The sequence below is a fragment of the Actinomadura chokoriensis genome (assembly GCF_041463665.1).
Taxonomy (GTDB): domain Bacteria; phylum Actinomycetota; class Actinomycetes; order Streptosporangiales; family Streptosporangiaceae; genus Spirillospora; species Spirillospora chokoriensis_A.
Window position 1 is genome coordinate 1 of record NZ_JAXCEJ010000005.1, and the last position, 57,671, is coordinate 57,671.

General features: G+C 71.5%; 51 protein-coding genes, 2 tRNA genes and 2 pseudogenes (1 of these 55 running past the window's edge). 41 read left to right on the forward strand and 14 right to left on the reverse strand.

The features are described from left to right. Positions 1-217: 217 nt before the first annotated feature. From SM418_RS10465 to SM418_RS10480, 4 genes are all read left to right on the forward strand, one after another. The gene (locus SM418_RS10465; RefSeq protein WP_371940831.1) at positions 218-382 is read left to right on the forward strand and encodes a hypothetical protein; all 165 of its coding nucleotides are present in this window, start codon (positions 218-220) and stop codon (positions 380-382) included. Positions 383-1,396: 1,014 nt separating this feature from the next. After that, positions 1,397-2,245 carry a hypothetical protein gene (locus SM418_RS10470; RefSeq protein WP_371940829.1) on the forward strand — a complete coding sequence of 283 codons (849 nt, stop codon included), beginning with the start codon at positions 1,397-1,399 and terminating at the stop codon, positions 2,243-2,245. Continuing rightward, the gene (locus SM418_RS10475; protein WP_371940828.1) at positions 2,242-3,126 is read left to right on the forward strand and encodes a TRM11 family SAM-dependent methyltransferase; all 885 of its coding nucleotides are present in this window, start codon (positions 2,242-2,244) and stop codon (positions 3,124-3,126) included. Before SM418_RS10470 ends, SM418_RS10475 begins: the two co-directional genes overlap by 4 nt. Before the next feature lie 513 nt (positions 3,127-3,639). Continuing rightward, complete coding sequence (locus SM418_RS10480) at positions 3,640-5,343, forward strand: recombinase family protein (protein ID WP_371940827.1); 1,704 nt, start codon at positions 3,640-3,642, stop codon at positions 5,341-5,343. Here the strand turns inward: SM418_RS10480 and SM418_RS10485 are convergent. Beyond that, positions 5,322-5,410, reverse strand: a tRNA-Leu gene (locus SM418_RS10485). The genes SM418_RS10480 and SM418_RS10485 overlap by 22 nt on opposite strands. Positions 5,411-5,493: 83 nt before the next feature. Between SM418_RS10485 and SM418_RS10490 the strand changes: the two genes are divergently transcribed. The 3 genes from SM418_RS10490 (at position 5,494) to SM418_RS10500 (ending at position 9,306) form a co-directional block, all read left to right on the forward strand. Continuing rightward, positions 5,494-6,837, forward strand: a complete 1,344-nt coding sequence (locus SM418_RS10490) for a M20/M25/M40 family metallo-hydrolase (RefSeq protein ID WP_371940826.1) — start codon at positions 5,494-5,496, stop codon at positions 6,835-6,837. 78 nt (positions 6,838-6,915) lie between these two features. Continuing rightward, positions 6,916-7,599 carry a hypothetical protein gene (locus SM418_RS10495; RefSeq protein ID WP_371940825.1) on the forward strand — a complete coding sequence of 228 codons (684 nt, stop codon included), beginning with the start codon at positions 6,916-6,918 and terminating at the stop codon, positions 7,597-7,599. 144 nt (positions 7,600-7,743) lie between these two features. Further along, positions 7,744-9,306, forward strand: a complete 1,563-nt coding sequence (locus SM418_RS10500) for a chaplin family protein (protein WP_371940823.1) — start codon at positions 7,744-7,746, stop codon at positions 9,304-9,306. A 129-nt stretch (positions 9,307-9,435) separates the two neighbouring features. Here the strand turns inward: SM418_RS10500 and SM418_RS10505 are convergent, their stop codons facing one another. Further along, positions 9,436-9,621, reverse strand: coding sequence for a DUF5703 family protein (locus tag SM418_RS10505; protein ID WP_176406678.1), 186 nt, complete (start codon positions 9,619-9,621; stop codon positions 9,436-9,438). Positions 9,622-9,860: 239 nt separating this feature from the next. On the opposite strand from SM418_RS10505, the gene topA reads away from it, so the two are divergent. The 15 genes from topA to SM418_RS10580 all read left to right on the forward strand — a co-directional run bounded on the left by topA (position 9,861) and on the right by SM418_RS10580 (position 25,464). Continuing rightward, entirely contained in the window at positions 9,861-12,551 is a 2,691-nt protein-coding gene (gene topA, locus SM418_RS10510; RefSeq protein WP_371940821.1) for a type I DNA topoisomerase, read from the forward strand. A gap of 28 nt (positions 12,552-12,579) precedes the next feature. Next, positions 12,580-14,643 (forward strand): dTMP kinase, encoded by a 2,064-nt coding sequence (tmk, locus tag SM418_RS10515; protein ID WP_371940819.1) that lies wholly within the window; start codon positions 12,580-12,582, stop codon positions 14,641-14,643. A 19-nt stretch (positions 14,644-14,662) separates the two neighbouring features. Further along, complete coding sequence (locus SM418_RS10520; RefSeq protein ID WP_371940817.1) at positions 14,663-15,802, forward strand: DNA polymerase III subunit delta'; 1,140 nt, start codon at positions 14,663-14,665, stop codon at positions 15,800-15,802. 230 nt (positions 15,803-16,032) lie between these two features. Continuing rightward, complete coding sequence (locus tag SM418_RS10525; RefSeq protein WP_371940816.1) at positions 16,033-17,640, forward strand: S8 family peptidase; 1,608 nt, start codon at positions 16,033-16,035, stop codon at positions 17,638-17,640. A 120-nt stretch (positions 17,641-17,760) separates the two neighbouring features. Then, positions 17,761-18,315: a SigE family RNA polymerase sigma factor gene (locus tag SM418_RS10530; protein WP_371940814.1), complete on the forward strand. Its 555-nt coding sequence runs from the start codon at positions 17,761-17,763 to the stop codon at positions 18,313-18,315. Next, positions 18,312-18,887, forward strand: a complete 576-nt coding sequence (locus SM418_RS10535) for a permease-like cell division protein FtsX (protein ID WP_371940813.1) — start codon at positions 18,312-18,314, stop codon at positions 18,885-18,887. The genes SM418_RS10530 and SM418_RS10535 overlap by 4 nt, the downstream gene beginning before the upstream one ends. Before the next feature lie 19 nt (positions 18,888-18,906). Beyond that, complete coding sequence (locus SM418_RS10540) at positions 18,907-19,386, forward strand: low molecular weight protein-tyrosine-phosphatase (RefSeq protein ID WP_371940812.1); 480 nt, start codon at positions 18,907-18,909, stop codon at positions 19,384-19,386. After that, positions 19,387-20,355, forward strand: a complete 969-nt coding sequence (locus SM418_RS10545; protein WP_371966061.1) for a fructosamine kinase family protein — start codon at positions 19,387-19,389, stop codon at positions 20,353-20,355. Between the two features lie 218 nt (positions 20,356-20,573). Continuing rightward, positions 20,574-21,569, forward strand: coding sequence for a hypothetical protein (locus SM418_RS10550; RefSeq protein WP_371940808.1), 996 nt, complete (start codon positions 20,574-20,576; stop codon positions 21,567-21,569). 64 nt (positions 21,570-21,633) lie between these two features. Then, on the forward strand, positions 21,634-22,464 hold the full coding sequence (locus tag SM418_RS10555) for a PSP1 domain-containing protein (RefSeq protein ID WP_371940837.1): 831 nt from the start codon (positions 21,634-21,636) through the stop codon (positions 22,462-22,464). A 39-nt stretch (positions 22,465-22,503) separates the two neighbouring features. Beyond that, positions 22,504-22,953 carry a hypothetical protein gene (locus SM418_RS10560; protein WP_371940806.1) on the forward strand — a complete coding sequence of 150 codons (450 nt, stop codon included), beginning with the start codon at positions 22,504-22,506 and terminating at the stop codon, positions 22,951-22,953. Between the two features lie 81 nt (positions 22,954-23,034). After that, positions 23,035-23,202: a hypothetical protein gene (locus SM418_RS10565; RefSeq protein WP_371940805.1), complete on the forward strand. Its 168-nt coding sequence runs from the start codon at positions 23,035-23,037 to the stop codon at positions 23,200-23,202. A gap of 130 nt (positions 23,203-23,332) precedes the next feature. Beyond that, positions 23,333-23,788 carry a helix-turn-helix domain-containing protein gene (locus SM418_RS10570; RefSeq protein ID WP_371940803.1) on the forward strand — a complete coding sequence of 152 codons (456 nt, stop codon included), beginning with the start codon at positions 23,333-23,335 and terminating at the stop codon, positions 23,786-23,788. Between the two features lie 2 nt (positions 23,789-23,790). Further along, positions 23,791-24,348 (forward strand): VapC50 family PIN domain-containing toxin, encoded by a 558-nt coding sequence (locus tag SM418_RS10575; protein ID WP_371940802.1) that lies wholly within the window; start codon positions 23,791-23,793, stop codon positions 24,346-24,348. 378 nt (positions 24,349-24,726) lie between these two features. Beyond that, complete coding sequence (locus SM418_RS10580) at positions 24,727-25,464, forward strand: LiaF transmembrane domain-containing protein (protein WP_371940801.1); 738 nt, start codon at positions 24,727-24,729, stop codon at positions 25,462-25,464. Positions 25,465-25,466: 2 nt separating this feature from the next. On the opposite strand, the gene SM418_RS10585 is transcribed toward SM418_RS10580, so the two are convergent. The 6 genes from SM418_RS10585 to SM418_RS10610 form a co-directional block, all read right to left on the reverse strand. After that, a complete protein-coding gene (locus SM418_RS10585; protein WP_371940799.1) occupies positions 25,467-26,483 on the reverse strand; it encodes a hypothetical protein in 1,017 nt (338 codons plus the stop codon). A gap of 287 nt (positions 26,484-26,770) precedes the next feature. After that, positions 26,771-27,124, reverse strand: coding sequence for a transposase domain-containing protein (locus SM418_RS10590; RefSeq protein ID WP_371940836.1), 354 nt, complete (start codon positions 27,122-27,124; stop codon positions 26,771-26,773). Positions 27,125-27,279: 155 nt separating this feature from the next. Further along, on the reverse strand, positions 27,280-29,181 hold the full coding sequence (gene nhaA / locus SM418_RS10595; protein ID WP_371940798.1) for a Na+/H+ antiporter NhaA: 1,902 nt from the start codon (positions 29,179-29,181) through the stop codon (positions 27,280-27,282). A 155-nt stretch (positions 29,182-29,336) separates the two neighbouring features. Further along, positions 29,337-30,740, reverse strand: a complete 1,404-nt coding sequence (locus SM418_RS10600; RefSeq protein WP_371940796.1) for an MFS transporter — start codon at positions 30,738-30,740, stop codon at positions 29,337-29,339. A 108-nt stretch (positions 30,741-30,848) separates the two neighbouring features. Beyond that, positions 30,849-31,895 (reverse strand): fatty acid desaturase family protein, encoded by a 1,047-nt coding sequence (locus SM418_RS10605; RefSeq protein ID WP_371940794.1) that lies wholly within the window; start codon positions 31,893-31,895, stop codon positions 30,849-30,851. A gap of 9 nt (positions 31,896-31,904) precedes the next feature. Further along, complete coding sequence (locus SM418_RS10610; protein ID WP_371940793.1) at positions 31,905-32,963, reverse strand: ferredoxin reductase; 1,059 nt, start codon at positions 32,961-32,963, stop codon at positions 31,905-31,907. Positions 32,964-33,183: 220 nt separating this feature from the next. On the opposite strand from SM418_RS10610, the gene SM418_RS10615 reads away from it, so the two are divergent. From SM418_RS10615 to SM418_RS10645, 7 genes are all read left to right on the forward strand, one after another. Continuing rightward, positions 33,184-34,362, forward strand: a complete 1,179-nt coding sequence (locus SM418_RS10615; protein WP_371940791.1) for an efflux RND transporter periplasmic adaptor subunit — start codon at positions 33,184-33,186, stop codon at positions 34,360-34,362. Further along, positions 34,359-35,138, forward strand: coding sequence for an ABC transporter ATP-binding protein (locus SM418_RS10620; RefSeq protein ID WP_371940789.1), 780 nt, complete (start codon positions 34,359-34,361; stop codon positions 35,136-35,138). The genes SM418_RS10615 and SM418_RS10620 overlap by 4 nt, the downstream gene beginning before the upstream one ends. Then, positions 35,135-36,382, forward strand: coding sequence for an ABC transporter permease (locus SM418_RS10625; RefSeq protein ID WP_371940787.1), 1,248 nt, complete (start codon positions 35,135-35,137; stop codon positions 36,380-36,382). Before SM418_RS10620 ends, SM418_RS10625 begins: the two co-directional genes overlap by 4 nt. A gap of 16 nt (positions 36,383-36,398) precedes the next feature. Beyond that, positions 36,399-37,043: a hypothetical protein gene (locus tag SM418_RS10630; RefSeq protein WP_371940785.1), complete on the forward strand. Its 645-nt coding sequence runs from the start codon at positions 36,399-36,401 to the stop codon at positions 37,041-37,043. Between the two features lie 19 nt (positions 37,044-37,062). After that, positions 37,063-37,515 carry a hypothetical protein gene (locus tag SM418_RS10635; RefSeq protein WP_371940784.1) on the forward strand — a complete coding sequence of 151 codons (453 nt, stop codon included), beginning with the start codon at positions 37,063-37,065 and terminating at the stop codon, positions 37,513-37,515. Between the two features lie 209 nt (positions 37,516-37,724). Then, entirely contained in the window at positions 37,725-39,242 is a 1,518-nt protein-coding gene (locus SM418_RS10640) for an alpha/beta hydrolase (RefSeq protein ID WP_371940783.1), read from the forward strand. A 64-nt stretch (positions 39,243-39,306) separates the two neighbouring features. Beyond that, positions 39,307-39,382, forward strand: a tRNA-Thr gene (locus SM418_RS10645). 468 nt (positions 39,383-39,850) lie between these two features. On the opposite strand, the pseudogene SM418_RS10650 reads toward SM418_RS10645, so the two are convergent. From SM418_RS10650 to SM418_RS10665, 4 genes and pseudogenes are all read right to left on the reverse strand, one after another. Continuing rightward, positions 39,851-39,964: pseudogene (locus SM418_RS10650) on the reverse strand (IS481 family transposase); the annotation flags it as partial. Positions 39,965-40,072: 108 nt separating this feature from the next. After that, complete coding sequence (locus SM418_RS10655; RefSeq protein ID WP_371940782.1) at positions 40,073-41,086, reverse strand: alpha/beta fold hydrolase; 1,014 nt, start codon at positions 41,084-41,086, stop codon at positions 40,073-40,075. A gap of 12 nt (positions 41,087-41,098) precedes the next feature. Further along, on the reverse strand, positions 41,099-41,500 hold the full coding sequence (locus SM418_RS10660) for a hypothetical protein (protein ID WP_371940781.1): 402 nt from the start codon (positions 41,498-41,500) through the stop codon (positions 41,099-41,101). Between the two features lie 106 nt (positions 41,501-41,606). Beyond that, positions 41,607-41,765, reverse strand: coding sequence for a hypothetical protein (locus SM418_RS10665; RefSeq protein ID WP_371940779.1), 159 nt, complete (start codon positions 41,763-41,765; stop codon positions 41,607-41,609). A 298-nt stretch (positions 41,766-42,063) separates the two neighbouring features. On the opposite strand from SM418_RS10665, the gene SM418_RS10670 reads away from it, so the two are divergent. Together SM418_RS10670 and SM418_RS10675 are read left to right on the forward strand one after the other, a co-directional pair. Beyond that, positions 42,064-42,462 (forward strand): hypothetical protein, encoded by a 399-nt coding sequence (locus tag SM418_RS10670; protein WP_371940777.1) that lies wholly within the window; start codon positions 42,064-42,066, stop codon positions 42,460-42,462. 252 nt (positions 42,463-42,714) lie between these two features. Beyond that, complete coding sequence (locus SM418_RS10675) at positions 42,715-43,155, forward strand: hypothetical protein (RefSeq protein ID WP_371940775.1); 441 nt, start codon at positions 42,715-42,717, stop codon at positions 43,153-43,155. 312 nt (positions 43,156-43,467) lie between these two features. Here SM418_RS10675 and SM418_RS10680 read toward each other — a convergent pair whose 3' ends face one another. Further along, a complete protein-coding gene (locus SM418_RS10680) occupies positions 43,468-44,700 on the reverse strand; it encodes a L,D-transpeptidase (RefSeq protein ID WP_371940773.1) in 1,233 nt (410 codons plus the stop codon). A gap of 352 nt (positions 44,701-45,052) precedes the next feature. Between SM418_RS10680 and SM418_RS10685 the strand changes: the two genes are divergently transcribed. The 8 genes and pseudogenes from SM418_RS10685 to SM418_RS10720 all read left to right on the forward strand — a co-directional run. Beyond that, positions 45,053-46,501, forward strand: a complete 1,449-nt coding sequence (locus SM418_RS10685) for an exopolysaccharide biosynthesis polyprenyl glycosylphosphotransferase (protein ID WP_371940771.1) — start codon at positions 45,053-45,055, stop codon at positions 46,499-46,501. Then, the gene (locus tag SM418_RS10690) at positions 46,498-47,787 is read left to right on the forward strand and encodes an O-antigen ligase family protein (RefSeq protein ID WP_371940770.1); all 1,290 of its coding nucleotides are present in this window, start codon (positions 46,498-46,500) and stop codon (positions 47,785-47,787) included. Before SM418_RS10685 ends, SM418_RS10690 begins: the two co-directional genes overlap by 4 nt. Then, positions 47,784-49,529, forward strand: coding sequence for a lipid II flippase MurJ (locus SM418_RS10695; RefSeq protein WP_371940768.1), 1,746 nt, complete (start codon positions 47,784-47,786; stop codon positions 49,527-49,529). Before SM418_RS10690 ends, SM418_RS10695 begins: the two co-directional genes overlap by 4 nt. Then, a complete protein-coding gene (locus SM418_RS10700; RefSeq protein ID WP_371940835.1) occupies positions 49,501-50,178 on the forward strand; it encodes a polysaccharide deacetylase family protein in 678 nt (225 codons plus the stop codon). Before SM418_RS10695 ends, SM418_RS10700 begins: the two co-directional genes overlap by 29 nt. Next, complete coding sequence (locus SM418_RS10705) at positions 50,175-51,302, forward strand: glycosyltransferase (RefSeq protein WP_371940767.1); 1,128 nt, start codon at positions 50,175-50,177, stop codon at positions 51,300-51,302. The genes SM418_RS10700 and SM418_RS10705 overlap by 4 nt, the downstream gene beginning before the upstream one ends. After that, the gene (locus tag SM418_RS10710) at positions 51,286-51,978 is read left to right on the forward strand and encodes a Wzz/FepE/Etk N-terminal domain-containing protein (protein ID WP_371940765.1); all 693 of its coding nucleotides are present in this window, start codon (positions 51,286-51,288) and stop codon (positions 51,976-51,978) included. Before SM418_RS10705 ends, SM418_RS10710 begins: the two co-directional genes overlap by 17 nt. Next, on the forward strand, positions 51,975-53,093 hold the full coding sequence (locus tag SM418_RS10715) for a GNAT family N-acetyltransferase (RefSeq protein ID WP_371940764.1): 1,119 nt from the start codon (positions 51,975-51,977) through the stop codon (positions 53,091-53,093). The genes SM418_RS10710 and SM418_RS10715 overlap by 4 nt, the downstream gene beginning before the upstream one ends. After that, positions 53,086-54,084, forward strand: a pseudogene (locus SM418_RS10720) (glycosyltransferase family 4 protein); the annotation flags it as partial. The gene SM418_RS10715 and the pseudogene SM418_RS10720, both read left to right, overlap by 8 nt. A 38-nt stretch (positions 54,085-54,122) precedes the next feature. On the opposite strand, the gene SM418_RS10725 reads toward SM418_RS10720, so the two are convergent. Beyond that, on the reverse strand, positions 54,123-55,493 hold the full coding sequence (locus tag SM418_RS10725; protein ID WP_371940763.1) for a glycoside hydrolase family 26 protein: 1,371 nt from the start codon (positions 55,491-55,493) through the stop codon (positions 54,123-54,125). A gap of 104 nt (positions 55,494-55,597) precedes the next feature. Here SM418_RS10725 and SM418_RS10730 point away from each other — a divergent pair, with 104 nt between their 5' ends. Together SM418_RS10730 and SM418_RS10735 are read left to right on the forward strand one after the other, a co-directional pair. Then, positions 55,598-56,839 (forward strand): carboxylate--amine ligase, encoded by a 1,242-nt coding sequence (locus SM418_RS10730; protein ID WP_371940762.1) that lies wholly within the window; start codon positions 55,598-55,600, stop codon positions 56,837-56,839. 27 nt (positions 56,840-56,866) lie between these two features. Further along, a protein-coding gene (locus SM418_RS10735; RefSeq protein ID WP_371940761.1) for an FAD-dependent oxidoreductase crosses the window boundary here: on the forward strand, positions 56,867-57,671 show its 5' portion. It continues 470 nt past the right edge of the window; only the first 805 of its 1,275 coding nucleotides appear in the window; its start codon is at positions 56,867-56,869; its stop codon lies off the right edge, out of view.

A 57,671-nucleotide genomic window follows, 5' to 3' on the forward strand; every position in this document is an offset into this window, starting at 1 on the left:
CCGCGACCTGATCGCCCGGCGATGGCGGCGGACGATCCCCGCCACGTAGTTCAGCGTCGGACGCGACAAATCCACGGCGGCACGGTAGAACAGCATGCAGAAGCTCCTGGTGAGACGGTGTGGTTGTGGTGATCAACCCGTCTACCAGGGGCTTCTCTACGTCCGAAGGAACTCCATCAACTCGCGATCATGCTGTGATCAACCGACCCGCCCGAGGATGAAAAAGGGTCACTGGCGCTGCGCGTGCGGCGCTCACTCTCGCGGCCCCGGCGGCTGGCTCATCACGTACGACGCCGAGCACAACGCCCAGCGGCACATGTGGCGCGAGGGCGTGGGACATCCGATGCTGGAGGTCTACTCCACCGAAGAGAAACTTGCGTAGATCGAAGTTGATCCGGCTTGCTGAGGACTCCGTCAGCAGCACCGGCTCTCCGGGCTATGTCGGATCGCCATGTTGCTTGCTCGCGCCCGCCGCCCTGAAGCAGGATCCAAGGACGCTCACCGACTGGCGTCCTTTAGAGGTCGCTCAATACCCGTGTCGGATTGAGGGCGTGGGCTGGTCACCGGTCGAGGTAGTTGCGCACGGCAGCGATACACGCGGTTCGGCGGGTGGCGTCGTGGGGGAAGCGTCGGGTGCATTCGGCGCGGACCCAGGTTGGTGCCTGGTGGGGGCGTTGCGAGCTTTGTGGTCGTGAGCGGGGGCGGCGCGGGGCGGGGCGCTCTTGTCTGTTCATGCTCGGTGGGCGCAGCGAGGGGGAGCGGTGCTCGCCGGAGGCCGCACTGGCCTGTGCGGGTGCGGATGCCGATGATTCAGCATGCTGCCGATGCGGATGGTGATGAGGGTCGGCATGCTCCGGCGGCTTGGTGATGAGGGTCGGCGCCGCCGGGGACGGGCTTGGTTGGTGGACCTGGTTTCCGGTGCCTGCCGTGTGGGCGGGGCGTGGTGACCGCGGGGCTGACACGTCGCCGGGTTGGAGGATGGCGGCGGTGCTGAGGGAAGCCAGGACGGCAGTGATCAGAAGTGCCGTCCAACGGCGGCGAGGGGACCGCTGGCGATGCCTGCGTTGGCGGTGGACTCGCCATGGCTCATCAGGCTCCGGTGGTACACGCGTAAGGGCATCCGCGTCCGGACCATGGATCATTCCACTTGACTACCAGGAGTGATGGTGGGTGCCAATCAGGCTCGCTGTGCACGATGCTGATGCTTGTCGGTTTCCGAACTGTCAGGTGGCTCTTGAACAGATCGTGACTTGGGTCGGGGGTGAAATCGGGCCGGGTGGGTGGTGCTTCATGGTGCACGGGGATCGGGTGGCTGTCTCGGGTCACCCAGTAGATGAATCACACGTCGTCCAACTCGCCTGTCGGCCGAAATAACGGCCCGGACGCCCGGTGCCGGATGGTGCCGCTGACCGTCTGGCTGTGCTCTGACACCACCGAAACCACCACCGACACCGCCACCAGCAAGGGTGCGCGGGCAGCCGGTCCGGCGGTGGGCCTTTGCGTCCGGCACCGGCAGGCGGTCGGCCGGGAACTGGCCCGGCACCTGATTGGCGCCTGCACCTCCGATGGTGACCTGGTGGCTGAGGGCTTCACCAGTAGCGAGGCCACCCTGGTTGGCGCTGCCGACCTGGACCGGCGCGGCATCGCGCTGGTCCCGCACTTCCCGCTTGCCCAGCACATCGGCTCCCGCCTGCGCGCCACCCTGCCTGTGGAGCGGTCGGCGCGGGTGGAGATGCGGCCGGTGCGGCCCGATCAGATGGCACGCGGTCTGGCCGACCACCTCGGCGAGGTCGGCCTGGTCATCGCCGCCCCGCCACCGCACGAGACCGGCGGCAGCCCGCCGCCCAGGAGCGGGGAACGGGGATGCCCGGCCTGCCGGGCGGACCTGTGGATGCGCAGCAGCGAACAACTCGGCCTGTTCCTGGCGTCGGCGTGGAAGGTACTGCGGCCGGGCGGTGTCCTGGCCATCATCACCACGGCCCGCCACCAGGCCGGACGCCTCATCGATCCCGCCCCGCGCATAATCCGCCAGGCCCAGGGGCTGGGGTTCAGTTACGTCCAGCACGTCATCGCACTGCGCGTCCCCATCGACGGTGATGCCCTGGTCGTTCAGGCCGGACCAGCCGACCTGGCCCAGTTGCGTGGCACCGGCTGCCACGCGCTGCCGCCGCCGGTCAGTGTCCACGCCGACGTCTGCCTATTCACCAAACCCCGTTCCCGGCAGGAGAACGGGGACGCCCGATGAACCACAACGCTCCCTCCTCCGCGACGGGGTTGGTGTCGGTGCTGGCTACGGGGCAGCGACCGTCCCGGTTGCAGCGCCGGGGACGCTACACGCCCGAGTCGATGCGCCACCCCGGCAAGATGCTGCCGGCCATCGCCGCCACCGTCATTGAGGCGTTCACCCGCCCCGGTGACTTGGTGGTCGATCCGATGTGCGGGATCGGCACCACCCTGGTCGAGGCCATCCACCAGGGCCGCAATGCCGCCGGCGTGGAGTACGAGCCCGACTTCGTCCATCTTGCCCTGGGCAACCTGAGGCACGCGCGCTCCCAAGGAGCCACGGGAACGGCGCAACTCGCCTGCGGGGACGCCCGCAACATCGCCACGATCTACCGGGCACTGCAGGAGAAAGCGGCGCTGGTGCTCACCTCTCCGCCGTACGGGGCGCACACGCACGGGCACATCCGCTCCGGACGCGACAACGGCGGCGGAAAGATCCTCAAACGCCACCACCGCTACTCCACCGACCGCGGCAACCTCGCCCACCAACCGCTCCCGGCGCTGCTCGATGGGTTCGGCCAGATCCTGGACGGCAGTGCCGCTCTGCTGCGACCGGGTGGGCTGATCGCTGTCACCGTCCGCCCGATTCGAGCCAGAGGTGAGCTGATTGACCTGCCCGGTCAGGTCGTCGAGACCGCTCGCAAGCATGGCCTCGTTCTTACTGGTCGCCATGCGGCCCTCCTGGCCGGCCTGCGCGAGGGCCGGTTGGTGAATCGCACCTCGTTCTTCCAAATGCTCGAAACCCGCCGTGCCCGCGAGCGCGGCATCCCGGCCTGCGCCACCGCTCACGAGGACCTCCTGCTCCTCCAACGCTCCACCGACCTGCCGGAGGCAAGCCGATGAGGGAACTCCGCTCCGGCCACCGGTCACGGCGCGATCGGGTCCAGGAGATGCTGGCCATCCTCCAGCTCGGTCTGTGCGGGCGCTGCGGACGGGCTCGCTACGCCACCCGACGCACGGCCAGGCACGCCGCTCGTGTCGCTGCACCCGGTACACGGTTGCGGGCTTACCGGTGCGGCGGCGCCTGGCACCTGACCACTCCGCCGGGCCGACCACAGTTCATCGCCCCGCCCGTCACCGTCCCGGACATCAGCCTTGACCTCCAGACCAGAGGCAAGCGTCGATACCGGCACCGCAACCGGCGTGACGAGAACCGCGGGCCCAGCACGGCGCAGGGCAGAACGGTCACCGATACGCCTGCGGGACGACGGTGACCAAAGACAGCAGGAAGCTGTGCCTGGTCGCGCCGGACGAGCCGCCACGGCTCACACCTGGCGCGGCCAGGGCGCTGCTGGATCTCCTGCGTAAGGCAGCCGAGAAGACCCAGGAACCAAGAGAAGAGGAGGGACGAACCCAATGATCCGGTTCGCGTTCTACGGGCGGGTGTCGACCGAGGACAAGCAAGACCCGGCGGCATCGAAAGCCTGGCAGCTACGGCGCGCGCAGGGACTGGTCGAGGGCCACGGCGGACAGATAGTGACCGAGTTCTTCGACGTCGACCGGTCCCGGTCCATCCCGTGGGTGCGGCGGCCCCAGGCCAGCGCACTGCTGAAAGCACTGAAAGACCCGCGCCGGGACTTCACCGCGGTGGTGGTCGGGGAACCGCACCGCGCCTTCTACGGAGGACAGTACGGTCTGACCTTCCCCGTGTTCGACCATTACGGCGTTCCGCTGTGGGTGCCCGAGGTCGGCGGGCCCATCGATCCGGAGAACGAAGCCCACGACATGATCATGTCGGTGTTCGGCGGGCTGTCCAAGGGCGAACGCAACCGGATCAGAACCCGCGTTCGTAGCAGCATGGCCGCCATTGCCGCGACCGAAGGCCGCTACCTCGGCGGCCGACCGCCCTACGGCTACGAACTCGTCGACGGCGGCCCTCACCCGCACCCCGGCAAGGCCGCCGACGGCAAACGCCTGTACAAGCTCGCGATCGACCCGGAGGCGGCCCCCATCGTCCAAAGGATCTTCCACGAGTTCCTCGGCCGCAACGGAACGATAGAGAAAGGCGTCTTCGCCATCGCCGAAGGGCTCACCCGGGACGATATTCCCTGCCCGTCTGCGCATGACCGGGCACGTAACCCGCACCGAGATGGACTGGCCTGGTCCAAGGCGTCTGTGAGGTCGATCCTGACCAACCCCAGATACACCGGCTATCAAGTCTGGAACCGGCAGCGCAAGGACGAGGTGCTCCTCGACGTCAACGACGTCTCCCTCGGCCACATCACCAAGCTCCGCTGGAACGACCGGGACAAGTGGGTGTTCTCCATGGAGCCCGTCCATCCCGCCATCATCGCCAAGGAGATCTTCGACCAGATCGAAGGCAAGCTCGTCGGACGCCGATGCCAGCGTGGAGGTACCAAGGCACGCGAGAAGACCAAGCACTCCTACGCACTGCGGGGAGTCATCTACTGCGGGCTGTGCGACCGCAAAATGCAAGCCCACACCTACAAGGATTACATCTACTTCCGGTGCCGGTACCCGCAGGAATACGCGCTGGCCAACAAAGTCAGCCACCCCCGCAACATCTTCGTCCGCGAACACCTGGTCACCAAGCTTGTGGACGGCTGGCTCGCCAAAGTGCTGGCCCCGCACCGCATCAAACAGACCATCGCCGACCTCCATGAAGCCCAAGCACACCCGGCCACCTCCGGTGTCACACGTGCCCGTGCGAAGATCGCGGCCTGCGACGCCAAGCTCAGCCGCCACCGTGCCGCGCTGGAAGCCGGAGCCGACCCGGCGACCATCACCAAGTGGATCGCCGAGACCAACGCCGAACGGACCGCTGCCGAAGCGCAACTCCAGACAGCCGAAGACGAGCAGCCCCACACCATGACGCCCGACGACATCGAGGAGCTGATTACGGCTCTCGGCGGTCTGGTGAACATCCTGGCCGACGCCAAACCGGAAGATCGGCAGAACGTCTACAGGGGGCTCGGGATGCGGCTCACCTACCACCCGGACAAACAAGAAATCCGGGTCGAGGTGAACCTCGACCCGGATCGGATCGTTACTCCCGAACGTTACTTGGGGGTAACTTCTGGTGTCCGAGGGGGGACTTGAACCCCCATGCCCCGTGAAGGGCACTAGCACCTCAAGCTAGCGCGTCTGCCTATTCCGCCACCCGGACCTGGTGCAGGCCGCAGCGGGGCTGCGGCGGGCTTCACTGTACCAAAGGAGACGAGTCGCGGCGAAGTCGATCGCCGGGGCACCATGGACGGTACGCGAGGACACGAGGTGATCACTGTGGTTCGGCAGCCGACCGCTGAGGACGAGGTCGTCCGACTCTGCCAGGAGCTCATCCGGATCGACACCAGCAACCCCGGCGATCATTCGGGGCCGGGGGAGCGGGCGGCGGCGGAGTACGTCGCGGAGAAGCTCGAAGAGGTCGGGCTGGAGACGCGGATCTTCGAGTCGCATCCGGGGCGGGCCAGTCTCGTGGCGCGGATCGAGGGGGAGGACCCGGGGCGGGACGCGCTGCTGCTGCACGGGCACCTCGACGTCGTGCCGGCGCGCAAGGAGGACTGGACGCGGGACCCGTTCGGGGGAGAGATCGCGGACGGGTGCGTCTGGGGTCGCGGCGCCGTGGACATGAAGGACATGGACGCGATGATCCTCGCGGTGGTGCGGCAGCGGCTCAGGGAGGGGCGCAAGCCTCCGCGGGACGTCGTGCTCGCGTTCCTGGCCGATGAGGAGGCCGGGGGCAAGTGGGGTGCGCAGTGGCTCGTCCAGGAGCATCCGGAGTTGTTCGAGGGGTGCACCGAGGCCGTGGGGGAGGTCGGCGGGTTCAGCCTGACCGTGCCCGGGGACCGGCGGATGTACCTCATCGAGACGGCGGAGAAGGGCATCGCGTGGATGAACCTGACCGCCGGGGGGACGGCGGGGCACGGGTCGATGGTGCATCCGGACAATGCGGTGACGGCTCTGGCGGGGGCGGTCGCGCGGCTCGGGTCGCACGAGTTCCCGGTGCGGCTGACGAAGTCGGTGCGGGCGTTCCTGGAGCGGGCGTGCCTGGCGTACGGGGTGGAATTCGATCCGGAACGTCCGGAAAAGTGCCTTGACGAGATCGGGCCGCTGGCGCGGATGATCGGGGCGACGCTCCGGAACACGCTCAATCCGACGCGGTTGGACGCCGGATACAAGACGAACGTGATTCCGCAGAGTGCGACGGCTCAGGTCGATGGGCGGTTCTTGCCCGGGTATGAGGAGGAGTTCTTCGCTGTCGTGGACGAACTTCTCGGTCCGGACGTCCAGCGCGATTTCGTCCACCATGACCAGGCGCTCGAGACCGACTACGAGGGGGCGCTCGTCGCGGCGATGGAGGCGGCGCTGATCTCGGAGGATCCGGGTGCGCTGCCGGTGCCGTACTGCCTGAGCGGCGGGACGGACGCCAAGTCGTTCGCGCGGCTGGGAATGCGCTGCTTCGGTTTCGCGCCCCTCAAATTGCCCCCAGAGTTGGACTTTTCCGGAATGTTCCATGGGATCGACGAGCGCGTTCCGGTGGACGGGCTGCGTTTCGGTGCCAGGGTCCTCGACAAATTCCTTGATCGCTCCTGAATTTGCCGTCACCAATGCGCTCCGTGGTGCTAGCGTTACCTTTCGTTGAGGGTGTGTGGTCCTGATGGAGGGTGTGCGGTGGCAGGTGACGCGGCGCGGGTGTGGACGGTCTCCGTCCTCCTGCGTCGCGTCGCCGCCAACCGGGCCGTGCAGCGGCTGCTCTTCCTCGGCGGGCTGCTGATCGCGGGGTGGCTCCTCGCCTGCGCGGCGCAGTCCGCGCACGCCGACGAGTTCCCGGCACCCGCGGAGGTCGTCACTGACACGCCCGTGCTCGGGCAGACGGTCGAGACCGTCCATGAGCGTGAGCCCGTGCGCCTGGTCGTGCGGGCGGTGGCGCAGAAGGCGCCGCGAACGATGGCGCAGAAGGCATCGACGCCGGTTCGGGACGTATCCGACATATCTGACGTTCGTGTGATCCGGCGTCCGTACGCGGCTCCCAGGGCTGTGCCGCATCCGGCGCCGCAGGCGCGCAAGCGGCTCCAGACCGGCGCTGTGCCCAGTGTTTCCAAGTCTGCCCGGACGCGCTCATCCGTCGGGCATGGGACGCGCCACGCCGTCCAGCACCCGCCGATGCCCGCACCTGAGCGGCACGGCGATCACTCGGCCGCCGGCGGTCTCGTCGCCGGCGGTGCGGCAGCGGGGTTCTCGAACTCCGTCGCCCGGGCTCCGGCCCCGCCGCGCGCGCCGGTCGCGCGCGTTTCCGGCGCGCTTCCCCCGGCCGTCCGCACCGCCGCGGACGAGCCGTCCTTCGCGCCCGACTAATCCCTGATCACAGGCTCCGGACGCGTGCCCGTGCGGCTCGGGCGCGCCGGTCCGGTCACCCGCCGTGCCTCCGGCGCGGCACGTCATCCCCCATGAGACCCACGGGACACGTGCGTCTCCACCATCTCTCCGAAACGGAGCATCATGCGAACGCGGGCAAAAGGCATATCTCGTACCGCGGTGCTGGCCGCGGGCTTTGCGGCCCTCGGTGTCACCGTCCTTCCGTCCACCGCCTTCGCCGACGTCACGAACGGCGACGGCGGCGTCCTGAGCGGCAACCAGGTCGACGCGCCCATCTCGGTGCCGGTCGACGTGAGCGGGAACGGCGCCGCCCTGCTCGGCACCGGCCACGCCACGTCCCGCGGTGGAGCCAAGGTCCACAAGCGCGGCACGGACGGGCAGCGGACGTCCGGGCGGCACGGCGTCGCGTCCGGAAACCAGGTCAACGCCCCCGTCTCCCTGCCGGTGAACGTCTGCGGCAACGCGGTCGGCATCCTCGGACGGGCCGACGCCGGCTGCGTCGGCGGCGCCAAGGTCAACGACGGCGGCGCGGACGGCCAGGTCACGGACGGGACGGGCGGCGTCATCGCGGGCAACCAGGTGAACGCGCCGATCTCCATCCCGGTCAACGTGTGCGGCAACGCCGTGGCGATCGCCGGGAACGCGGTGGCGGGCTGCGAGGGCGGCTCTCTCGTCAAGTCGGGCGGAAAGACCGGGTCCGGGCAGGAAACGTCCGGCATCTTCGGGGTCGGTGCGGGCAACCAGGGGAACATCCCGATCAGCGTGCCCGTGGACGTCTGCGGCAACGCGGGCGGCAGCGGGGCGGCGTCCTGCGCGGGCGGCGCATCCGTCCGCAACGGCGGCCACCGGACGGGACGGCAGATCACCGACGGCGCCTTCGGGATCCTCGCCGGTAATCAGGCGAACGCTCCGATCAGCATCCCGGTGACCGCCTGCGGCGACGCGGCGCCCCTGGCCGGCCGGGCGTGGGCGTTCTGCGAGGGCGGCGCCCACGTGCGCAGCAGCTCCGGCGGCGACCAGCACACGTCCGGGACGGGCGGGATCCTCGCCGGTGATCAGGGGAACACGCCGATCTCCATCCCGGTCGACGTCTGCGGCGACGCCGCGGCCGTCGCGGGCGAGTCGGCGGCGAGCTGCAAGGGGCAGACGCTCGTCGGGGCCCCGCACGGCTCCGGCGGGCAGTCGTCCGGTGGCCACGGCTCCGGCGGCTACCACTCGTACTCGCGGACGACCGGCACGTCCTTCCCCGCCCTTTCCAAGGTCGCGACCGACCTTCCGGCCACCGACGCGTCCACGCTGCGGAAGCCGACCGCCACGCACCCCAACCTGCCGCCCCTCCCGCGCCCGGGCAGGGGCCTGCCCGCCACGGACGGCGTCCTCGCGAAAGGCACGCTGCCCAAGGTGGACGCCGTGACGAAGGGTCCTCTACGGCAGGTCGTGGCGGCGCCGGGTTCCGCGGTCGGCACGCAGGTGCTGCCGGGCGTGTCCGGTGCGGCGGGGCGCGGAGATGTTCCGGTGGTCGGGGAGATCGGGCCGGTGCGGAAGGTCGCGGCGCAGGAAACGGCCGCGGGCCAGGACCGGGACCGGGCCGGGTCCCTGTGGGCGCCGGCCGCCGCCGGGGTGCTGGGCGTCGTGGCCGGGGCGCTGGCGCTGGCGCGGCGTGTCCGGTTGGGCGGGCGCCGCTGACGGCCGCCCCTTAGATCTTCGCCCGTCCCGGAGGCGCGGTCCGGGGCGGGCGAAGCCATGTTTTCGGGCAACAGTGCGTCAACGTAGTGCTACGCTCCGCCGGGTACGGTCAGAACGTGCGGGGTACGGTCAGAACGTGCGGACGGCGCGGATGACCTTGCGGCGAAGCTGAATACGGCGGCGGCCGTCCGGGTAGAGGCGCAACCGGTCGATTTCCCAGCCGCCGCGCTCCGCGTGCTCGGTCATGATCTGCCGGGCGGTATCACGCGTCGTGCCGCGCGGCAGTGACAGGACGAGGTAGGTGTACTCCGCCATTACGACCATTATTACTGGTCTGCCGCGCATCCGGCACCGTACGGTGGCGACCCGGTCCGCGCGGCGTCCGGTGGCATGTCATCCTGTCGGGGGCGCGGACGGTGAGAATCCCCGTCCGCGAAGGGGCGGGACGATGGTCGAGGAGCGCGCGGGCATGAACGCGCCGTCCTGCGACGTTGTACGAAGCCGGTAAGAAAGAGCCTGTGTAAGAGGACCGAGACAGCGAGGTTGGAGCGACTGTGCCAGCCAAGAACGGCACCGCGAACAGTGGCCGGGGCAACGGCGCCGGGACGCGCCTGGTGATCGTCGAGTCGCCCGCGAAGGCGAAGACGATCGCGGGGTACCTGGGCCGTGGCTACATCGTGGAGTCCAGTATCGGCCATATCCGGGATCTCCCGGGGAGCGCCTCGGAGGTGCCGGCCAAGTACAAGGGCGAGCCGTGGGCGAAGCTCGGCGTGAACGTGGAGCGCGAGTTCGAGCCGCTCTACGTGGTCAACACCGACAAGCGGCAGCAGGTCCAGAAGCTGAAGAAGCTGCTCGCCGAGGCCGACGAGCTGTACCTCGCGACGGACGAGGACCGGGAGGGCGAGGCGATCGCCTGGCACCTCCAGGAGGTCCTGAAGCCGAAGGTCCCCGTGCACCGGATGGTCTTCAACGAGATCACCAAGGACGCGATCCAGCGCGCCGCCGCGAATCCGCGCGAGCTGAACATGCCGCTGGTGGACGCGCAGGAGACGCGTCGCGTCCTGGACCGCCTCTACGGGTACGAGGTCAGCCCCGTCCTGTGGAAGAAGGTCATGCCGAAGCTGTCGGCGGGCCGCGTGCAGTCGGTGGCGACCCGGCTGGTCGTCGAGCGGGAGCGGGAGCGGATCGCGTTCGTCCCCGCCCACTACTGGGACATCGCGGCGCAGTTCGACACGGGCCTGGACGAGGAGCCGAAGGTCTTCAAGGCCGGGCTCGTCAGCGTGGACGACAGGCGCGTCGCGCAGGGCCGTGACTTCGCGTCCGACGGCACCCTGAAGACCCGGGACGTGCTCCACCTGGACGAGGAGGCCGCGAGGGGCCTCGCCGAGCGCCTCCGCGACCGGCCGTACGAGGTCAAGTCCGTCGAGCGCAAGCCCTACACGCGCAAGCCCTACCCCCCGTTCCGGACGACGACGCTCCAGCAGGAGGCCAGCCGCAAGCTGAGCTTCTCCGCGAAGTACACGATGTCGGTGGCGCAGAAGCTGTACGAGAACGGCTTCATCACCTACATGCGAACCGACTCGATCACGCTGTCGGAGACCGCGATCACGGCGGCGCGCAGGCAGGCGGCGTCGCTGTTCGGCGGCGAGTACGTCCCGGACAAGCCGCGCGTCTACGCGTCCAAGGTCAAGAACGCGCAGGAGGCGCACGAGGCGATCCGCCCGGCGGGCGACACGTTCCGCACCCCCGCCGAGACCGGGCTGACGGGCGACCAGTTCCGGCTCTACGAGCTGATCTGGAAGCGGACGATCGCGTCCCAGATGAAGGACGCGGCCGGCCAGTCGGTGTCGATCCGGGTGACCGGGCTGTCGACGCGGGACGAGCGGGCCGAGTTCGGCGCGACCGGTAAGACGATCACGTTCTACGGGTTCCTGAAGGCGTACGTGGAGAGCGCCGACGACCCGTCCACCGACCGGGACGACCAGGAGCGGCGGCTGCCGAACCTGGCGGAGGGCGACGCGCTGACCGCGAACGCGGTGGACGCCGAGGGGCACTCGACCCGGCCGCCGGCCCGCTACACCGAGGCCAGCCTGGTCAAGGAGCTGGAGGAGCGGGAGATCGGGCGCCCGTCGACGTACGCCTCGATCATCGGAACGATCCTGGCGCGCGAGTACGTGTTCAAGAAGGGCACGGCGCTCGTCCCCTCGTTCCTGGCGTTCGCCGTGACCAACCTGCTGGAGCAGCACTTCGGCAACCTGGTCGACTACGACTTCACCGCGCACATGGAGGACGGTCTCGACGAGATCGCGCGCGGCGACGCCGAGCGCGTCCCGTGGCTGAACAGGTTCTACTTCGGCGACAACGGCGACGAGGGCCTGAAGGAGCTGGTCGGCGACATCGGCGACATCGACGCCAAGGGCATCAGCTCGTTCCCGATCAGGGGCACCGACATCATGGTCCGGGTCGGCCGGTACGGCTCGTACCTCGACCGGGACGGCGAGCGGGTCAACATCCCCGACGACATCGCGCCGGACGAGCTGACCGCCGAGAAGGCGGAGGAGCTGTTCGCGCAGCCGTCGGGCGACCGGGAGCTCGGCGCCGACCCGGCGACCGGCCACATGATCGTCGCGAAGTCGGGGCGGTTCGGCCCGTACGTCACCGAGATCCTGCCCGAGGCGGCGCCGCCGCCCGAGGGGAAGAAGCGGACGAAGAAGGCGGACGCCGCCAAGCCGCGCACCGGCTCGCTCTTCAAGTCGATGTCGCTCGACACGATCACGCTCGACGACGCGCTGAAGCTGCTGTCGCTTCCGCGCACGCTGGGCGAGCTGGACGGCGAGCCGGTGACCGCGCAGAACGGCCGCTTCGGTCCCTATATCAAGAGGGGCACCGACAGCCGCTCGCTCGGCTCGGAGGAGGAGCTGTTCACGGTCACGCTGGAGCAGGCGAAGGAGCTGTTCGCCCAGCCCAAGCAGCGTGGCCGCCGGGCCGCGGCGGCCGCGCCGCTGCGCGAGCTCGGCAAGGACCCCGCGAGCGAGAAGCCGGTGGTGGTGAAGGAGGGGCGGTTCGGCCCGTACGTCACCGACGGCGAGACGAACGCGAGCCTGCGCAAGGGCGACGAGGTCGAGTCGATCACGATCCAGCGGGCGGCGGAACTGCTCGCGGAGCGCAGGGAGAAGGTGGCAGCGGGCGGTGGGAAGAAGAAGACGACGACCCGGCGCCGAACCTCCGCGAAGTCCGGCTCATAGGGACATCCACGCCGATACCCTGACCGACATGACCAGAACGGGCGCACCCCGGCCGCACCCCGCCGCAGCACAGCCGCCGGGTGTTTCGTCGCTTTCGCCGAGCAGGTCGTTCCGGCGGCTGCGGACCGCGCTGTCGCTCGCCGGCCTCGCGCAGTGGCTGGCCGTCCCGGCGCTGACCGCGATGGCGGCACTGCTGACCCGCGACGACGACGTGGCGGTGCGGGCGCAGGCGGTCGGCGGCACGCTGGTGCTGATGCTGCTGCCGGCGCTGCTGCTCGCACCGCTCGCCGGCATGATCGCGGCACGCGCCGACCGCCGCCTCATGCTGATGATCGCGGACGTCCTGCGCCTGGTGATCGTCGTGACGGTGCCGCTCGTGGGCCTGCTCGCGTGGACGCTCGCCGCCGCGTTCCTCGTCTCCTGCCTCGGCCTGCTGTGGGTGGCGGCGGCGCGCGCGTCGCTGTCCGCCCTGTTCCCGGACGGGGAGCCGGGCGCCGCCGCCCGCTCGGCGACCCGTGCGGTCTACGGCCCGGCCCCGGTCGCGGCCGTGCTGTTCGCCGTCCTCGCCCTCGTCGCGGACGGGACGCTCGGCCGCGGCTCCCGCGCCGACCTCGCCCTGTACGTGACGGCCGGGATCTTCCTCGTCTCGACCGCCGCCGTCGCCATGATCCGGGAGATTCCCGCGACCGGGGCGGTCGCGGTCCCGGCCCCGCTGAAGCTGCTCTTCCAGGGGCCGGGGACGGGCGGCGCGCGCGGTCTCGCCCTCGCGATCGCCGGGGCGTCGCTGACGGCGGGCGCGGTCGTCGCCGTCGCACGCATCCACACCGCCGCGCTGGGCGGGGGAGACGCGGGCTACGGCACCGTCCTCGCCGGGCTGGCGTTCGGGCTCGGCTTCGGAGTGTTCCTCGGGCCCCGGGCCCTCGTGCCGTTCAGCCGCCGCCGGCTCCTCGGCCTCGCCGTGCTCGCCGCCGCGATCGCGCTGGTCGTGCTCGCCCTCGTCCAGAACCTCGTCGTCGTCGTGTTCGTGTCGGCGTTCCTCGGGGTGTTCGCCGGGGCCTCCTGGTCGACGGCCACGGCCTCGTTGGCCGACCCCGAGGCGCCGGAGGACGCCCGTCCGGCCGCGTACCTGCGCTCGGTCGCGCTCCTCACCGCGGTGATCGCGTTCGTCGCCGTCCCGCTGATCGCGGGGGCGCTCGGCTCGCACCGGATCGAGCTCGGCGACGGCGTCTACGACTTCGCGGGCTCCAGCGCGGCGCTGCTGATCGCGGCGGCGGTCGCGCTGCTGTCCGGGCTGCTGGCCTACCGGCGGCTGGACGACCGGCGCGGCATCCCGCTCGTCCCCGACCTGCGCGCCGCCCTGCGCGGCGAGGTCTACGCGTTGCCCGCGGCCCCCGCCGCGCACCAGCCCGTCCACCGGGAACGCGGCGTGTTCATCGCGTTCGAGGGCGGCGAGGGCGCGGGCAAGACCACGCAGGCGCGGCTCGCGGCGATCTGGCTCCGCGACCACGGCTACGACGTGGTCACCACGCACGAGCCCGGCGCCACCAAGATCGGGATGCGGCTGCGCGCGATGCTGCTCGACCGCGACACGACCGGCCTGTCCGACCGGGCCGAGACGCTCCTGTACGCGGCCGACCGCGCCGACCACGTCGCCAACGTGATCAGGCCGGCGATGGAGCGCGGCGCGATCGTCGTCAGCGACCGGTACGTCGACTCGTCCCTCGCCTACCAGGGGTTCGGACGGCAGCAGCGGGTCGAGGACATCGCCCGCGTCAACGCCTGGGCGACCGGCGGCCTCGTCCCGGACCTGACCGTCCTGCTGGAGATCCCGCCGCAGGCGGGCCTGCGGCGGCTGCCCGCCCCGGCCGACCGCATCGAGTCCGAGCCGCAGGAGTTCCACGAGCGCGTCCGCGCCGGGTTCCACGCTCTCGCCGAGGCCGACCCTGACCGCTACCTCATCCTGGACGCCGGACGCCCGCAGGGGGAGCTGAGCCGGGAGATCCAGTACCGCATCCGCGAGATCCTCCCCGACCCCGTCCCGGCGGGCACCGAGGACGCGACGAGCACCTTCCCGGCCATCCGCGACTACTGATCCGGCTAGCCTCTATCCCATGAGCGTGTGGGACGACCTGGTGGGGCAGGAGCCCGTTGTCGCGCAGCTGTCGCCTGCCGCCGAGGGGGCGGGCGGGCTGGCGCACGCGTGGCTGTTCACCGGGCCTCCCGGTTCCGGGCGGGTCACCGCCGCGCGGGCGTTCGCGGCGGCGCTGCAGTGCGAGGAGGTCCCGCGCGGGTGCGGGCACTGCGCGTCCTGCCACCAGGTCCTCCAGGGGACGCACGCGGACGTCGAGGTCGTCCGCCCGGAGGGCCTGTCGTATTCGGTGAAGGAGGCCCGCTCGCTGGTGCTGCGCGCGTCGTCGTCCCCGACCGGGGGGCGCTGGCAGATCGTGCTGTTCGAGGACGCGGACCGGGCCACGGAGGCGGCGGCGAACGCGCTGCTGAAGGCGATCGAGGAGCCGCCGTCGCGGACGGTGTGGCTGCTGTGCACGCCGTCCCCGGACGATCTCCTGGTGACGATCAGGTCGCGGTGCCGCCTCGTCACGCTGCGGACGCCGCCGATCGACGCGGTCGCGGACGTCCTGGCCCTGCGCGACGGTGTCGACCGCGAGACGGCGGACGTCGTGGCGCGCGCCGCGCAGGGGCACATCAGCCGGGCGCGGCGGCTGGCGACCGACCCGCAGGCGCGGCGGAGGCGGGCCGAGGTGCTGGCGGTGCCGCGCAGGCTGACGTCGGTGAGCCCGGCGGTGGCGGCGGCGGAGTCGCTGGTCGCGGCGGCGAAGGCGGAGGCGAAGGCGCAGACGGAGGAGCTGAACGAGGCGGAGACGGCCGCGCTGCGGCAGGCCCTCGGCGAGAGCGCCAAGGGCCGGATGCCGAGGGGGACGGCCGGCCCGCTCAAGGAGCTGGAGGCCCGGCAGAAGTCCCGCGCGACCCGGATCGAACGCGACGCCCTCGACCGGACGCTGCTCGACCTCGCGTCCTATTACCGGGACGTGCTGACCCTGCAGCTCGGGGCGGGCTCCGATCTCGTCAACACCGAGCTGGGGCCGGAGCTGCGGACGGCGGCGCGGAACGGGCGTCCGGAGGACACCCTCAGGCGGCTGGACGCGATCATGGCGTGCCGGGAGCGGCTGGAGGCGAACGTCAACCCGCTGCTGGCGGTGGAGGCGCTCACGCTCGCGCTCCGCACCGGCTGACGCGCCCTTACCAGAGATCTACCTTTTCGTTACATAATCGTACGCATCTCTCAATAGCCGCACGCGTACCTTCGGCTGGCTTATGCCCCAATCCCGGGCTAGCTCCCCCCACGGCCAGGAGGTCAGCTTTGCGGCGAGCCTTGATTTCCGCCGCGTGCGCCGTCGCCACGATGGCGGCGCTCGCGGTCCCAGCGTCAGCGGAACCGAAACCAGCGCAGGCGAAGGGAGAGGTGTCGGAGTACGTGGTCCTCTACAAGGAGCACGTGTCCTCCGGCTCGGCCCACCAGGCGGTCCGCGCGGCCGGCGGCGAGATCGTCCACGAGAACCGTGACGTGGGCGTGGCGACCGTGCGTTCGGACAACCCCGAGTTCATCCACGCGGCGATGAAGGAGCGGGCGCTGGAGGGCGTCGCGCACAACCGGGTCATCGGCGAGGCGCCGAAGACGAAGAAGAAGGCCGCCGCGAAGGTCGAGCGGATGACCGGCACCAAGAGCAAGGTGTCGCTCACGGGCGTCCCGTCCAAGGACGAGGAGCCCCTCGCCGACCTGCAGTGGGACATGAAGCAGATCCACGCCACGGCGAACGGCTCGTACAAGAGGGAGCCGGGCGACAAGCGCGTGCTGGTCGGCGTCCTCGACACCGGTGTGGACGGCGACCACCCCGACATCAAGCCGAACTTCAACCGGAAGCTCAGCCGGAACTTCACCACCGACATCCCGGCGGACGCCAACGGCAACGAGGTCGACGGCCCGTGCGAGTTCACGTCGTGCGTCGACCCGAACGACTGGGACGACAACGACCACGGCACGCACGTCGCGTCCACGATCGCCTCGCCCCGCAACGGGCTCGGCATGGCGGGCGTCGCGCCGAACGTGTCGATCGTCAACCTGCGCGTCGGCCAGGACTCCGGCTACTTCTTCCTCCAGCCGACCGTGGACGGCCTCACCTACGCGGCCAAGAACGGCATCGACGTCGTCAACATGTCGTACTACGTGGACCCGTGGCTCTGGAACTGCGGCAACAACCCGGCCGACAGCCCCGAGGAACAGCTCGAACAGCGCACGATCATCAAGGCGACGCAGCGCGCCCTGGACTTCGCGCACGACGGCGGCGTCACGCTGATCTCCGCGGCCGGCAACGACTTCGTCGACTACACGAAGACGAACCTGGACGACAGCAGCCCCGACTTCCCGTCCACGCCGGGCGAGGAGCCGCACGACCGGACGGTCCCGGCGAGCTGCGTGTCGATGCCGTCCGAGGGCGAGCACGTCATCCCGATCTCGGCGACGGGCCCGTCCATCCGCAAGTCGTACTACAGCAGCTTCGGCAACGGCTACGTCGCGGTGGCGGCGCCCGGCGGCGACAAGGTCGACAACGCCGACCAGCGTCCGGACGACAAGGGCGGCATCTGGGCCGCCTACCCCGAGCGGCTCGCCAAGGAGCGCGGCGAGCTGAACGCGGACGGCACGCCGAACGTGCCGTACCTCATCCGCAGCTGCAAGGGCGACGACTGCGCCTACTACCAGTCGATCCAGGGCACCTCGATGGCGTCGCCGCACGGCGTCGGCGTCGCCGCGCTCATCATCAGCAAGTACGGGCAGCAGGACCGCCGGCACGGCGGCGTCACCCTGAGCCCGAACTTCGTGGAGCGCGTGCTGCGCGGCACGGCGACCGCCAAGGAATGCCCGAGCCCCCGCACGACCGAGTACGTCTGGTACACGAAGTCGGGCGGCGAGTGGGTGAAGCACACCTCGACGCAGACCTGTGAAGGCTCGAAGGAGCAGAACGGGTTCTTCGGGAACGGCATCGTGGACGCGCTGAACGCCGTCCGCAGCTGATCCCGCTGCTCGACCCACCCCAGGGCGCGGCCCCCGGCACCTGCCGGGGGCCGCGTTCTTTGCCCATGAGAAGTTTCCGGGACGGAAGCAACCAGAGGGGCGCGGCGGAGTCTCTGTGACATGGAACCTGAAACGGTGCTCGCCGAGCGGGACCGCCCGGCGGACGAGGCGCTTGGCAACGCGGCGCCCGGCGAGGCGACGGCGGCGGTCACCGAGCTGTACCGCGGGCACGCGCTCGGCCTGACCCGGCTCGCCCTCGTGATGGTCGGTGATCGCGGGACGGCCGAGGACGTCGTCCAGGAGGCGTTCGCGGGGCTGTACCGGCGATGGCCGCGGCTGCGCGACCGCGAGCGTGCGCTGGCGTACGTGCGTTCGGCCGTCCTCAACGGGTCGCGGACGGCGCTGAGACGGCGCAGGAGGCCGTTCCGGGCCGTCCACGAGGCGCCCGTCTGGTCCGCCGAGGCGGCGGCGATGGCAGGCGAGGACGGGCGCGAGGTCATGGAGGCGCTGCACCGGCTCCCGGCCCGGCAGCGGGAGGCGCTGGTGCTGCGCTACTTCTGCGACCTGTCCGCCGAGGAGATCGCCGACGCCATGGGGGTCAGCCCCGGCACCGTCAAGTCGACCACGTCCCGGGCGATCGCCGCGCTGGGCCGGTTTCTGGGGAGCGAGCAGTGAACGCGACCGAAGAGCGTCTCAGGGACGCGCTGAAGACCGTGGGCGACACCATCGGCCCCGAGGACGTGCCGGAACCGAGGTTCGCCGCGCGGCGCCGGAGATTCCCGCGTCCGGTGATGGCGCTGGCGGCCGTCGCCGCGTCCGCCGCGGTGGCCGTCGGGGGAGCGGCGGTGGGCGGCGCCTTCTCGTCCGGAGGCACGACCGGCCTGCTGGCGCCGCCTTCGCCTTCCGGAGGCGCAATGCCGAAGATCTCGGTGTTCCTCTGCACGAAGACGTCCGCCAACCCGTACTGCCGAGGCAAGGGGACGACCCAGCCTGAGAAGCAGGAGATCCAGCGGGTCCTGGAAGCGCTCCCGCCGGTCGGCAGCGTCGAGTTCGAGAACAAGCAGGAGGCGTTCGAGCGCTTCAAGAAGGGCTTCGAGAACGACGAGCGGTTCCGCCGGTCGGTGGAGACCGGCGATGTTCCGGAGTCCTTCCGGGTCGGCCTGGCTCCCGGGGCGGACGTCAAGAAGGTGACGGCGGCCCTGGTGGGCATGCCCGGCGTGGACGCCGTCATCGTTGAAGGACGGTGACCTCGGGCATGATGGGGGGATGCCGTACCGCGTCACCTTCGTCTGCACGGGCAACATCTGCCGCTCCCCGATGGCCGAATGGGTCCTGCGCCACCACGTCGAGGAGGAGGGGCTGGACGTCGAGGTCGACAGCTCCGGCACCGGCGGCTGGCACGTGGGCGACGGCGCCGACGAGCGGACGATCGCGGCGCTGGAGAGGGCCGGCTACCGGTCGGCGCACATCGCCCGGCAGTTCGAGGCGTCGTGGTTCGACCGGTACGACCTGATCCTGGCGCTGGACGAGGGGCACCTGCGGGCGCTGCGCTCGATGGCGCCGGACGGGGAGGCGCACGGCAGGGTCCGGCTGCTGCGCGAGTTCGACCCGGACGCGGGCGGCGACCTCGACGTCCCCGACCCGTACTACGGCGGGCGTGCCGACTTCGACCTCGTCCTTGACCAGGTGGAGGCGGCGCTGCCCGGCCTCCTGGAGGAGATCCGCGCCGCGCTCAAGGAGCGCTGAGTGCGCGACCGGCTGGCGGAACTGCTCGGCGCGGGCGTCGCGAGCGTGAGCGACCTCGGTTCCAGCCATTCGTGGACGCTGCACAGGGCGTCCCTGGCCGACGGCCGCGAGGTGTTCGTGAAGGCCGCCTCCGATCAGGCCGGGGTGTTCGCCGCCGAGGCCGCGGGTCTGCGCTGGCTGGGCGAGGCGGGCCCGGGGACGCCCGTCCCGGACGTGGTCGCGGCGGACGACCGCATGCTCGTCCTGCCGTGGCTGCCGTCCGTGTCGCCGTCCCGGGAGGCGGCCGAGCGGTTCGGCCGCGAGCTGGGCGAGGCGGGCCCGGGGACGCCCGTCCCGGACGTGGTCGCGGCGGACGACCGCATGCTCGTCCTGCCGTGGCTGCCGTCCGTGTCGCCGTCCCGGGAGGCGGCCGAGCGGTTCGGCCGCGAGCTGGCCGCCCTGCACACCGGCAACCGTCCGGACGCCTACGGCGCGCCCTGGGACGGCTTCATCGCCGATCTCCCGCTGGACAACACGCCGGACGGTCGCGGCTGGCCGCGCTGGTACGCCGAGCGCCGCCTCGAACCCTTCCTCCGCCTCGTGGCCCGGCACCTGCCGTCCGGCGACGTCCGGCTCGTCGAGCGCGTCATGGCGGACATCGAGGAGCTGGCCGGGCCGCCGGAACCGCCGAGCCGCATCCACGGCGACCTGTGGTCGGGCAACGTCCGGTGGACGGACGGCCGGGCGCTCCTCATCGACCCGGCCGCGCACGGCGGGCACCGGGAGACGGACCTCGCCATGATGTCCCTCTTCGGGACACCGCACCTCGAAACCGTTCTGGCCGCCTACGACGAGGCGGAGCCCCTCGCGGACGGCTGGCGGTCGCGCGTCCCGCTGCACCAGTTGCATCCGCTGCTCGTGCACGTCGCACTGTTCGGCGGCTCGTACCGGGCGCCCCTGGCCGACGCGGCCCGCGCCACCCTCCGCTGAGGGCGTTGCGGCGGCGGGTCGCCAGACGACCGCCTGATGGGGCTTGCCGTGAGGTGAGCCGACCCTTCTGCCGCGCCCTGGGCCGCTTTCTCGCCACCTAGCATGAGCTCACGTGCCTCCCCCGACTCGGCTTCGATGTGGTAACTCCCGCTTCATGGGTTTTTGTAGCGATGTAGATGAGATAGAAACGACGCGGTAACCCAGGAGCGGACGGGCAGGTGCGGGGCGAACCCATGGACGACGGCAGGCGCGAGAACCCGGGGACACGGCTGGGCTCATGGAAGAGCCTGATCCCGCTCAGCGGGGCCGCGGCCGCGGCGCTGTTCATCGGCGGGGGCGTGGACGTGGTGCACCGCCACCAGCGCGCCGCGGAGGAGGAGCACGCGGCCAAACCGGCCGCGAAGGCCGAGCGGACCGACCCGCGGTTCGTCGTCGGGATCACCACCGCGGGCACGTCGCTGCTCGTCCGCGACATGCGCACCGGCGCCGACGTGGGACTGCCGATCGCCCCGCCGCAGGGCAGCCGCTTCCACCGCGTCGCCGCCGCGAAGGACGGCTCGTTCGTCGTCGCGTCCTACGGCGCCCGCAAGGTCACCTTCCAGCGCCTCCACCTGGGCGACGACGGACGCCCGCAGGACCTGAAGGACATACCGAAGGCCGTCGTCCCCGGCGCCTCCACCCCCTGGTCGGACATCGCCCTCGACGGCGACCACATCGCCTACGTCACCTACACGGGCAAACGCAGCCGTGTGGACGTCCTCTCCCTGACCGACGGCACCCGCAAGACCTGGACGACCAAGGCGCCTGGCCGCGTCGGCAGCCTCTCCTGGTCCGGTGCCACACTCTCCTTCGTCTGGGCCCCGGTCGGCTCGACCACGAACCAGCTCCGCAGCATCGACACCCTCGGCGCCGCCGGTGATCTCAAGCTCAGCAAGGCCGTCATGACCCTGCCCAAGGGCGGCTCCAACGCCGTCCTGACGCGCGACGGCAAGACGGTGGTCGCGGGCTTGGTCGCGAAGTCCCAGCTCACCGTCCAGACCTTCACCCTGACGGGCAAGCCCGCGAAGGTCCTGTGGCGCCAGAAGGTGACGGGCCCGCTGACCGACCTCGACACCGCGCACACCGGCGGAACGGTCCTGGCGACCGCCGGCGACCTGTACGCGAACGGCGTCCAGCCCGTCCCCGGAAAGGACCTCGCCGACGCCACCTGGTGACGCACGCTCCCGGACGGCTAACGTGGGTCGCACGAAACCGGGCGAACGGAGCGTGACCGTGGGCATGGTGATGGCCGTCAGCTTCACCCGTTACGGCCGGCTGTACTACCTCGACCCCGGCCCGCACACTCCGAAGGTCGGCGACAAGGTCCTCGTCCCCACCGACTCCGGCGCCGAGGTGGCCGAGTGCGTGTGGGCCCCGCAGTGGGTCTCCGAGGACATCGACGGCCTCCCCGAATGCGCCGGCCCGGCCACCGAGGAGCACCTCGCCCGCGACGAGGCCAACCGCCGCCGCCGCGCCGAGGGCCGCTCCATCGCCAAGCGCCTCATCCGCAAGCACGAGCTCCCCATGAAGGTCATCGGCGTCGACTTCCTCGACGCCGACAACGTCTTCAAGATCTACTTCACCGCCCCGCACCGCGTCGACTTCCGCGCCCTCGTCCGCGACCTGGCCCGCGGCATCAAGGCCCGCGTCGAGCTCCGCCAGGTCGGCCCCCGCGACGAGGCCCGCCTCCAGGGCGGCATCGGCCCCTGCGGCCGCGACCTGTGCTGCGCCACCTTCCTCAAGGACTTCGAACCCGTCTCCGTCCGCATGGCGAAGGAACAGGACCTCCCCGTCAACCCCCTCCGCATAGCCGGCGCCTGCGGCCGCCTCATGTGCTGCCTGAAGTACGAGCACCCGTTGTACGTCAAGGCGCACGACAGCATGCCGGCCCTGGGATCGCGCGTGGACACCCCGAACGGCCCAGGCCAGGTGGTGGGCCGCAACGTCCCCTCCGACAAGGTCACAGTGCGCCTGAACAGCGGCGGTCGCTGCTCCTGCCCCTCCACCTCCGTCTGCTCCCCCCGCAAACAACACGACACCCGCTACAACCCCACCCCCGACGACACCTGATCGAGCTGGACAGGTGGGGTGTGTGGAAGGATCCACGGCATGAGCGTGCGGGTTTGGCTGAGTGAGAGCGACCAGTTCGTCCCTGGCAGCGAGTTGTTTCGTTCGGACAGGTCGTTCACGGTGTGGGCATACACCGTCAGCCACAGTCAGTTGTTGCTGCGCACGCGGACGACCGAGCGGGGCGGGGTCAGGTCGTCGCGGATAGATGTGCTCTTCAAGCCGGTCCGGGCCATGAAGGTCGGGACCGAGTACAGGGACGGCCTCGTCATTCGATGCGCCGATCAAGAGGAAGCCGAGCACATCTACGCGGAGAGCGGCGATGTCGAGCCGGGCACCGGAGCCCACTGCCTGATCCTGGAGACGGGGAACGACCGCGACTACGTCGTGGCGCACGCCGTCGGTTGGATGGAGGACATGGCAAGCGACGGGGAGCCGAGTGCTCTGGCCGACTTCGTCCCTGGCACCGACCCTGCCCGCATCCTGGGCTGATCGCCGCGCATCGACGACCTGCGGCGCGAGCACCCGCTCTACATGGAGTTCAAGGAGAAGGCCCCGCGCCTAGGGTCGCGTGTGAGCACCCCAGAGGGCGAAGGCCAGGTCATCGGCTACAACGTCCCAGGCGACCGCGTCACCGTGAAGGTGGGCTCCCGCCGCTGCTCCTGCCCGTCCGCCTCCGTCTGCTCCCCCCGCCAACAACACGAAGCCCGCTATGACAAGCCCGCCGACGACGCCATCTGACGATCGTGCGGTGATCCAGGTGGATGCCGCATGTGCGTGAGAGTCATCATCCGGATACGCTCAGTCGCTTGCGTTTACTGCGTTTGCTTCGCATAATGCGGTTAAGGATGGTGTCGAGCGAGGGGGACGCATGACGGATGTCCAGGTCAAGCGGGTAGAGCCGGGTGTGATCGATTCTGAACAGGCCGCACGCGCCGTCCAGAGGATCAAGGCTTACCTTCAGCGGCACCCTGACGAGCAGGCCCTCAGCGTCCAGGCGGAACACGGCAGTGGCGAAGCCCTGATCCTTCCACGGGAAGCGGTGAGTCTTTTCGCCTACATCCTGACGCAGGCCGCCGCGGGACGAGGCGTATCGGTCATGCCGTCGCACGCCGAACTGACCACGCAGCAGGCGGCAGACCTGCTCAACGTCTCGCGCCCCTACCTCATAGGACTGCTGGAGGCTGGGGCCATTTCGTTCAAGCGGGTCGGCCGACACCGCCGGATCAGGTACGACGACCTCATGGCCTACAAGCGCGAGTCAGAGGCGCATAGCCGCACCGCCGCCGATGAGTTGGCCGCACTCGGCCAAGAGCTGGACATCTGAGCATGGCCTTCGTCGCGGTCTATGACGCCTGCGCGCTCTACGGCAACACCCAGCGCGACATGCTGATTCGTGTCGCCCGATCCGGGCTGGTCCAGGCCAAGTGGACCACGACCATCCTCGATGAGATGGAGAGGAACTTGGCTGCCAAGCGCCCTGGCATCCCGCCAGAGAAGCTGGCCAGGTTACGAGTCCTGATGAACCGTGCGGTCCCCGACGTTCTCGTTGAGGGCTATGAACCGCTGATCGAGGGGCTGAAGCTTCCCGATCCGAATGATCGGCACGTCCTTGCCGCAGCGATCAAGGCCGGCGCGCAAATGATCGTCACCTCGAACCTCAAGGACTTCCCGCCCGACTCGCTTGCGCCATGGAACGTGGAAGCGAAGAGCCCTGACGACTTCGTCCTCGACCAGATCGATTTCGATGACAGGGTCATCTGGTCATGTGTTCAGCAGATCGCCGACTCCCGCATCAACCCGCCAGAGACGATGGAGGACGTGCTCGACTCCCTCGAACGCGCCGGTTTGGTGGAGTCCGTCGCCACGCTGCGGACTCGGAGTTAGGCGGCACGGGACTCTCGGCAACTGCAGGCCGGACCTGATCCGGCCTGCAGTGACGGCCTCAACGACGAGCACCCGCTATGTAGGCGCACGACAGAATGCCGTCCCTGGGAGCCCGCGTAGACACTCCCAACTGCCCAGACCAGGTCGTAGGCCGCAACGACCCCGAAGACAAGGTCCGTCAGGCGGGCGACCTGCTTGTGAGCAGGTCTCTGTGGAGGCCATCTCGACTCCCAGGTCATCGTTCTCAAGGAACCGAACGTGGGCCGATGCTTGGCTGGGAGTGTTGAGCCTGGCGTAATGCGTGGAGTTGGGTCGGTAGAGCACGCGGTGTTCCTAGGATCACGGTCCGACGGCTCATTGATCTGACGGGAGCGGCGCGTGACCCGGACGCGTGTTCTGCTGGGCCTGGTGGCTGTGGCGGTGGGTGCCGCCTTGGCCGCCGGGGGGTCAGATGCGCTCCGGAGAGGGGGCGAGGTCCTCACGGAGATCGCTCCCTTCCTGCTGGTAGCGGTCGGGGCGATAATCCTCCTGAGATCGGTCTTACCCAGAGACCGGACGGTGGTGGGGCCTGCGTTGCTGGTCGTGGCAGGTCTGGCGTGGCTGGCCGTGAACCGGGATTGGTTCGGTTCGGAGGCGATGAGGCCGTTCGCGTCCGCAGTGCTTGTTGCCGGAGGAGTGGCCGTAGCCATGAGTAGCGGTCGGCGCGACCTGAATATCGATACGGGCGTGAGGCGTTGTATGGCCGTCGTCCTCCCGCGCGTATCCCGCATTGCCCAGGTTCCGCGAAAGCTGATCGTTCGCGCGCTGGCGGGGGATGTGGTCATCGACCTGAGCCAGGCCCGGCTGCCGCGCCAGCGGGAGATAGAGATCGACCTTGCTCTGCTGTACGGCCACGTCGAGATTCTCGTCCCGGATGACTGGGCCGTCGTCCACGGCAGACTGGAGACGGCCCGGTGGATTCGGCTGAATGGAAGGCTCGATCCGCCCTATGCCTACAGTCCTCCGCCGGCCTCTGACGAGGACGAGCCGGATTGGCACGGCGGGCGCGGCGGCGTGGTGCTGAACATCTCGGGCATCGGCGGATCGGTCGTCCTTGTCCGGACTTCCAGCGAGTGAGGTCAACCGGCCGGCGGGTCGCCCGGATGGACGAAGAACTCCTGCCCCAGCCCCGATTCGGCGAGCGACTGACGTTCCTTGAGGAAGGCGGTGAGTCGCCTGTTCAGCTTCAGTTCGCCCTGGGGCGTCTCGGGAAGCGCCAGGTGCAGGGCCTTCGGGATGTCGAAGCGATGCAGGTCGAAGGCGGTGGCCAGCAGGATCGCGTGCTCAGTCGACGCACGGACGGCTCCGCGGTAGGAGACGACCGCGAACACCAGGACCACCAACGGTGTGAGCCGCCACAGGTCCGGCCGCAGCACCAGCGGCAGGGAGACCACCGTTGCTGAAGCGAATGCCACGCAGAGTGTCGCGGTAGCGGCGATCAGATCGAGTTGGCGGCTCATGTCAGCGCGCAAGAGCGCTGAGACAGACGGGTACATCCTCGGATATACGGCCATGGCGTCGAGGCCGTAGGGCCTCCCCGCAGCCTCCTCCCCCTGGCGGAGGACGTTGCCCAGGAGTGTCGGCATCAGAAGGTCATCGGCCTCGGGATATCGGTCCAGAACCCTGTCGACACGGGCGCTGAGCCGTCGCCTTTGCTGCTCCCGCCGAGCGTCCATGGCGGCGCCTCGCAATGTTCGCGGTGCCTCTGTCTCCTCTTCGTCCAGGTGGTCCTGCTGGATCGACGCCGTGTGCCTGACCCGACGATGCCGCTCCACCGCAAGCGCGTACAGATACCGCAGGGGCCTCGGGTTCACGTATCCCTCCAGCATCTGCACCAGCGCGATCTGGAACGGACGCAGAAGGATGCCGATCAGGAACAGCGCGAAGACGAAGACGATGGTCACCGCGGCGGTGTCGTCCTTGCTGGGAAGGACGTCGTGGAGGTTGACCTCCCTGTCGGTGTCGAAGGCGTGTGAGCGATACAGCACGACCACGAAGCTCGCGAGGAGCGTCCCCGGCAGGACGTTGACCAGAGTGAATCGCGCGCCTCCCAGCGCGTCCGCTCCGGATTTGGCGAGATCGGTCAGAGCGGCCACGAGTTCGTCTCCCCAGTCACGAGTCGTCGCCCTTCCGCTTCGTTCTGCTGCCGCACGTCTTGCACCGCGGCCCACCCGGCGTTCTCGGCTTGGAGCTGAACTTTCGCGGCTCGCCGCAGGCGGGGTTCTGGCAGACGTACACGTACGAGCTCGGAGCGGCGTTGCCGTAGGACCCTCGGTGGTCGGACGGTCGAGCGGCGACCGTGATCACAAGCACGAGGAAGATCTTGATCGTCGGGTTGCGACGGCGACGAGCGTCCATGTGGCCTCCAGGGGAGACCCGAGAATTATCTCCTCGGCGCCCCGGCACGTCGCCGCTGGAGGGCAGCCGATTGTGGCCAGAAGGTCATGGCGGAAGGTAACGCCTTGACCGACGGGGCGTCCCCGCTCCAGCCCGCCACGAGCTTGTCCCACACCCGTGCATAGCCAAGATCGGGGAACAGCCCCAGCGCCAGCACGAAGTAGACCCCGACCCGGGACGGCAGATTCCGCAGTCGACGTTCGACCGCTCCGGTCTCGGCCAGCACGGCATCGACCAGCTCGAACGGCAGCAGACGGGTCAACTCGCCCAGATGGCCGGGCGCGAACACCCCGGCGGCCGTGGCCACCTGCCGGGTCACCACACTGATAGCGGACACCAGGGCAGACCTGGCAGACTGAGCACCCAACGGAGATCCAGTTGTGAACGCGGCGATGGTAGAAGATCACCCGTTCTACTGGATCTCCGTTCTCATGTCCGCCGAACGCCACAACCCCTTGACACCCACCAGCACGCCTTAACTACCCGGCATTGGGGTTAGCGGGGGCCTAGCGCGACCCGTTTGCGGGCGTTCTTGACGGCTGCGGTGAGGTCGGCGATGTCGTAGGCGCCGAGGTGGCGGCGGCCGTTGACGAAGAAGGTCGGGGTGCCGGAGACGCCGCTGAGGTCGGCGGACTCGACGTCCGCGGCGATCCGGTCCGTGCCGAGGTTCGCGCGGAGGTCGGCGCGGAAGCGGTCGACGTCCAGACCCAGTTCCGCGGCGTGGCGGACAAGGTCGCGGGGCTGCAGCTCGTTCTGGTGGTCCAGCAGCAGATCGTGCATCTCCCAGAAGGCGCCCTGCTCGTCCGCGGCCTCGGCCGCCTGCGCCGCCAGCTGCGCCTGGGGGTGGACGTCGGTGAGCGGAAGGTGCCGCCACACGTACCGGACGTCCCCGTGGTCGGCGAGCAGCTCCCGGATGACGGATTCGGCCTGCCCGCAGTACGGGCATTCGAAGTCGCCGTACTCGACCACGGTGACCGGCGCGCGGGCCGGGCCGCGGACGTGGTCGCGTTCCGGATCGACCGGCGCGGCCAGGTCGATGATCGTCTCCGCCGTCCCGAGCAGGGCGCGCAGCCGAGTCCGGGGCGGCAGCAGCCGGGTCGCGCGGACGGCCACCCAGGTGACGGCCGTGGCGCACAGCGCGGCGGACAGGACGCCGATCTTCGCCTCTTCGAGCGGCTGCCCGGTGAAGGTGAGGGTCGCGATCAGCAGAGCCACGGTGAAGCCGATGCCGGCGATGGTGCCGCCGCCCCCGACCGCGGCCCAGCCGACCGGCGGGCTCAGCCGGCCGCGGCTGAGCCGCGTGACCAGGTGGGAGAAGCCGAGGATGCCGATCGGCTTCCCGGCGACGTAGCCGACCAGGATCCCGAGCGTGACCGGGGAGGTGAACGCGCGGCCCAGGAAGTCGGCGCTGATGGTGATCCCGGCGTTGGCGAGCGCGAACAGCGGGACGATCACGTAGCTCGTCCACGGGTGGATGAGCAACTGGAGCCGCTCGTTCGGCGAGATCGCGGCGGCCACCCCGGTCCGCGCCGAGCGCGCGTACTCCGGCGTCGGCTGCTCCCGGAACAGCCGGAACACCTCCGTGGCACGTTCCAGGTCGGTCCGCGCGGCCGGATGGGCATACGTCAGCAGCCCCATGGCCAGCCCGACGACCACCGGCTCCACCCCGGACGACTCCAGCGCCACCCACGTGGCCACGCCCAGCAGCACGTACACGGCGAGCTGCCGGATGCCGGCGGCGCGGACCGCGACGATCACCGCGAAGATCGCGAGGGCGATGAGCAGCGCGGGCGTCGCCACGTCCTCGCTGTAGAAGATCCCGATCACCGCGAGCGCGACGACGTCGTCGACGACGGTGGCGGTGAGCAGGTAGGCGCGCAGCCGGGCCGGGAATCCCCGGCCGACCAGCGCCAGGACGCCGAGCGCGAACGCCGTGTCCGTCGACATCGCGATGCCCCAGCCGTGCGCGGTCGGCCGCCCCGCGTTCACCGCCAGGTAGATGCCGATCGGCACGATCATCCCGCCGAGGCCGGCGGCGAGCGGCAGCACGAGCCGCCGCCGGTCGCGCAGCTCGCCCATGTCGAACTCGCGGCGCGCCTCCAGCCCGACCACGAAGAAGAACACGGTCATCAGGCCGCCGTTGATCCAGCCGCGCAGGTCCTGGGAGATGCCCGCGTCGCCGAAACGGACCGACGCCTGCGTCCCCCAGAACCCCTCGTACCCGGACGCGTCCGCGTTCGCCCAGACCAGCGCGGCGACCGTCGCGGCCAGCAGGACGACGGCGCCGCCGGTCTCGGTGCGCAGGAACTCCCGCAGCGGTGTCCGCAGGTTCCGCGCCCAGGCGGTCCGTCCGGCGAACGGCCCGGCCTGCGCGTCCTCCCCCCGACTTCCGGTCATGTCGAGATTCTCACCCGCCTTGGTTCTCGTCCGTCCCATGAGACGGTCGGGAGAACGCTCGCCGGGTCGCGGCGATTCCAGGAGCTTGGCACGTTCGTCCCCTTGCCGGTGCGTCCGGTCTTACGCATGGCCGGGGAGTCGGCGCGGTCACGCCGTCAGCGTTTGGGGAGGAACTGGGCGAGGACCGCGGTGGCGCCGCAGAACGCCATGACCGGGAGCAGGGACGTGCGGAAGGCGTCCGAGACTTCCCCCGCGACCCCGTAGAAGACGATGCCGACCAGCGCGACGCCGAGGGCGTTGCCGACCTGCTGGGCCGTGGACAGGACGCCCGCGGCCGACGCGGCGTGCCGGTCGCCCGCCCCGGACAGGACGAGCGCGGACAGCGGCGCCAGCACGAACCCCATGCCCGCGCCGACGAGCGCCAGACCCGGGATGAGCCGGCCGATGCCGTGCCCGAGCGCGGCGATGAGCAGGAGGCAGCCGGTCGCCTGCACGGCGGCGCCGAGCGCGAGGACCTGCCGTCCCAGGCGGGCGGCGATGGTCGTGGCCTGGGTGGACGCGGCGAAGTAGCCGGCGCCCAGCGCGACGAACAGCAGCCCCGACTCCAGCGCGCTGAGCCCGCGGCCCTGCTGCAGGTAGAGGGCGAGGTAGAGGAAGAAGGACGCCATGGCCAGCGTGTAGACGAGGGCGAGGGCGCTGCCGACCCGGAACGCGGGCTCGCGGAACAGCGCGGGCGCCACCAGCGGCGCGCCGCCGCGCCGGTCGATCCGCCGCTGCGAGAGCGCGAACGCCGCCAGCAGGACGGCCGAGGCCGCGAGCGACGCCCACGTCCAGGCGGGCCAGCCGAGGCGGCGTCCCTCGATCAGCGGCAGGACGAGTGCGAGGAGGCCGAGCGTGACCAGGACGGTCCCGGGGACGTCCAGCCGGGTGCCCGAGGTGCGCGGCTGGGCCGGGACGGCCCGGCGGACCAGCGCGAGCGTGACCAGGCCCACCGGAACGTTGATCAGGAAGATGCTGCGCCACCCGGTGCCGAACAGGTCGGCCTGGATCAGCGCGCCCCCGATGAGCTGCCCGAACACCCCGCCGAGGCCGAGCGCCAGCCCGTAGGCGGTGAACGCGCGGGCGCGCCGCTCGCCGGTGTAGGTGCCGTTGATGATTCCTAGGACCTGCGGCATCAGCAGCGCGGCGGCGACCCCCTGCACCACCCTCGAGGCGATCAGCGTGCCGGGGGACGGGGCGACCCCGCACGCGAGCGACGCGGCGGTGAAGAGCGCCAGCCCGAACGCGTACATCCGGCGGCGTCCGAACAGGTCGCCGAGCCGCCCGCCGGTGATGAGCCCGCTGCCGAGCGCCAGCCCGAACCCGGCCACCACCCACTGGATCGAGGTGGCGCCCGCGCCGAGATCGCGCTGGATGTCGGGGATCGCCACGTTTACGATGAAGAAGTCGAGCGTGGTGATGAAGATGCCCGTAAGCAGCACCAGAAGCGTGCCGGTGGACGCGCCGCGCGAGCGCGTGGTCGCACGCGGGTCGGCGGCCGGAATCGCGGTATGCGACATGGTCTCCCCTAGATCGTCGTCTACCCGACGACGATCGCGCGACCTCGTGCTCGAAAGCGATTACGCGCGAGGTAATGCCGCCTGCGCCGAGGGTCCCGGTGGCGCTCGCTAGGGCAGGGCGTAGCGGACGATCTTCTTCCAGGTGCTGGTGACCTGCCTGGTGAGGGAGCCCGTGTGGTAGGGCAGCTCGTACTTCTCGCACAGGGCGCGGACGCGCGGGGCGATCTCCGCGTACCGGTTGCTCGGCATGTCGGGGAACAGGTGGTGCTCGATCTGGTGGCTGAGGTTGCCCGTCATCAGGTGGAACAGCGGCCCGCCCGTGATGTTGGCCGAGCCGAGGATCTGCCGGACGTACCACTCGCCTTGCGTCTCGCCGTCCAGCCGCTCCTCCTCGAACACCTCGACGTCGCCGGGGAAGTGGCCGCAGAAGATGATCATGTGCGCCCAGACGTTGCGGGCGACGTTCGCGGTGAAGTTCGCGGCCAGCGTGGAGACGAACTGCGGGCCGCTGAGCAGCGGGAACGCAAGGTAGTCCTTGCCCCACTGGCGGCGGATCTTGCGGCCGATCTCGCGCAGCTTGGCCCGGGTGACCTCCTCGTCGGCCCTCCCCGTCCGGATCTTGTCGATCTCCAGGTCGTGCACCGCCACCCCGTACTCGAAGAACATCGCCAGCAGCAGGTTGTAGAGCGGCTGCGGGAGGTTGGCGGGCCGCCATCTCTGCTCGGGCGCGACGCGCAGGATGCCGTAGCCGACGTCGTTGTCCTTGCCGAGGATGTTCGTGAACGTGTGGTGGACGAAGTTGTGCGAGTGCTTCCACTGCTCGGCCGGGGAGACGTTGTCCCACTCCCAGGTCGTCGAGTGGATCTTCGGGTCGCGCATCCAGTCCCACTGGCCGTGCATGACGTTGTGCCCGATCTCCATGTTCTCCAGGATCTTCGCGACGGCGAGCGTCGCCGTCCCGGCGACCCAGGCGGGCGGCAGGGAGGACGCCAGCAGCAGCGCCCGGCCGGTGATCTCCAGGCCGCGCTGCCAGCGGATCACCCGGTGGATGTAGGACGCGTCGCGCTCGCCGAGACCGGACATGATCTCCTCGCGGAGCGCGTCCAGTTCGGCGGCGATGGTGTCGTGGTCCGCGGTCGTCAGGTGGTCGGTCATGGGTCCCCCTCAGAGGTCGATTTCCACGGGGCCGGCGGCGGCCGAGACGCAGGTCTGGACGATCTCGCCCTCGTCGCCGTGCACCCTGCCGGTGCGCAGGTCACGGACCTTGCCGGAGCACAGCCGGCCGACGCAGCCGTGGCAGATGCCCATCCGGCATCCGCTCGGCAGCAGCGCGCCGGCGTTCTCCCCGGCGACCAGGAGCGGCGTGCTCCCGTCGGCGTCCACCTCGACGCCGCTCCTGGCGAAGGTGACGCGCCCGCCCTCGCCGCCGCCTTGCAGGACGGTCCGGAAACGTTCGACGCGCAGCCTCTCCTCGGCGCCGGCGGCGGCCCAGAACGCGGTGAGGTCGTCCAGCATCTCGCCGGGGCCGCAGGCCCAGGTCTCGCGCTCCGCCCAGTCGGGGCAGATCTCCGGCAGTTCCGCAGGCTCCAGCCTGCCTCTGGTCGACGTGTGCCGTTCGTGCAGGCGTAGGCCGGCCATCCCGCGGAGTTCGGCGCCGAAGATCACGTCTCCGGCCGTGCGGTCCGAGTGCACGACCGCGATGTCGGCCGCGCCTGCGGTGAGGTGGCGGAGCATGGCCATCACCGGGGTGATGCCGCTGCCCGCCGTGATGAACAGCAGCTTCTGGGGCAGCGGCGTGGGCAGTGTGAACTCGCCGTCCGCCGGGGCGAGGCGGAGGATGGCCCCCGGCCGGATCACGTTGACGAGGTGCGCGGAGACGAACCCTTCGCGGGCGGCCTTCACGGTGACGGTGATCCGCCCGTCCCGCCGGGGCGGGGACGACAGCGAGAACGTCCGCCAGTGCCGGACGCCGCCGATGTCCACGCCGACCCGGACCCACTGGCCGGGCCGGTGCCCCCGCCACGCGCGGCCGGGCTTGATCACCAGCGTCGCCGCGCCCGGCGCCTCGTGCCGGACGGCCTCGACGCGTCCGCGCAGGTCGACGGCCGACCACAGCGGGTTGACCAGGCCGAGGTAGTCCTCCGGCAGGAGCGGGGTCGTGAGGAGCCGGGTGGCCGCCGCGATCCGGTGGGCCGCACCCGGGCGCCGTGCCGTACTGATCACGTTGCCTCCCCTGGGGCGCTAACTTACGTTCGCGTAACCTACGGTCGCGTAGGCGAGGGAGGATCTTCAAGGCATACGGCCGCAAAGCGATGGGCATCACACCATCGCTCGATGTTCCATTCGATGGTGTAACAACACGGCGAGGGCTCACGGGCGTCTCTCATTTGATTTTCACTCTCGCCTCACGAGAGCCACATGCGCGGCCAAGAACCTCGTCTGCATGAATCGGCCGTTCCAACGCCGGACGCTCCTCGTCAACGGCGCGCTCGGCGTGCTGCTCGTCGCGGGCGCCGGCACCGCATACTTCACCCTCTCCGACGGGGATGACGGCGCCTCCGCGTCGACCCGTACCTCGCGCGTATCGCGCGGGACGGTGGAATCGTCAGTGTCGGCGTCCGGCTCCGTGGAGAGCGCCAAGAGCCGCTCCCTGTCGTTCGGCGCCTCCGGCACGGTCGCCAAGATCTACGTCAAGGCGGGGGAGAAGGTCGCTTCGGGCGAGGTCCTCGCCGTACTCGACCAGACCGAGGCACTGGAGAGCGTCAGCATCGCCAAGGCGAACCTGGCCGTCGCCGCCAAGGGCGACACGTCGTCCGAGCGGGGCTACGCCAGTTACCTCCAGGCGAAGAACTCCTACAACTCCGCCTTGCGCAGCTACCAGGGGACCGTCCTGAAGGCCCCGTTCGCCGGGACGATCATCGCCGTCAGCGGTACGGTCGGCGGCAGCTCCAGCGGCTCGGGTTCGAGCTCGGGCTCCGGGTCGGGTTCGAGCTCCGGCTCCGGCGGGTCGTCGCCGGGCGGCTCGTCCTCGTCGTCGTCCTCCTCGTCGGGCTCCGGCTTCATGGAGATCGCCGACACCGGGAACCTCCAGATCGAGGGTGACTTCACCGAGGCGGACACGACCAAGCTGAAGGTCGGCCAGTCCGCGACCGTCTCGTTCGACGCGCTCACCGGCAAGACCGCCACCGGAAAGATCACCGCGATCGGGCTGTCCCCGACGACCACCGACAACGTCGTCAAGTTCCCCGCCACGATCTCGCTCGACGACGTCCCGTCCGGCGTCCGGCTCGGCCAGACCGCGACCGTCGAGATCACCGTCGCCAAGGCGGAGGACGTCCTCTACGTCCCGAGCGCGGCGGTCAGGACGGCCGGCGGGCAGAGCACCGTGACGGTCCTACGGAACGGCCAGCAGAGCACTATCACCGTCGAGGTCGGCGTCAAGGGCGACCAGGGCACCGAGATCAAGTCCGGTCTGGAGGAGGGCGACCAGGTCGTCGTCACGTCCACGACCGGCCCCGGGACGTCCGGCACCAACGGCCGCCAAGGGTTCCCGGGCGGCGGCGCTCCCGGAATGGGCGGCGCCCCCGGCGGCGGCGCCCCGGGCGGGGGAGGCCGTCGATGACCGCACCGGACGGTTTCGCCCCGGCGCGGCACCGCGGCCAGGCCCCGGTGCTCGACCTTCGCGAGGTGACCAAGGTCTACGGGACGGGCGACACGGCCGTCCACGCCCTGCGGGGCGTCTCGCTGACCGTGGAACGCGGCGACTACGTGGCGATCATGGGCGCGTCCGGTTCCGGCAAGTCGACGCTGATGAACATCATCGGCTGCCTGGACACGCCGAGCGGCGGCCGCTACCTCCTCGACGGCCACGACGTCGCCGGCCTGGAAGAGCGGAGCCTCGCGATCCTGCGCAACCGGCGGATCGGGTTCGTCTTCCAGTCCTTCAACCTCATCCCGCGGATGACCGCGCAGGCCAACGTCGAACTGCCCCTCGCCTACGGCGGGATCAAGGGCACCGAACGGCGGCGGCGCGCCCTCGCCGCGCTGCGCGAGGTCGGGCTCGCCGACCGGCTCGGGCACGAGCCGAACGAGCTGTCCGGCGGACAGCAGCAGCGCGTCGCCGTGGCCCGCGCCCTCGTCACCGCGCCGTCGCTGCTGCTCGCCGACGAGCCGACGGGCGCGCTCGACAGCGGCTCCACCGCCGACGTCCTCGGCGTCTTCGACCGCCTCGCCCTCGCCGGCCGCACCATCATCGTGATCACCCATGAGGACGACGTCGCCGCGCACGCCAAACGCGTCGTCCGGCTGGTCGACGGCGGGATCGTCGAGGACGTGCGCCACGCCCCCGTCACCGGCCCGCCGCCCAACATCGCGTGGACGACGGAGGGCGCGCGGTGAGCGTCCTCGACATCCTGCGGTTCGCGCTGCGCGGACTGTCGGCCAACAAGCTGCGCAGCTCCCTCACGACGCTCGGCATCCTGATCGGCGTCGCCGCGGTGATCCTGCTCGTCGCGGTCGGGAACGGCTCGTCCGAGCAGATCAAGAAGAGCATCCAGCGGCTCGGAGCCGACTCGCTGACCGTCAGCCCGTCCACCACGGGACGCGGCGGTGGCGGCGGTTTCGGCGGCGGCAGTCAGAGCACCGGCAGCGGCCCCCGCACCCAGGCGCACGACCTCACCACGCACGACGCGGAGGCCCTCCGCAAGGCGTCCTCGGTCAAGAGCGCGTCCCCGGTCGTGACCAGCCAGTCGGTGACCGCCGGGTACGAGGGCACGAGCGTGACCATCAGCCAGTTCGTCGGCACCACCCCGTCCTACTTCGGCGCCGCGAACAAGACGATCGCGTCCGGGTCCCTGTTCACCGACGCGGACGTGACGGCCGCCCGCAAGACCGTCGTGATCGGCAGCACGGTCGCCTCCGACCTGTTCGGCCGGGTCGACCCGCTCGGCAAGAAGATCGACGTCGGCGGGATCCGGTTCACGGTCGGCGGCGTCCTCAAGGCGACGGGCTCGTCGTCGTCCTCGTTCTCCGACCCGGACAGCATCGCCGTCGCGCCGCTGAACGCCGTCCGGGAGACCCTCACCGGCTACGGCGGCCTCGACCAGATCATCGTCCAGGCGACGGGCAGCGACGCCGTCGACGCCGCCGAGGCCGAGATCACCACGATCATCGGGCAGCGGCACGACACCGCGTCCGGCACCGCCGACTTCACGGTGTCGAGCCAGGCCAGCGTCCAGTCGGCGGTCAGCGAGTCGAGCCGCACGTTCACCGTCCTGCTCGGCGCCGTCGCCGCGATCAGCCTGCTCGTCGGCGGCATCGGCATCACCAACATCATGCTGGTCACCGTCACCGAGCGGACCCGCGAGATCGGCATCCGCAAGGCCATCGGCGCGCCGCGCGGCGCCATCCTCGGCCAGTTCGTCGCGGAGGCCACCGTGCTCAGCCTGATCGGCGGACTGCTCGGCGTGGTCGCCGGCGTCGTCGGCAGCCGCTTCACGATCGCCGGCGTCCAGCCCGTCCTCGTGCCGTCGTCGATCGTCCTCGCCCTCGGCGTCTCGGTCGCGATCGGCCTGTTCTTCGGCGGCTACCCCGCCTCCCGCGCCGCCGCCCTCCGCCCGATCGAGGCGCTCCGCCATGACTGACCACCGAAGGAGAACCGTGAGCCGCAACCGCGGGGACGAACCGCTCGGCAAGCGCGTGGCCGGCCCGAGCGAGCCGCCGATGGACGACGCGGAACTGCTTTCCAGTTCCCCGTTCGACGACGACCTCGACGCCACGCTGGAGGCGGGCCCGCGGCGGCGGTCCCTTCCGGGGCCGACGCTCTACCTCGCCGCCGGGATCATCCTGGTCGCGGGCTTCCTCGGCGGCGTGCAGGCGCAGAAGTGGTCGTCGGACGGGTCCGGCTCGTCCGGTACCGGACCGGCCGGAGGTCTCGCGGGCGGCCGCGCCGCCGGAGGCTACGGCGGCATGCCCGGGGGCGGCATGCCCGGCGGCGGGTTCCCGCCCGGCGGCGGATCGGAGACCGGCGGAGGCCCGATGGGCGGTGGAGCGGCGGGCGGCGGGGCGGCGGGCGGCGACGCCACGACCGGGACCATCGTCAAGATCGTCGGCAACACGATCTACCTGCGCACGGCGTCCGGCCAGACCGTGAAGGTCAAGACCAGCGGGACGACCAAGGTCCGCATCACCGAGAACGGCGCGCTCAAGGACCTCGGCTCGGGCGCGACCGTCACCGTCCGCGGGTCGAAGGGCGAGGACGGCACGGTCACCGCGACCACGGTGAACAAGGGCTCGGGCCGCTGATCGACGAATGAGGAGACCGATGAGGACGAACAGAACGACCCGGACGCTCGGCGTGCTCGCCGCCGGCGGGGTGCTGCTGCTCAGCGCGGCCTGCGGCGGCGACGACGGGTCGGAGGCGAAGGCGGGCGCCGCGGGAGCCGACCCGATGGCCGCGTTCCAGGCGTGCCTGGAGAAGCAGGGCGTCAAGATGCCGGCTGGCCGCCCGTCCGGCGGCCCCGGCGGCGGCCCCGCCGGGGCCCCGAGCGGCGCCCCGTCCGGTGCTCCGTCCGGCCGCCCGTCCGGCGCACCGCCCGAGCGTCCGAGCGGCGCCCCCTCCGGCCGTCCCTCCGGGGCCCCGTCCGGTGGGCCGTCCGGCCGTCCCACCAGGTCGGCGGCGGAGGAGAAGGCCATGAAGGCCTGCGCGTCACTCGCCCCGCAACGCGGCGACGGCGGGCAGGGAGGACCACCCGGAGCGCCGCAGCAGGGCTCCTGACACTGAAGCTCCGGGCGGCCGCCAGGCCCATGCGGTCGCCCGGACGCGCCTGCCCGACCCCGCCGGGGCACGGCGCGCCGATGGGGCCCGCGCCGCGCCACGCGGGCCCCATCTCCACCTCCCGCCCCGGCACGGTGGGTGGCCTCAGCCGTCCCGCCGACGTAGCGTAGGCGGCGGCGTACGTGCCGCTATGACGAGACGGGGTCAAGGTGCGGGCAGCGAGGTTCATCAGTGCGGCCACCGTGCTGGCACTGGCGATGGTCACCGGATGCAGCGACGGCGACGGCGACGGCGAGAACAAGACGACGTCGTCAACGAGCGTCCCGTCGGGCCTCGAATCCTTCTACGGCCAGAAGCTGTCCTGGAAGGGCTGCGACAAGGGCTTCGAGTGCGCGACGGTCCAGGTCCCGCTGAACTACGCCGAGCCGTCCGGTGACAAGGTCGGCATCTCCGTGATCAGGCTCCGGGCCGAGGACGGCTCCCGGCGCATCGGCTCACTGCTCACCAACCCGGGCGGTCCGGGCGGTTCGGGAGTCGACTTCGTCCGGCAGGCCGCGCGGACGTTCGGGAGCGACCTGCGCCGCCGCTTCGACATCGTCGGCTTCGACCCGCGCGGCGTCGCCGCCAGCGATCCCGTCCGCTGCAACACCGGCCCCCAGCTCGACGAGTTCTTCGCCACCGACGCCTCCCCGGACGACCCTAAGGAGACGAAGACCCTCGCTGCCAGGAGCCGGGCCTTCGCGGAGCGGTGCAAGACCAAGGCCGCCTCAGAACTGCCCTACGTCGGCACCGCCCACGCGGCCCGCGACATGGACATCCTCCGTGCGGCCCTGGGCGACGACAAGCTCACCTACTACGGTGCCTCCTACGGCACCTACCTGGGCGCCGACTACGCCGAGCAGTTCCCCGGGAACGTCCGCGCCCTCGTCCTGGACGGTGCCGTAGACCCGTCCCTCTCCTCGACCGAACTGCTGGTCGAGCAGGCGAAGGGCTTCGAGACGGCCCTCCGCGCGTTCGCCGACAACTGCGTCAAGTCGGGCAACTGCCCCTTCGGCAACTCCGCCGACGCGGTCGTCGCCAAGATCTCGTCCTTCCTCGCCGCCGTCGACAAGAAGCCGCTCACCAGCAACCGCGACCAGCGCAAGGTCACCGAATCCCTGGCCGTGATGGGGATAGCCAGGTCCCTCTACGTCAAGGAGTACTGGCCCGTCCTGCGTCAGGCCCTGACCCAGGCCATGCAGAACTCCGACGGCACCATCCTCCTCGCCCTCGCGGACGAGATGGTCGAACGCAAACCCAACGGCACCTACAGCAACCAGACCGACGCCAACATGGCCGTCAACTGCATAGACAAGCCCAACCCGTCCGACCTGGCCGCCTACAAGCGATACGCGGACCAGGCCGAGAAGGTCGCCCCCCGCTTCGGCCCCTTCGTCGTCTGGGGCGGGCTCCCCTGCGTCTACTGGCCCTACCAGACCAAGCAGGAGCCGAAGCCCTTCACCGCCAAGGGCGCGGCCCCCATCGTCGTCATCGGAACCATCCGCGACCCCGCCACGCCCTACAAGTGGGCCCAGAAACTCGCCGGCCAGCTCTCCAGCGGCGTCCTCCTCACCTTCAACGGCGACGGCCACACCGCCTACCTACAGGGCAACCCCTGCATCACCAAGGCCACCGACGACTACCTGATCACCACCGACCCGCCCAAGGACGGAACCACCTGCGGCTGAAAACCGGTGCACACCCACCCCCGCGGACCCGGTAGACTTCATCCCGCCGTGCTCCGCACGGCACGCCGCCTTAGCTCAGTCGGCAGAGCGATTCACTCGTAATGAATAGGTCATCGGTTCGATTCCGATAGGCGGCTCCAGGTCAAGGGCCCGTTCCAATCTTCGGAACGGGCCCTTGCTAACGAGTGAGCGACCAACTGAGCGACTAAGAATCGTGGTCCGCTTCCGGGATCCAGACCGGTCTTCTTCAGGATTGTCCGGAAGGACCGCAGGACGTTGTTCGCGTTGCGTTCTGTACCCACAGCGGAGGCGAAGACCAGGTCGTGCTCTTTCCAAGCCGCGCCCGCCTTCTCGCGCTGCCCGGCCGGGAGTTCGCGGGGAACCGCAGCGCCTCTACGCACCTCTTGGGCAGAGCCAGGGTCCGCCGAGACTTCTTGGTCTTCGTCCTCCCACCCTGCCGCACCGACCGCCAGACCCGGATGGACGGCGGTATAGGTGGCTCTTCGTCCGGACGGCCCTCAAGATCGACGTGAGCCCACGCCAACGACCTTCCTTTCCGCTTCTCCCCAACTCTAGTTGGGGAGCTGTCCGGAAGATCCGGGGCACCACCTCATGTCCACGTGCAGCATCGCGCCGGGCCGGTCATGTTCGTAGCGTCGGATCGGTTCGCCGGTGGCGCGGTCGATGTGCGAGAGCCGGTTGAGACGGCACCTGGTTAGCACGGCGTTCCACAACCGGAGGCTTTCACCCTTCACGCACTTTCACACCGTGTCGCCACACAACCTCAACCAACCTGCCTGGGCAGTACACCTAGGCCGGTGTTCCCGCCGTCAGCGGAGCGTGGTGATCGCGTCCGCCACCTGGCCGGAATGGGAGATCAGGGCCAGATGGCGGGCGCCGGGAATGATCGTCGGGGCCGGGGCGCCGATCGCCTTCGCGGTGTCGTAGGGCGACGAGCGGGAGAACACCTCGTCCTCGGACCCGAACACCACCTTCTTCGGGACGGCGACCCGGGCCAGCTCGGCCACCCGGGCGGCGGGCAGCCCCACGACGCCCTTCATGCTCCACAGCGCGTGCTCGGCCCCGGCGACCTGCAACGGGCGGCGCCACTGGTCGACCCCCGCGTCGTCGAGCCGCGGGCAGGCCGGACCGCACTGGGCGCCGTAGATCCGGCGGATCACCCAGTCCGACCGGACGGCCAGCCGCAGCAGCGTCGTCCGGTACGGGTCGATGAGGACGCGCTTGAGCCCGTCGGCGCCGGCGCCCGCACCGGTGTCCAGCGCGTCCCCGTCCAGGAGCACCAGGCCCCCGACACGGCCGGGAGCCCGCAGCGCGGCCTCGGCCACGACCGCCGCGCCGGTGGAATGCCCCACGAGCACGGCGCGGTCCAGACGCATCGCGTCGAGGAAGCCCAGGACCTGCGCCGCCCCGTGCTCGGCGTCGTAGGGGCCGCGCCGCCGGCTGTACCCCCAGCCGGACAGGTCGAGCGCGTACACCCGGCGATGGGCGGCGAGCAGGCCCCCGACGCGGCTCCAGGTGTCGGCCGACTCGGCGAAGCCGTGCACCAGGACGACCGGCGGCCCGTCTCCACCCCACGCCCGGTACCGCGTGCGGATCCCGTCCGCCGGTACGAACCGCATGCCCCCGGGCTCCTCGGCGCGGCCGGCGGTCGCCGCGTTGTAGCCGAGGCTGAAGACGGTGGCGGCGACGAACGCGGCCAGCACGGCCGCGAGCAGCCGCCGGGCCCGCCTCCCCGGCTTCCACCGGCGGCGGCGCGTGCCGTCCGGTGATGGGGCCGGAACCTCGCCGGGCGGGTCGCCGGTGTCCGTGGCATCCTCCGGCATCGGAACTCCCTGTCAGACGGTCCGGCGGTCGGCGTCCGCCCTGCCCGCGCGGCCGCCGAACGCCTCGCGGATCGCCGCCGCGCAGAAGACCAGCGCGATGAGCAGGCCGATCACCTGCAGGACGCTGCCGGTGAAGGCGAGGGTTTCGCCCGGGTCGGTGAGCTGGTGCCTGAAGTCGGAGGCGGCGGCGCCTCCGATGCCGAGGAACACCGGCACGATCGTCGCAACGATAAGGGCCCACCGCCAGCGCGTGAGGACCAGGGCGGCCGCCGCCAGCAAGATGATCAGTCCGGGCGGGACGGCCGGGTAGTCCGCGCCCCCCGCGATCTGGATCGGAATGCCCGCGGCTGCGACCACCAGGCCGGCCCCGGCCACCCTGCGGACCGTGGACGACGTGACGTACTGACTGCTCATGTTCCCTCCCGGTGACGGTGACGCCGCACCATCCTCGGGGGCGGTCCCGGCGGCCGTCGTCGTCTCACGGGAGGCTCCCGCCCTACCTCTCCCGTCGTACACGGCCTCACCACCACCAGGGACCCGGACCGCGCGTCCTCCTGGTCAGGCCGCCCTGGGGGCGATGGCACAGGCCGTCGAACAGGAGAGCGGTGATCTGCCGGGCCTCGTCCAGCCAGCCCTCCGCGGCGCGCATCTGGCAGATGCCGGCTTCGCCGCCGATCACGTGCCGCGCTGAGAGGACTGCGGACGGCAGCCAACCGCAGCCGCGGCAATTCCTGCCCGATCTCCCGCAGCCGGCTCAGCACCCATGACCGAGCGTTCTGCCACCCGCACGCGCACCCCTGCAGCCACACCAGCGAGCCACGGCAAGGCAGAGCTGGAGCGTTCACACCCATGGAGGTGATCGCGGAGCGCCATCTCAGCGGCCCCCGCCAGTTGCTCTAACAAGGGGACTCGCTTGGGCCTGGAGTCGGAGCTGTCACTCACTCAACATCTCGAGCCAGGCGAACGTTCAATCGATCGTGAGCGACAACAGCCCCACCATGCCCAGCCCGCGTGATGCTCCGGGACTGTGGGACTTCCAGTTGCGGATCTTGTCGGGGATGCGCGGCAACGACGCCATGGTCAAGGGCGCTCTCCGCGACCTCGGTGCAGGGCAGGCCGACATGATCGCGGCCCGCGAACGCACCGAACACATCTTCCTGCCCGCCGGCCGCTTCGAGAACGCCGCCGCCCTGCTCGGGACCCCTGTGACATCGCAGACCATACAGCCGACCCCAGCCGGCGTCGCCGACGATGCGTCGCCTGACGAAGGTCACCTACGAGCTTCCTCTGTGGCCTGGGCTGGTCTTCTACCTGGTGGGCAGGGACCAGACGCGGCGCCGGGCATGGGGCCTGTCCCGTCCGGTCCCGGCGCGTAGCCCGGCCCAGGCGCCCCAGCTCACAGGGCATCCAAGAAGCCCACTGCCCGGGGCGGCGGCGAGCTTGCACGGCCCGATAGGGTCCGCGACGTGCGGCCATCCGGTGGCTGCGTTCCCAGAGACAGGGCCACGAGTGCGTGACGGTCGCCCATCTGTGCTTGCTCCGCGCGAAGTGATGCGGTTATTGAGTTCGCCCGGAGACGTCTATCCTTTACAATCTTCGTACGTTATGGGCGAGTTTGGGGAGTTTTCGTGTCGGCCAACGCCAAGCTCCGGGATCATTTAAGCCCCCATATGCAGGACGGGGAGACGATCGAAGTTGCGGTCGTCGCCCAACTCAAACGGGGGATGAAGCAGCACCTGGCAAAGAATCTGGCAACCGGGCTGGCAACCGGGCTGGCCACGACGGCGGCCACAGGCGGTGTCGGGCTGATCGCTTTCGCCTCTCTGCCGGCGGTGTGGGTCGCGGTGACCTCTCAGCGGGTCCTGATGTACGCCAAGACCAGCAGCGCCTCCAAGCCGGGCAAGCTGGTGTTCGAGGCACCCCGCCAGGCCGTCACCGCCAGTATGAAGTCCCGGCTGCTCACTCAGGTCATCATCGCCGACCGCAGCGACGGCCAATCACTGGCTCGGTTGAACCTGGGACTCAGGAGAAAGAGCGCCAACAGCATCGTCGTCTCCGTTGAACGCTGAGCCGGATACGGGCCGAGATTCGAGGCATTGGGAAGGATCGGCAGGTCAGGCGAGTTTGGCCGGGGGAGTGCGAATGCGCAACTCGATCGACTCGAGTGTGAGCCACTTCGTACTTTGCGGAGTCGTACCACACGACACCGATTACTCCCGGCCGGAAGGAGTGGTTCTGCAAGCGGATTTCTGTTCGGAATGGTACGTCCGCCGAGTCAAGCGGGACTAGGGCGAATGTTGGCGACCGCGTAGCGGCATGCTGGGTCGGGCGGACTGTGGCGTCCGATCTCGCCGCCGCACCGCGTCGCTCGCGCGTCGAGGTCAGGCCTTGGTGGTGGTCACGGTCTTGCCGAGTGCGCTGCCCTGGGCCCATTTGGCGAAGGGGAGTTGCCAGTAGCCCCAGCCGTTCGTCCACTGGAGGCTGCGCTTGGTGCCGGTGATCTGCACGAGGTCGCCGCGGTAGGACCAGTGGAAGAACCACTGGGCGTCGGAGGCGGGGGAACGGACGCAGCCGTGGCTGCAGTTGCGGTTTCCGAGGCAGGACGGGTCGTCCATGTTCTGGTGGATGTACTCGCCGCTGTTGGAGATGCGCGTCGCCCACGGGACCTTCTCGTCGTACCAGCCGGGGTCGCCCTTCTTCTTGCCCGGCGGGCGCATGCGCTCCAGGCGGACGTGGTCCATGGTCAGGTGGACGCCGCTGGTGGTGAGCAGGTGGTCGACGCCGTCGCGCTGGACGTCGCCGCCGGCGCCGAGGCTGACGCCCCAGGTGCGGACGGTGCGGCCGTTCTTCTTGACGACGAGCCGGTGGGTCTTCGCGTTGATGTTGACGGTGTGGGAGTCGCCGACCTTGAAGGTGCGGGTGACGTCCCGGTCGCCGAAGACGTCGGAGCCGATCTTCAGCCCGGCGTAGTGGACCTTGACGGTGACGCGCTGGTGCGGCTTCCACGGCTGCTTCGGGCGGAACACGATCGAGGGCAGGCCGTTGAAGGACTCGCCGGCGCTCAGCCAGCGCCAGGCGCCCTCGGTCGGGGTCGTCGAGGAGATCTCGATGGCGCGCTCGATGGCGGGCTTGGCGTTCTCCGGGACGGCCTTGGTGAACTGGACGAAGACCGGCATGCCGGTGCCGACCGTCTCGTTCTCGCTGGGGACGACGTTGTTGACGCGGGTCGCGGCGGTGGCGCGGCTCGTGCGGAACGCGGCGGTCGCGGTGGTGGACTTGCCCTTCGCGGACGTCGCCGTCGCCGACACCTGGTAGCGGCCGCCGGGCTGCAGCGTCCACCTGGAACGCCATCTGGTCTTGTCGGCGGACAGGGTGCCGGGGACGGCGGCGCCCTTCAGTTTGACGGAGACGTCGCCGAGCGTGCCGCCGGAGGCGGTGACGGTCACGCCCTGGTCGGGGCGGGCCTTGTCGTTGCCGTTCGCCGGAGTGATCGTCACCTGGGGCGTGCCGTCCTCGCCGCCCTTCGCGGTCGTCCCGCCGGTCTCGCCGTCACCGCCGCCGCACGCGGTCGCCAGCCCCAGGACCAGCGCCAGCACCAAGGCCTGTCCTCGCACCGTTCTCCTTCAACAGCCCGCCGGGCCCGCACGCCGCGGGACGGCAACAAGATCGCTTACGGAACGGCCCTTATTCCCGACCCGTCCGGAGGCGGGGCGGCCGGTGGCGGCGTCCGATCACTTAGGACGTCCATCGTCCCGCGAAGGTTCGCATGCGGTGGCCGATTCGGCGGAAGTTTCGCGGACCGCTGACGGTTCCGGCGCTCGGTCGATCTTCTCCTCAAGACTGTGGTTCGCGCGGTTAAAAGCGGCGATCCGCATGCTGACCTGTTGCGATGCTGGTCCGTGGCCGCCCCCGACGGCTCAGCGACCGTCACCTCCCGGTGAGTTCTTGTCTGTGAAGGGACGCGTGATGAGAGCCCAGGGGCTGAGTCCTTCCATCGACTCGGGCGGCGGGCCCGTGGATCTCCTGCCGGCGGACGCCGCCGTGCTCGGCCCGGCCGCGCGCGGTGTGCGGACGCTGGCCGGTCTCGGCCCGGCGTGCGTCGCGGTGGTGGACGGCTGGGCGATGGCGGTCGGTGTCTCGGTGTCGCGCGGCGGAGTCCTCGCGGGCCTCGCCGCTCTCGCCGTCGTCGCGTTCAACGCGTCGGGCGGGCTGTACCGGACGCGCCGCAGCCCGTCGCTGCTGGCCGACGCCCCGCCGCTGCTCGCCCGGACGCTCGTCGTCTGCGCGGCCGTGGCGCTGCTGCTGCCGGATCCGGTGGCGGCGCTGCTGTGGGCGGCGGCGCTGTCGGCGCCGGTGTCGCTCGGTTTCCGCGCGTTCATGAACGCCGCCGTCCGGACCTACCGGTGTCGCCGGGCCCGGCCGCGTCCCGCGCTCGTCGTCGGGACGGGCGGGGCCGCCGCGCACCTGGTCGGCATCCTGCGGGACCGCGGCGAGTTCGGCCTGTCGGCGGTCGGGCAGGTGGCGGCGGATGGCGCGGACCTGGATCCCGCGTCCCTGGATCCCGCGACGGTGACCGCCTTCGGCGAGACGCCGGTTCTCGGGGGGATGTCCGATCTGCCCGCGCTCGTCGAGGAGCACTCGGTGGACACGCTGGTCGTCGTCGCCGAGGACGTGCACCCCGACCAGTTGGACGCCGTGCTGCGCATGTCGTTCGGGCTGCCGTGCGAGACGCTGCTCGTCCAGCCGCCGTCGGACGTGGTCCCCGTGGCGCCGATGCGGCGGGAGTACCTGGCCGGGCTGCCGTGCGCGCGGGTCGACTGGGGGCTGCGCGCCCCGTCCGCCCGCCGCGCGAAGCGGGCGCTCGACCTCCTGGCGGCGTCCCTGCTGCTGGTCGTCGGCGCGCCGGTGTTCGCCGCGTGCGCGCTCGCCGTGCGGATCGAGGGCGGCCCCGGCGTCCTGTTCCAGCAGCGCCGGATCGGGCTCGGCGGTGAGGAGTTCGTGCTGCTGAAGTTCCGGACGCTGAAGCCGGCCGACGAGCAGGAGTCCGACACCCGCTGGACGGTCAAGAACGACGCGCGCCTGGGCCGGGTCGGCCGTTTCCTGCGCGACACGTCGCTGGACGAGCTTCCGCAGCTGTGGAACGTGGTCCGCGGCGACATGAGCCTCGTCGGTCCGCGTCCGGAACGCCCCCACTTCGTGGAGCAGTTCGCCCGCACCTGTCCCGGCTACATGCTGCGGCACCGCGTCCCGGTCGGGATGACGGGCTGGGCGCAGATCCACGGGTTCCGCGGCGACACGTCCATCGAGCTGCGGGCGCGGCTCGACAACCACTACATCGACCACTGGACGTTCGCCGGCGACCTGAAGATCCTGCTGCTGACCGCCCGCGCGATGCTCTGCCGGAACGCCGGATGAGCGCGCATGCCGCGCCGCTCACCGTGAGCTGGGTGCCGCGGCGTGCGAGCTGGCTGGTCGCGGCGGCGGTGGTGAGCGTCGGGATCCCGTCCGGTTCGCGGGCGTTAGGGCCCGGCGTCCAGATCACGGCGGGGGACGTCGCGAGCGGCGCGGTCGTCGCGCTCGCCGCGTTCCTCCTGGTGACGGGCCGTGTGGAGATGCCGCGCACGGCGTTCTACGCGTTCGCTCCGCTCGTGGCGGGGCTCGGGATCAGCACGGTGCACTCGGCCGACATCGCGACGAGCCTGTCCGGTTTCCTCCGCGACCTGCAGATCTTCGTGCTGGTGCCGCTGGCCGTCGTGCTGCTCGTCCGGGACCGCCGCGACCTCGCGATCGTGTGCTGGTCGCTGCTCGGGCTCGGGCTGGCGGAGGCCGGGTACGGGATCTGGCAGGCGGTCACCGGCAACGGCGCGTCGATGAACGGCGAGAACATCCGGGCCGTCGGGACGTTCGGCGCCCTCGACGTGATGGCGATGTCGGTCGTCGTCGGGCTCGCGTTCCTGGTCCTGACCGCGTTCGCGCTGAGCGCGCCCGGGTACGGCGCCGCCGCCGTCTCGGCCGCGCTGGCCGGCCTCGCCGTGCTGGCCGCCGCGCTCGCGCTCGCGCTCAGCCGCGGGACGTGGATCGCGCTCGGCGCGGCCGCCGTCCTCGCCCTGGTGCTGTTCGACCGCTGGACGGCCGCGAAGGTGCTGACCTGCTGCGCCGCGCTGCTGGTGCTGATGGCGGCGCTCTCGGGCGGCGGCGGGCACGCCGTCGTCGACCGCTCGAAGTCGATGGCCGCGTCGATCAGCGACCCGGACCGGTCGGTGGACGACCGGTACAACCTGTGGGCCGCCGCCGTCCGGATCTGGGAGGACCATCCCGTCACCGGCGTCGGCGTGAAGAACTTCCCGGCCTACCGCGACACCTACGCGTCGATCGAGCTGTCGTCCGGCAGCGAGACCGCCGACCCGGTCCACGGGTACGCGCGGCAGCCGCTGCTCTCGCCGCACAACGAGTACCTGCTGTTCCTGTCCGAGCAGGGCGCCGTGGGCCTCGCCGGGCTCGGCGGGCTGATCGCCGTGATCCTGACCGGGCTGTGGAGGCGCCGCAGCGTCCGCGACCCGCTCTGGCTCGCGTCCGCGGCGCTGACGGCGTTCCTGCTGATCAACTTTCTGTACGCGGACCTGGGCGGGCCGACGTGCGCGCTCACCGCGATCGTCGTCGGCGCCGTCGCGGCGCGCGCGTTCGGGGCGGTGCGCGAATGACCGGCGGCGGGACGGGCTCGGGCGGCGGGACGGGCTCGGTCGGGCGCGCCGCCGCGCTGTCGGGCGTGCTCATCGCCGCGGGCACCGCGCTCGGGTTCGCGCGCGACCTCGTGATGGCGCACGAATTCGGCGCCAGCGGCAGCACCGACGCGTTCCTCGTCGCCTGGACGATCCCGGAGACCGTGTCGCCCCTCCTCATCGAGGACGCGATGGCGCTGCTCATGGTCCCCGTCGTCACCCGGCTGCTCGCGCGGGGCGACGGGCTGCGCCCGCTCGCCCGCTCGACGCTGCCGCGCATGATCCTCTGCCTGTCGCTGGTCACGCTGGCGCTCGTCGTCGCCGCCCCCGCCGTCGTGGACGTCCTGGCGCCCGGACTGGACGCGCACGGCCCGGCCGTCCACTGCGTCCGGCTGACGGCGATCACCGTCGTGTCGTTCGGCCTCGCCGGCTTCATGAGCGCGACCCTGCGCGCCCACCACGTGTTCGGCCCGCCCGCCGCCATCTACCTCGCCTACAACGTCGGGATCCTCGCGCTGATCGGCGGCCTCTCCGGCCTCCTCGGGATCACCAGCGCGGCGTTCGGCGTCGCCTGCGGCAGCGTCCTGATGGTCGCGGTCCAGGCCCCCGCCTTCGCCCGCTGCCTGCGCGCCGCCCCCGGCCCGTGCGCGAAGCCCCCGGCCGGGGACGCGGTCGAGTGGCGGCTCGGGCTCGCGGCCGTCGCACCGGTCGTCGTCTACACGGTGACGCGGCAGGCGCAGGTGTTCGTCGAGCGGTTCCTCGCGTCCGAGATGGACGCCGGGTCGATCTCGCAGCTGAACTACGCGCAGAAGGTCGCGCAGGTCCCGATGGTGCTGTCGCTGCTGATCGTGACGGTGACGTTCCCGAGGCTCGCGCGGGCCTCGGCGGACGGCGACACCTGGCAGGTCGCGCGCCGGATCCGGCAGGACCTCGCGGTCGCGAGCGCGATGGTGCTGGCCGCGACCGCGTTCCTCGTCGCGTTCGCGCCCGCCGTCGTCAGGGTGCTGTTCGAGCACGGCGAGTTCACCGCCGCCGACACCGAGGGCACCGCGTCGATCATGCGCGTCTACGCGCTCGGCCTGTGGGGGCAGTCGGCGGTCGGCCTCGCCGCCCGCGCGTTCTTCGCGCAGCGGCGGCCGACGTGGCGTCCCGCCCGGGTGCTCGGCCTGGGCCTCGCCGTCACCGTCGCGATCGGCGGCGCGTTCGCCGCCTCCGCCGGGACGCTCGCGCTCGCCGCCGCCAACGCCGCCGGGATCACGCTCGCCGCCGTGCTGCTGCTGGCCGGGCTGCGGCGCGGCGTCGCGCCGATCCCGCCGCGCCGGATCGCCGCCGACGTGTCCCGGCTGATGCTCGCCGCCGCCGCGGCCTGCGCGGCGGGGATGCTCACCGCGCACGCCACCGCCGGGACGCCGGCGCTCGTCCAGCTCGCCGTGGGCGGGCTCGTGACCACCGCGGCGTTCGCGGTCCTGCTCGCCCTCGCGGGACCCGACCTCGTTGCTCCATGGATCGCTTTGCGGTCGCGCCGCAGCGTGCGCGGCCGGACCGAATCGGGGGAGACCGATGAGCCAGCCGACAGAGCCCATCAGACCGACCGAGCCCGTCGGGACGGCCGAACCGGCGAGAACCGCCGAACCGGCGACAACGGCCGGGCCGGGCCGGGCGGCGGAGGAGATCCGGCCGGTCCCGCTGGTGCTGATGTACCACTCGGTCGACCACGTCGATGAGGACCCGCACCTGGTGACGGTGTCGCCGGCGCGGTTCGAGCGCCAGCTCGCCTGGCTGAAGGCGCGCGGCCTGCGCGGCGTCGGCATGGCCGAGCTGCTGGACGCGCACGCCGCCGGCCGGGCGCGCGGCCTCGTCGGGCTGACGTTCGACGACGGCTACGCCGACTTCGCGACCCGGGCCGTCCCCGCGCTCCTGCGGTACGGGTTCGGCGCGACCGTGTACGTCGTGTCCGGACGGATCGGCACGTACAACGCGTGGGACGACGGCCCCCGCAAACCGCTCATGACGGCCGACCAGATCCGGACGGTGGCGGGCGCCGGCATGGAGGTCGCCTCCCACGGCCGGCACCACGTCTCGCTCCCCGGCACGGACGAGACCGAACTGCGCGAGGAACTGGAGGAGAGCCGGGCCGTCCTGGAGGACGTCGTCGACGCGCCGGTCACCGGCTTCGCCTACCCCTACGGGCACGCCACCGCCCGCGAGGTCGAGGCGGTGCGCGCCGCCGGGTACGACCACGCGTGCGACATCCGTCCCGTGGAACCGTCCAGGCACGCGCTGCCCCGCACCTACATCGGCGACCGGGACGGGCCGCTGCGGCTGCGGGTCAAGCTCGTCCGGCACGAACTGCGCCGCCGGAGCCACGTGTGACCCGCGTCCTGCACGTCATCACCGGGCTGGAGCACGGCGGCGCCGAACGCCAGCTCGCGCTGCTGCTGCGCCATCTGCCGGTCGCCTGCGAGGTCGCGACCCTCACCCGGACCGGGACGCTCGGCGCCGAGATCCGCCGCACCGGCGTGCCCGTCCACGAGATCGGGATGCGCGGCAACCGGGACCTCGCGGCGCTGCCCCGGCTCGCGCGGCTGATCCGGCGCGGGCGGTACGACGTCGTCCACACCCACCTGTACCGGGCGTGCGTCTACGGCCGCATCGCCGCGCGCCTCGCCGGGACGGCCCGCGTGATCGCGACCGAGCACTCGCTCGGCGACGGGCACATCGAGGGACGTTCGACGACGCGCGGCGTCCGGGCGCTGTACCGGGCGACGGAGCGGCTCGGCTCCGCGACCGTCGCGGTGTCGCCGGCCGTCGCCGACCGGCTGGGCGGCTGGGGCGTGAAACCGGGCCGGATCGTGGTGATCCCGAACGGCATCGACGCCGCCGCGTTCGCGTTCGACGCCGCCCGGCGCGCCGCGACCCGCCGCCGGCTCGGCATCGGCCCGGACGAGCGCGTCGTCGGGGCCGTCGGGCGGCTCGTCCCGACCAAGCGGTTCGACATGCTGATCGAGGCGGTCGCGCGGCTGGACGGCGTCCGGCTGCTGCTCGTCGGCGCCGGGCCGATGCGCGGCGCGCTGGAACGGCTGGCGCACGGCCTCGGCGTCCCGGTGATCTTCACCGGCGGGACGTCGGACGTCGCGGGCGCGCTCGCCGCGATGGACGTGCTCGCCGCGCCGTCCGTCCAGGAGACGTTCGGGCTCGGTGTCCTGGAGGCCCTCGCCGCCGGGCTGCCCGTCCGCTACACGGCCTGTCCCGCCCTCGACGAGCTCCCGCCCGGCGAGGCCCCCGGCGCGCGCCGCCTCCCCACCGACACCGGGATCTGGAGCGCGGAACTCGACGCCGTCCTGCGCGCGCCGCGCGACAGGACGCGCGTGCCGCCCGTCGTCGCCCGCTACGCCATCGCCGAGCACGCCGCCGAACTGGCCCGGCTGTACCTGCCCGAGCCGTCCATCCGCGGGGCCGTCCCGCTACGAGAAAGGGCTCATGATGCCGCAACGTGAAGCGAAGATTCCCACGGGTGCGCCCTCCGCCGCCCGGCGGCTGCGCCGACCGCTGGCCGCGTTCCTGCGGCGGTTCGGCCTGTCCGTCGCGTTCGTGCTCGCCGGTCTCCTCGGCGGGCTCGGATACGCCCTGTTCGCGCCCACCACCTACACCGCGACCGCGTTCGTCCTCGTCGTCGAGAACGGGAACGGCGAGTCCGGCCCGGCGGCGGTCAGCTTCGCGCAGGCGTACGGGCGGCTCGCGCCGCTGCCGGAGACCCTCGCGAACTCCTCGATCCCCCTCCCGCCGCACGAGGCGGGCGACACCCGCGACCACATCCAGGCGTCCACCTCGCCGGACACCCCGCTGATCCGGCTCGCCGGCAGCGCCCGGACGCCCCGCGCCGCCGCCGCGTTCGCCAACGCCGCCGCCGACGCGCTCGTCCGGTACGGGACGCTGCACCGCGCCGACACCGGCGTCCGCGTCGCGCTGATGACGCTCGCCCAGCCGCCGGCCGAGCCGTCCTCGCCGAACCTGCCGCTCGGCGTCGCCGCCGGGACGGGGTCCGGCGTCCTGCTCGCCGGGCTGAGCGCCGCCGTCATGAGCGGTCGGCGCGGCGGCGGACGCCGCGCCCCGGCCCGCCGCGCCGCGGTCCCCGCCCAGACAGGGGCGGGCCGGGTGGAGGTGAGGTCATGACCGCGGTCGCGCCCCTGCGCCCCGCGACCCCGGCCGTCGAATGGTCGGTCGAGGTCCACCGGGACGAGCAGGCGCTCCTCGCCCACGCGGACGAGCTGCGCGACCTGTACGACCGCAGCCCTGCCGCGACGCCGTTCCAGACCTACGAGTGGCTGAAGGCGTGGTGGGGCTGGTACGGGACGCGCGGGCGGCTGCGGCTCGTCCTCGTCCGGTGCCGGGGGCGGCTCGTCGCGGCGGCGCCGCTGATGGCGGGCGTCCGCCACGGGTTCCCGGTGCTGGTCCCGCTGGCCGGGGAGCAGAGCGACTTCACCGACTTCCTCCTCGACCCCGTGTACGCGGGCGGCGCCGTCCGGCACCTCACCCGGGCCCTGCTGGACGAGCGCGGAGGGTGCGCGATCGACCTGCGCGAGGTCCGTCCCGGGTCGGCGGCGCACCTGGTCGCCGCGCAGTGGCCGCGCCGGGCGTGGCGGACGCCGTCGTCGGTGTGCCTCGAACTGCCGTCCGGCGACATCGACGACATCCTCGGGCGGCTGCCGAGCCGCGCCGCCGGGAAGATGCGCGCCAAGCTCCGCAGGATCGACGCGCGCGGCATCACCGCCGAGAGCGTCCCGGCGGAGCGGGCGGCGGAGGCCGTCCACGCGCTGCTGGAGTTGCACGCCCGGCAGTGGCAGGGCCGTCCGATCAACCCCGAGCACACGCGGGACCGGTTCCGCCGCCACCTGGCCGAGGCCGCGACCGGGATGGTCCGCGACGGGCGCGCCGCCGTCCTGCAGTACCGGTGGGACGAGCGGCTCGTCGCGGGCGACCTCGTCCTCATCGGCCACAGCTACGTCGGCGCCTACCTGTACGGGGCGGTCCCGGACCTGCGCGACTGCGTGGACGTCTCGCTGATGCTGCTGCGGGAGAACCTCGGCATCGCCCGGGAGCGCCACCGGCAGGGCGTCAGCCTGCTGCGCGGCGACGAACCGTACAAGCTGAAGTGGCGGCCGACGCCCGTCCGGAACGAGCGGATCATCCTCGGGCGGTCGCCGTCCGCCGCCGCGTACGCCGGCCTCGCCCGGACCCGCGGGTACCTGTCGGAGCGGCGGCATCGGGGGCAGGAAAGCCATGGCTGAGCCGCTCCGGGTCCTGCACGTCAGCCAGCCCAACGGGGGCGGGGTCGCCGTCTACGTCGGGCAGGCGGCCGCGGACCAGCGCAGGCGCGGCTGGGACGTGGCGGTGGCGTGCCCGCCGGGCGGCGATCTGCCGGAGCGGTGCATGGCGGCGGGCGTGCCCTGGCTCAACTGGGACGCCGCGCGCACGCCCGGCCCGCGGATCCTGCTGGAGTCGCTCCGCCTCCGCAGGCTGGTCCGGACCTTCGCGCCCGACGTCGTCCACCTGCACTCGTCGAAGGCGGGCCTGGCCGGGCGGCTGCTGCGCCGCCCTGGCGGCACGCCCACGATGTTCCAGCCGCACGGCTGGTCATGGCTCGCCGCCACCGGACGGCAGGAGGCCGCCAGCCGCCGCTGGGAACGGCTCGCCGCCCGCTGGAGCGACGCGCTGGTCTGCGTTGGCGCGGGGGAGCTGAGCCAGGGCATGGACGCGGGGGTGCGCGGCGCCTACCGGCTCGTCCGCAACGGCGTCGACCGGGACCGGTTCGCCCCGGCGGACCGGCTCGCCGCGCGCACCCGGCTCGGGCTGGCCGGCGGCGTGCCGCTCGCCGTCTGCGTCGGCCGGGTGACCCGGCAGAAGGCGCAGGACGTCCTGGTCGCGGCGTGGCCGGCCGTCGTCGCGCGGTGCCCGTCGGCGCTGCTCGCGATCGTCGGGGACGGCGACGACCTCGACCGGCTGCGCCGCGGACGGCCGGCCGGTGTCCGGTTCGTCCCGGCGGTGGAGGACCCGCGCGACTGGCTCGCCGCGTCGAACGTCGTCGTCCTGCCGTCCCGGTGGGAGGGGCTGCCGCTGACCGCGCTGGAGGCCCTCGCCATGGGGCGGCCCATCGTCGGGACGGACATTCCCGGCATCACGGAGGTCGTCCAGCCGGGGCTCGGCGCGCTCGTGCCCGTGGAGGACCCGACGGCGCTCGCCGGGGAGATCGCCGCCCGGCTGCTGCGCCCCGACCTCGCCGAGCGGGAGGGGCGCTCGGCGGCCGCGGCCGCGAGCGGCTACGACGTGACCGCGACGATGGCGCTGCTCGCCGCGGTCACCCGCGACGTGGGCGGGTGCGGCGGCGCCCCCGCCAACGCCCTCGAAGGCGAGGGTGCGCCGGCCGGTGCGCCCGTCTCCTCGGGCCTCGCCGGAGGCGGGGACGGTGTCGTCGCCGGCGGCGGACCGGACGGCGGGTTCGGACCGGACGGCGGGTTCGCCGGCGGGTTCGGCGGCGGTGCGTTCGGCGGCGGGGCCGTCTCCGGCGGGGCGGTCGGGCCGGACCCGGGGTCCGGGGGCGGGGCCGTCGTCCCCGGCGGGACGGTCGGATTAGACGGCGAGTTCGGCGGCGGAGCCGTCACGTCGCCGAACAGCTCCTTGTAGGCGGCGGTCGACCGCGGGTTGCCGGCGCACGTCCAGACGCCGTGCGGGCAGTAGTCGGTGATCGACTGGTACACGACATTGTGCGACATGATCCAGTCGTGCATTCCCCGAACATAATCGGGGTTGTCGGAATTGCGGAAGAGTCCCCATTCGGGAAACGAGAGCGGCTTGCCGTGCGCGGCGGCGAAATCGGCCTGCGCGCGCAGCCCGTACGGCTCCTCCACGAAATCCGCGAACGACTTTCCCGCGGGCTGGTCATAGCTGTCGGACCCGATGATGTCGACGACGTCGTCACCCGGATAGCAGTCCATCCACGGGATCGTGTCCCGGCCCCGCGTCGGCGCGAAATCGAAACGGAAACGCGCCCCCGGGACCGCGCGCATCGCCGCGACGATCCGCCGCCAGTACTCCTTCCACGCGCCGGGGTCCGCGGCGCACCTGCCGCCGTAGGACTCCCCGTTCATCTCCCAGCCGAGGACGATGATCGCGTCGCCCGCGCCGGCCGAGACCATGCGCTCGGACAGGGTCCGGTAGTGGCCGTCGAACGCGCCCGAAGCGCCGCCGCGCAGCAGCGAGCCCAGCACCGGCAGGGAGATCCACGCCTCGTTCGGCGCCATCATCGGCACGTTCACCACCAGCAGGCGCCGCGGATCGGCCGCCTTCCAGCGGGCCCAGGGCACGAGCATGTCCTGCGGCCCCTCGATCTCGCGCCAGTCGTCGCCCGGCAGGTACGTGCGCCCCACCGTCACCGTCGAGCCGAGCCACCGCTGGAACTGGGCGACCCGGGCCACCCCTTCCGTGCCCGAACCCAGAAATGCCCCCATGGGCACATATGACGGCGCTTTCTGAGTCGCCTGGGGGCGCAGCCAGGTCACCGCCGTCGACGCCACGAGCGTCACCAGCACGGCGAACGCGGCCAGAAGCGGCAGCAGCGGACAGAAGGGAATCGCCCTTTTCCGCCGCCGTTCGAATGGCCGCCCGGCTGAATGGATATCCACAGCACGCATGCGTATCATATGCCCTTGGGCGTCCACTGCGAAAAAGTCGTATGGACGGAACGGACGCAGAATTTACGTTAGGAAGGTTGTCGTGCGCCATAACCCTGGGGAATGTGGCTGAACACATGTTCTTCGCCACCCGTACCCTGCCGCGGACGTGCCTCGATCCCGGCCTTCCCGTCCTGCTGCTGCGCACCGACCGCAACTTCTTCCACCACGGGACGCTCGCGGCGATCCGGAGTCTCGGCCGCGCCGGCGTGCCCGTCCACGCCATCATGGAGGGGCGCGCCAACCCCGCGTCCCGCTCCCGCTACCTGTACCGCGGGCATCCGTGGGCGCCGCCCGCCGAGCAACCGGCCGGGCTGCTGAGCCACCTGCGCGCGATCGGCGAGCGCATCGGCCGGGAGACCCTGCTCGTCCCGATGGACGACGCCGGCGCGATCTTCATCGCCGAGCACGCGGACGCGCTGCGGCCCCGCTTCGTCTTCCCCCACCAGGACCCGGACGTCCCCCGCGGCGTCGCCGACAAGTCCCTGTTGCGGGACGCCTGCGAGAAGCACGACATCACCTGCCCGCCGAGCCGGACGCCGGAGTCGGCCGCGGACGTCGACGAGGCCGCCGAGGCGCTCGGCCTGCCGGTGATCGCCAAGTGGGCGCGGCCCTGGCGGCTCGGCCGCGGGATGCGCAGCACCACGCTGGTCCGCACCCTCGGCGAGCTGCACCGGCTGTTCGCCGCCACCCGGGACCGCGACCCGGACGGCGACGCCGGCCCGCTGATCCTGCAGCGCCGCATCCCGCCGGTCGGCGGCGACTGGTTCTTCCAGGGCTACTTCGACCGGAACCTCGACTGCCTGTTCGGCGGCGTCGGCCGCAAGCACCTCGCGCACCCGCCGCAGGCCGGGCACACCGTCGCCGGGGAGTGGGTCGACGCCGGCGAACTCCAGCGGCTCGCGATCCAGATCGTCCGGCTGCTCGGCTGCCGCGGCCTCGTCGACCTCGACTTCCGCCTCGACGCCGACACCGGCCGCTACCACCTGCTCGACTTCAACCCCCGGATCGGGGCGCAGTTCCGGTTGTTCACCGACCGGAACGGGCTCGACCTCGCCCGCGCCCTGCATCTCGACCAGTCCGGCCGCCGCGTCCCGGACGCGCGCCCGGCGCTCGGCCGCACCCTGCTGGTGGAGAACCACTACCTCCAGCAGGCCGCCGGGCGTCCGCTGCTGCGCGCGGGGACCCTCCGCCCGCTGCGCGAGGCCGACGAGTTCGCCTGGTACGCCGGTGACGACCTGCCGCCCTTCCTCGCGATGGGCCGGCGGAGCGTGATCCGTGCGGTAGAGCGGTTCCGCACCAGGTAACACCACAATCACACGGGGGAAAGAGACATGAGCGACTCGGCCAGCGACGTCGTGATCGTCGGCGCCGGGCCCTACGGCCTGTCGACCGCCGCCCACCTGAGCGACCTCGGGCTCGACATCCGGATCATCGGCGAGCCGATGCGGTTCTGGGAGGCGAACATGCCCGAGGGCATGTTCCTGAAATCCGAGCCGTTCGCGTCGAACCTCGGGTCACCGCAGCCGGGGATGCGGTTCACCGACCTGCATCCCGGATGGCGGATCGGGCAGCCGATCCCGCTGGACACCTTCGTCGAGTACGGCCGCTGGTTCGCCGCCGAGGCCGTCCCGCAGCGCGCGGACGATCGGGACGCGCAGGTCGTGAACATCGAACGGGCCGGCATCGAACGGGCCGGCCAGGGCGGCTACGCCGTCACCCTGTCCACCGGCGAGACGATCGCGGCCCGGGCCGTGGTGGTCGCGGTGGGCGTCGGCCCGTTCGCCCACGTCCCGGACGAGCTGGCGGGCATGCCGTCCTGGCTCGTCTCGCACAGCAGCGCCCACCGCGACCTCTCCCTCTTCGCGGGCAAGGAGGTCGCCGTCGTCGGCGCCGGGCAGTCGGCTCTCGAGACGGCGGTCCTGCTGGCCGACGTGGGCGCGCACCCGCACGTCGTCGCCCGGCGGCAGGAGATCGACTGGAACACCGTCCCCGAGGAGCACCGCGCCCTGCGCGACCGGGTGTTCGGCGGGCCCCGCTCGGGCCTCGGCACCGGCTACCGCACCTGGCTGTGGGCCGAGCGCCCCGGCCTCGTCCGCTACCTGCCGGAGAAGACGCGCCGCCGGATCGTCCGCGAGA

Coding starts and splice junctions, on each gene's coding strand:
- SM418_RS10530 (WP_371940814.1), top strand. CDS start 17,761: ATGGAACCTGAAACGGTGCTCGCCGAGCGGGACCGCCCGGCGGACGAG.
- SM418_RS10635 (WP_371940784.1), top strand. CDS start 37,063: ATGAGGACGAACAGAACGACCCGGACGCTCGGCGTGCTCGCCGCCGGC.
- SM418_RS10465 (WP_371940831.1), top strand. CDS start 218: ATGAAAAAGGGTCACTGGCGCTGCGCGTGCGGCGCTCACTCTCGCGGC.
- SM418_RS10715 (WP_371940764.1), top strand. CDS start 51,975: ATGACCGCGGTCGCGCCCCTGCGCCCCGCGACCCCGGCCGTCGAATGG.
- SM418_RS10615 (WP_371940791.1), top strand. CDS start 33,184: ATGAATCGGCCGTTCCAACGCCGGACGCTCCTCGTCAACGGCGCGCTC.
- SM418_RS10690 (WP_371940770.1), top strand. CDS start 46,498: ATGAGCGCGCATGCCGCGCCGCTCACCGTGAGCTGGGTGCCGCGGCGT.
- SM418_RS10500 (WP_371940823.1), top strand. CDS start 7,744: ATGCGAACGCGGGCAAAAGGCATATCTCGTACCGCGGTGCTGGCCGCG.
- SM418_RS10605 (WP_371940794.1), bottom strand. CDS start 31,895: ATGACCGACCACCTGACGACCGCGGACCACGACACCATCGCCGCCGAA.
- SM418_RS10600 (WP_371940796.1), bottom strand. CDS start 30,740: ATGTCGCATACCGCGATTCCGGCCGCCGACCCGCGTGCGACCACGCGC.
- SM418_RS10660 (WP_371940781.1), bottom strand. CDS start 41,500: ATGAGCAGTCAGTACGTCACGTCGTCCACGGTCCGCAGGGTGGCCGGG.
- SM418_RS10695 (WP_371940768.1), top strand. CDS start 47,784: ATGACCGGCGGCGGGACGGGCTCGGGCGGCGGGACGGGCTCGGTCGGG.
- SM418_RS10490 (WP_371940826.1), top strand. CDS start 5,494: ATGGACGGTACGCGAGGACACGAGGTGATCACTGTGGTTCGGCAGCCG.
- SM418_RS10685 (WP_371940771.1), top strand. CDS start 45,053: ATGAGAGCCCAGGGGCTGAGTCCTTCCATCGACTCGGGCGGCGGGCCC.
- SM418_RS10505 (WP_176406678.1), bottom strand. CDS start 9,621: ATGGCGGAGTACACCTACCTCGTCCTGTCACTGCCGCGCGGCACGACG.
- SM418_RS10575 (WP_371940802.1), top strand. CDS start 23,791: ATGGCCTTCGTCGCGGTCTATGACGCCTGCGCGCTCTACGGCAACACC.
- SM418_RS10700 (WP_371940835.1), top strand. CDS start 49,501: ATGTACCACTCGGTCGACCACGTCGATGAGGACCCGCACCTGGTGACG.
- SM418_RS10725 (WP_371940763.1), bottom strand. CDS start 55,493: ATGCGTGCTGTGGATATCCATTCAGCCGGGCGGCCATTCGAACGGCGG.
- SM418_RS10620 (WP_371940789.1), top strand. CDS start 34,359: ATGACCGCACCGGACGGTTTCGCCCCGGCGCGGCACCGCGGCCAGGCC.
- tmk (WP_371940819.1), top strand. CDS start 12,580: ATGACCAGAACGGGCGCACCCCGGCCGCACCCCGCCGCAGCACAGCCG.
- SM418_RS10470 (WP_371940829.1), top strand. CDS start 1,397: ATGGTGCCGCTGACCGTCTGGCTGTGCTCTGACACCACCGAAACCACC.
- SM418_RS10560 (WP_371940806.1), top strand. CDS start 22,504: ATGAGCGTGCGGGTTTGGCTGAGTGAGAGCGACCAGTTCGTCCCTGGC.
- SM418_RS10655 (WP_371940782.1), bottom strand. CDS start 41,086: ATGCCGGAGGATGCCACGGACACCGGCGACCCGCCCGGCGAGGTTCCG.
- SM418_RS10520 (WP_371940817.1), top strand. CDS start 14,663: ATGAGCGTGTGGGACGACCTGGTGGGGCAGGAGCCCGTTGTCGCGCAG.
- SM418_RS10570 (WP_371940803.1), top strand. CDS start 23,333: ATGACGGATGTCCAGGTCAAGCGGGTAGAGCCGGGTGTGATCGATTCT.
- SM418_RS10475 (WP_371940828.1), top strand. CDS start 2,242: ATGAACCACAACGCTCCCTCCTCCGCGACGGGGTTGGTGTCGGTGCTG.
- nhaA (WP_371940798.1), bottom strand. CDS start 29,181: ATGACCGGAAGTCGGGGGGAGGACGCGCAGGCCGGGCCGTTCGCCGGA.
- SM418_RS10480 (WP_371940827.1), top strand. CDS start 3,640: ATGATCCGGTTCGCGTTCTACGGGCGGGTGTCGACCGAGGACAAGCAA.
- SM418_RS10710 (WP_371940765.1), top strand. CDS start 51,286: ATGATGCCGCAACGTGAAGCGAAGATTCCCACGGGTGCGCCCTCCGCC.
- SM418_RS10540 (WP_371940812.1), top strand. CDS start 18,907: ATGCCGTACCGCGTCACCTTCGTCTGCACGGGCAACATCTGCCGCTCC.
- SM418_RS10555 (WP_371940837.1), top strand. CDS start 21,634: ATGGTGATGGCCGTCAGCTTCACCCGTTACGGCCGGCTGTACTACCTC.